This window comes from Streptomyces sp. NPDC034086, assembly GCF_055575515.1.
The window spans coordinates 170,080-212,980 of the sequence record NZ_JBVISM010000013.1 but is presented as its reverse complement, the minus strand read 5'-3'; the positions used below and the strand labels follow the sequence as shown (position 1 = coordinate 212,980).

Below are 42,901 nucleotides of genomic sequence, written 5' to 3'. Positions count from 1 at the left end.
GGTCGCCGGAGGCGATCACGCAGTGACGCGACGAAGGAGCGCCCTTGACGGGCCGGCCCGACACGGAAGGACGATGGGACTGACGGGAAACCCCCGAACCAGCCCTGATGCCGCCCCGCCAAGACCCCGCCCCCGAAACCCCGCCCCCGCCCCCGAACCCCCGCCCCCGCCCCCGGCCGGGCCCGGTCCGCAGCCCGTCCCGCCCTGCTCATGTCACGGCTGCGCTGCAAGCGGGGGCACCCGGGACGGCTCAAACCCGCCGGCTCGTAGAATCGCCGGGTGGATACGACCCTGGATGACCCCCTCGTCGGGCGCGTGCTCGACGGCCGCTACCGCGTAGACGCCCGCATCGCGGCCGGCGGCATGGCAACGGTCTACCGGGCCGTCGACACCCGCCTCGACCGGGTCCTCGCGCTGAAGATCATGCACCCGGACCTCGCCGCCGACGCCGTCTTCGTCGACCGTTTCATCCGCGAGGCGAAGTCCGTGGCGCGCCTCGCCCACCCCAACGTGGTGGCCGTCTTCGACCAGGGCACGGACGGGCCGTACACCTACCTGGCCATGGAGTACGTCTCCGGCTGCACCCTGCGCGACGTCCTGCGCGAGCGCGGCGCGCTCCAGCCGCGGGCCGCGCTCGACGTCCTGGAACCGGTGCTCGCCGCCCTCGGCACCGCCCACCGGGCCGGGTTCGTCCACCGGGACATGAAGCCCGAGAACGTCCTGATCGGCGACGACGGCAGCGTCAAGGTCGCCGACTTCGGCCTGGTCCGGTCCGTGGACTCGGCCACCAACACCACCGGCTCGATCCTCGGCACCGTCTCCTACCTGGCGCCCGAGCAGATCGAGGACGGGGTCACCGACACCCGGGTCGACGTCTACGCGTGCGGTGTCGTCCTGTACGAGATGCTCACCGGCTCCAAGCCGCACACCGGCGGCACCGCCGCCCAGGTCCTCTACCAGCACCTCAACGAGGACGTCCCGCCCCCGTCCGCCGCCGTCCCCGGTCTGCCCGCCGCGCTCGACGAGCTGGTCGCGCACGCCGCCGCCCGCAGCCCGGAGCTTCGCCCGTACGACGCCGCGGCCCTGCTCGGCCTGGCCCGGGAGGCCCGGGCCGGGCTCAGCGAGGCCGAGCTGGACGCCGTACCGCCGCAGGCGCGGGCGCAGGAGCGGTCCGCCGCCGAGGACCGCACGAGCGTGATCCCGCGGCCGGTGGGGCAGGACCGGCCGGTGCTCCACACCTCCCGCCTGGAGCGGCCGCAGGCCCCGGAGCGGGCTCCGGCCGCCCCGCCCCGGCGGGCGCCGCGGCGCGGGATCGTCCTCGTCATCGCCGGGATCCTGCTCGCCCTCGGCCTCGGCGGCGGCGTCTGGTACATCAACTCCGGCCAGTTCACCAAGGTCCCGAACCTGCTCGGGAAGACGGAGGCGCAGGCCCGCGCGGAGCTGTCCGCGGCCGGCCTGGGCGTGAAGAAGGTCGACCGGAAGTTCAGCGAGGCCTTCGACCGGGGCACGGTCATGGAGACCAGCCCCGGGGGCGGCAAGCAGATCCGCGGCAACGACGCGGTCGTCATCGTCGTCTCGCGGGGCCCCGAGGTGGTGAGCGTGCCCGACCTCAAGGGCAGGCCGCTGGAAGCGGCCAAGGAGGAGCTGACGAAGGCGGGGCTGGCCCCCGGGATCGTCACCCAGGCCTTCAGCCAGGACGTCGCCCAGGGCTCGGTGATCAGCACCGACCCGGCGGGAGGCCAGAAGCGGGCCCCCGACACCGCGGTCGCGCTGCTGGTCAGCAAGGGCCGCCCCGTGCCGGTCCCGAGCGTCACCGGCAAGTCCGTCGACCAGGCCAGGGCCGCGCTGGAGGCACTCGGCCTGAAGGTGGAGACGGCCGCCGAACAGGTCAACTCCCCCTCCCCCGCCGGTACGGTGGCCAACCAGTCGGCCGCCGCCGGCACCCAGGCCGCCGCGGGCGACACGGTCACCCTGACCCTGTCCAAGGGCCCCCGCCAGGTGCAGGTCCCGGGCGTCACCGGCCAGGACGTGGACGTCGCCCGCAAGACCCTGGAGGCCCTGGGCTTCAAGGTGAAGGTGGAGCGCCCCTTCCTGTCCTTCAGCAGCACGGTGGACACCCAGTCGGTGCCCGCCGGCCAGAGCGCCCCCGAGGGCAGCACGATCACCGTCAAGACCAAGGGGCTGTGAGCCGCCCGTGATGCGCAATCCCGTGGGCGGGCACGTCCCCGTCGCCGGAGGCCTGGCTTCGGTCGGCCTCACCTACGCCCGGGAGATGGGCGCCGAGGCCGTCCAGGTCTTCGTCGCCAATCCCCGCGGCTGGGCCACCCCGACCGGCAACCCGGCGCAGGACGAGCTGTTCCGCGCCCGGTGCGCCGAGGAGTCGGTCCCGGCGTACGTGCACGCCCCGTACCTGATCAACTTCGGCTCCCACACCGCGGCGACCGTCGAGAAGTCGGTGGATTCGCTGCGGCACTCGCTGCGCCGGGCCCGGGAGATCGGCGCGCTCGGGGTGGTCGTGCACACCGGTTCGGCGACCGGGGGCCGGCCGCGCGAGGCCGCGTACGCGCAGGTCAGGGAGCACATGCTGCCGCTGCTGGACGAGCTGACGCACGAGGACGACCCCTTCCTGCTGCTGGAGTCCACGGCCGGGCAGGGCTCCTCCCTGTGCTCGCGCACCTGGGACTTCGGCCCCTACTTCGACGCCCTCGACCACCACCCGAAGCTCGGCATCTGCCTGGACACCTGCCACGTCTTCGCGGCCGGGCACGACCTGGCGGAGACCGGCGGTACCAAGCAGACGCTGGACCTGCTGGTGGAGACGGTGGGCGCGGGCCGGCTGAAGCTGATCCACGCCAACGACTCCAAGGAGGGCGTCGGCGCCCACAAGGACCGGCACGCCAACATCGGCCAGGGCCACATCGGCCGGGACGCCTTCGCCGAGCTGTTCTCGCACCCGGAGACGGACGGCGTACCGCTGATCATCGAGACGCCGGGCGGCAAGGAGGGGCACGCGGCCGACGTGGCGCTGCTGAAGGAGCTTCGCGACCTGCGCTGACACGCTGAAGATCTGTTGAGGAATACCCCTGGGGGGTATACGGTTCTGTCGTATCGACGGAACCGCCACCGGCGTTTTCCTCAAGCCTCCAGGGGGTTGTCATGGAGCACGCGCACCACGAGGACCACGACCACCAGCACGAAACCCGGCACGGAAGCCAGGGCAAGAGCCGGCACGAGGGACACCACGAGCACCACGAGCACCACGCCCACGGCGGTGGGGCCGGCTGGGGCATGGCGGCCCGGGCCACCCTGCACTGCCTGACCGGATGCGCCATCGGCGAGGTGCTCGGCATGGTCATCGGTACCGCGCTGAGCTGGGGGAACGTCCCGACCATGGTCCTGGCGATCGTCCTCGCCTTCTTCTTCGGCTACGCGCTCACCCTGCGCGGCATCCTCGCCGCCGGCGTGGACCTGCGTACGGCCGTCCGGGTGGCACTCGCCGCGGACACCCTGTCGATCGCCGTCATGGAGCTGGCCGACAACGGGGTGATCGCCCTGTGGCCGGGCGCCATGGACGCCCACCTCTCGGACCCGCTCTTCTGGACGGTGCTGGCGCTCTCGCTCGCCATCGCCTTCGTCCTGACCACCCCGGTCAACAAGTGGATGATCGGCCGCGGCAAGGGCCACGCGGTGGTCCACCGGTACCACCACTGACCCGCCCGGCCACCGCTACGGCTACGCCCACGGCCACGGCCACGCCCACAGCTTCGGCTGCGGCTACAGCTCCGGACCGTCGCCCGGTTCCTCCTGGTACGAGTAGCGCTGCTCGCGCCAGGGGTCGCCGATGTTGTGGTACCCGCGCTCCTCCCAGAAACCCCGGCGGTCGGCGGTCATGTACTCCACGCCACGGACCCACTTGGGGCCCTTCCAGGCGTACAGGTGCGGAACCACGAGCCGCAGCGGGAAACCGTGCTCGGCCGTCAGCAGTTCACCGCCCATGTGGGTGGCGAAGACGGTCCGGTCGGAGGCGAAGTCGGCCAGTCTCATGTTGGAGCTGAAGCCGTACTCGGCCCACACCATCACGTGCGTGACCTGCGGGGCCGGCGGCGCCAGGTCCAGTACGGTGCGCGCCAGCACGCCGCCCCATTCGGCGCCCGGCATGCTGAACTTGGTGACGCAGTGCAGGTCGGCCACGACCGATTCGAACGGCAGGGCCGCGAACTCCTCGTGCTTCCAGCAGTGCTTCTCACCGTCGGCGGTCGCGCCGAAGACGCGGAACTCCCAGCGGTCCGGCTTGAACTTGGGCACGGGACCGTAGTGGGTGACGGGCCAACCCCGCTGCAACCGCTGTCCCGGAGGCAGCTCGAGCTGCTCTACTCCCGGAGATTCCCGGCTTTCCGGCTGACCCATGCCTCCATGGTGACAGACGTGGCGGTGTGGTCACGACCAGGTACGACTCGATTCAGGCAAGTCCAGGCAACTCCCACTAAGGAGGCACTTACTGGACGCCTCAGGACGGCAGTGCAAGGATGCGCGCACTGCCCAGTCACTAGCTGACATTGCTTGGAAGGAGCCTCTGCGATGCAGGGCGACCCCGAGGTCCTCGAATTCCTCAACGAGCAGCTGACCGGCGAGCTCACGGCCATCAACCAGTACTGGCTGCACTACCGCATCCAGGACAACAAGGGATGGACGAAGCTCGCCAAGTACACGCGTGAAGAGTCCATCGATGAGATGAAGCACGCGGACAAGATCACCGAGCGCATCCTGATGCTCGACGGTCTGCCGAACTACCAGCGCCTCTTCCACGTGCGCGTCGGACAGACGATCACGGAGATGTTCCAGGCGGACCGGCAGGTCGAGGTCGAGGCGATCGACCGCCTCAAGCGCGGCATCGAGGTCATGCGCGGGAAGGGCGACATCACGTCCGCCCGCCTCTTCGAGGAGATCCTGGAGGACGAGGAGCACCACATCGACTACCTCGACACCCAGCTGGAACTCATCGAGTCCCTCGGCGAGGCGCTCTACATCGCCCAGCTCATCGAGCAGCCGAGCTAGCTCCCCCGGGACGGACCGCTGGCCTCAGGCGGCTTCGGCCAGTTCCGGCGCGGGCGCCGGCCCGGGGCCGGCGGTCAGGACGGCCGTGGCGTCGCCCTTCTCCAGCAGCTCCCGGCGGGGGCAGGCCCCGCGGCCGAGGATGCCCTGGATGGTGCGCACGCAGGAGCCGCAGTCGGTGCCGGCCTTGGTGGCCGAGGCGATCTGGCGGGGGGTGCAGGCCCCGGCGGCCGCGTGTTCCTTGACCTGCTTGTCGGTGATCCCGAAACAAGAGCAGACGTACACGCGGTTCACCTCCCTGGTGCGGAACGGTTCGGCAGGCCATCCCCGATTCGGTGAGGCTTACCTAACCGTACCCAAAGTTAGGGTGACCTAAAAGACCCGGGTACGGGGATGGGGCGCGGATCACATGGATCCGCGCCCCATCCTCGGAGGAAGCCACGTACTGATCGCGTGGCCGGCCGCTCTACTGGTCGCGGTACATCTCGGCGACCAGGAAGGCCAGGTCCAGCGACTGGCTGCGGTTGAGCCGCGGGTCGCAGGCCGTCTCGTAGCGCTGGTGCAGGTCGTCGACGAAGATCTCGTCGCCGCCGCCCACGCACTCGGTGACGTCGTCACCGGTGAGCTCGACGTGGATGCCGCCCGGGTGGGTGCCCAGCGCCTTGTGGACCTCGAAGAAGCCCTTGACCTCGTCCAGCACGTCGTCGAAACGGCGCGTCTTGTGCCCGGAGGCCGCCTCGAAGGTGTTGCCGTGCATCGGGTCGGTGACCCAGGCGACGGTCGCACCGGACGCGGTGACCTTCTCGACCAGCTCGGGGAGCTTGTCGCGGACCTTGTCGGCGCCCATGCGGACGACGAAGGTCAGCCGGCCCGGCTCGCGCTCCGGGTCCAGGCGGTCGATGTACGTCAGCGCCTCGTCGACCGAGGTGGTCGGGCCGAGCTTGATGCCGACCGGGTTGGCGATCTGCGAGCAGAACTCGATGTGCGCGTGGTCCAGCTGGCGAGTGCGCTCACCGATCCACACCATGTGGCCGGAGGTGTCGTACAGCTTGCCCGTACGCGAGTCCGTGCGGGTCAGCGCGCCCTCGTAGTCGAGCAGCAGCGCCTCGTGCGAGGAGTAGAACTCCACCGCCTTGAACTCGGCCGGGTCGGTGCCGCAGGCCTTCATGAAGTTCAGGGCGTTGTCGATCTCCCGCGCGAGCTGCTCGTAGCGCTGCCCGGAGGGGGAGGACTTCACGAAGTCCTGGTTCCAGGCGTGCACCTGGCGCAGGTCGGCGTAACCGCCCGTGGTGAAGGCGCGCACCAGGTTCAGCGTCGACGCCGACGCGTGGTACATGCGCTTGAGCCGCTCCGGGTCCGGGACGCGGGCCTCTTCGGTGAAGGCGAAGCCGTTGACCGAGTCGCCGCGGTACGTCGGCAGGGTGACGCCGTCGCGGGTCTCGGTGTCCTTGGAGCGCGGCTTGGAGTACTGGCCCGCGATGCGGCCGACCTTCACGACGGGCACGGAGGCCGCGTACGTCAGGACGGCACTCATCTGGAGCAGGGTCTTCAGCTTGGCGCGGATGTGGTCGGCGGAGACGGCGTCGAAGGCCTCGGCACAGTCGCCGCCCTGGAGCAGGAACGCCTCGCCCTTGGCGACGGCTCCCAGACGGGCGCGCAGCTGGTCGCACTCACCCGCGAAGACGAGCGGAGGATACGACTCGAGGTCCGCGACGACAGCGCGCAGGGCCTCGGCATCGGGGTACGAAGGCTGCTGCGCCGCGGGAAGGTCTCGCCAGGTCGCCTTGGCGGCGAGGGCGTGGTTTTCAGCGTTCACGGTCACCTCGTACACATTACGGCGTCGTCCGCGGTGTCCGGCCGGACGCCCACCTGGTGAGACGGTGTCGTTCGAAGGCCGTGGAGCCGCAGCAGAGCGGAATGCAAGGTTCATGTGCCGGAAAAGACGGGATGCGGCGGGAGGGCCGCCCGGTGGGCTAGGGTGCCCCCCATGTACGCGCATGCCGACCTGAACTGGTGGTGGCCCGCTCCCGGCGGCCCGCCCCTCTCGCGTACCCACTGACACGAGCGAAACGCAGGCCGCCCCCGGAGGGCGGCCTTTTCCATGTCCGGACACGGCCGTCCTCCCCTCCGACACCCCACCGGAAGGACGCCCCATGACCCACTCCGCACCCCGGCCCGATCTCGGCCTCGGCCGGCTCCTCGACGACACGGCCCCGCCCTTCGCGCTGCTGCGCCGGCGCACCCCGGGCCGCCGCCACGACACCGTCGAGGTGCTCATCGGCCCGGTCCACGAGGCCGCCCGCCTCGCCGACCTGCCCGTGCGCGAGCTCCCGACCCTCGCGCTCGTGCCGTTCCGGCAGATCCGCGAGCGCGGGTTCGACGTCCGCGACGACGGCACCCCGCTGGCCGTGCTGGCCGCCGAGGAGGCGTACGAGGTCCCGCTCGCCACCGCGCTGGCCGCGCTCCCCGGCCACCCCGTACGGGTGGAGGGCGGCGGCTTCGACGTCCCCGACGAGGAGTACGCGGCCACCGTCGAGCGGGTGGTCCGCGAGGAGATCGGCCGCGGCGAGGGCGCGAACTTCGTGATCCGGCGCACCTACGAGGGCCGCGTCGACGGCTTCGGCCGGGCCGACGCGCTGGCCCTGTTCCGGCGGCTGCTGGAGGACGAGCGGGGCGCGTACTGGACGTACGTGGTCCACACTCCGGACCGCACCCTGGTCGGGGCCAGCCCCGAGGTGCACGTGCGGATGTCCGGGGGCACGGTCGTGATGAACCCGATCAGCGGCACCTACCGCTACCCGGAGTCGGGCCCCACCGCCGAGTCCCTCCTCGCCTTCCTCGCCGACCGCAAGGAGACCGAGGAGCTGTCGATGGTCGTCGACGAGGAACTGAAGATGATGTGCACGGTCGGCGACATGGGCGGAGCCGTCGTCGGCCCGCGCCTCAAGGAGATGTCCCACCTCGCGCACACCGAGTACGAGCTGCGCGGACGCTCCTCGCTGGACGTCCGGGAGGTCCTGCGGGAGACCATGTTCGCGGCGACGGTGACGGGCTCGCCCGTGCAGAACGCCTGCCGGGTGATCGAGCGGTACGAGAGCGGCGGCCGCGGCTACTACGCGGGGGCGCTGGCGCTGCTCGGCCTGGACGCGGCCGGCGGCCAGACCCTGGACTCCCCCATCCTGATCCGCACCGCCGACATCAGCCCGGACGGGGTGCTGCGGGTACCGGTCGGGGCCACCCTGGTCCGGCACTCGGACCCGCTGGGCGAGGTGGCCGAGACCCACGCCAAGGCCGCCGGAGTGCTGGCGGCGCTGGGCGTACGGCCGGCCGCGCCCCGGCCGGCTCCCCGCGCCGGGGCGGGCGGGCTGGCCGACGATCCCCGGGTGCGGGCGGCCCTCGCCTCACGGCGGGCGGACCTGGCGCCGTTCTGGCTCCGCATGCAGGAGCGGCCCGCCGCCACGGGCGGGCACGCCCTGGTGGTCGACGCGGAGGACACCTTCACGGCGATGCTGGCCCACGTCCTGAGGACGGGGGGCCCGCGGGCGGCCGGGCTGGAGGTGACCGTACGCCGCTACGACGACCCCGGGCTGCGGGCCCTCGCCCTGGCCTGGGACGGCCCGGTCGTCCTCGGCCCCGGCCCGGGGAACCCGGCGGACGGCGCCGACCCGAAGATGCGGATGCTGGGCGCGCTGGCGCGGGACCTGCTCACCTCCCACCGCGGCGGGCTGCTGGGGGTGTGCCTCGGGCACGAGCTGATCGCGGCGGAGCTGGGGCTGCCGCTGGTGCGGAAGGCCGAGCCGGCGCAGGGCGCCCAGGTGACGGTCGACCTCTTCGGCACGCCGGAGACGGTGGGCTTCTACAACACGTACACCGCCGCCTGCGACGCCGGAGCGGAAGCCGAGCTCTCCGCACACGGGGTGGAGGTCTCCCGGGACCCGCTCACCGACGAGGTCCACGCCCTGCGCTGCGCGGACCGCGGCTTCGCGGGCGTCCAGTTCCACCCGGAGTCCGTGCTCACCCTGCGCGGCGCGGAGCTGCTGTCCGGCCTGGTCCGCGGGGTGACGGGGGCCGCCCGGCCGGTGCGGCCCGGGGCGGGCGCGGGTCAGGCCGGGTCCGGGACCAGGGTGTTCTCGGAGCGGCGGCCCGCCAGGTAGTCCGCCACGTTCCGGACGGTCGTCGCGATGATCTGTCCGACCGCGTCCTCGGTGTAGTACGCCTGGTGGCTGGTCACCAGCACGTTCGGGAAGGTGACCAGCCGGGCCAGAGTGTCGTCCGCGACGGCCTCCAGGGACCTGTCCGTGAAGAAGAGGCCGGCCTCCGCCTCGTACACGTCCAGACCCACCCCCGTGAAGCGGCCCGCCCGCAGCTCCGTGACCAGGGCCTCCGTGTCGATCAGCCCGCCCCGGCTGGAGTTCACCAGCACCGCGTCGTCCCGCATCGCCTTCAGGGCGGCCGCGTCCACGATGTGGTGCGTGGACTCCATCAGCGGCACGTGCAGGCTGATCAGGTCGGCTCCCGCGAACAGCTCGTCCTTGTCCACGTACCTCATGCCGAGCTCCACGCAGGCCGGGTTCGGCGCCAGGTCCCAGCCCAGCAGGTTCATCCCGAAGCCGTGGGCGATCCGGGTGAAGGCCTCGCCGATCCTGCCGGTGCCGAGGACGCCCGCCGTGCGTCCGCGCATGTCGCGGCCCATCAGCCCGTTCAGCCGGAAGTCGAAGTCCCGGGTGCGGTGGGAGGCGCGGACGATCCGCCGGTTCACCGCCAGGGCCAGGGCCCAGGCGAACTCGGCCACCGAGTACGGCGAGTAGGACGAGACCCTGCTGACGGTCAGCCCCAGCCGCCGGGCCGCGTCGAGGTCGATGTTGTTGAAGCCGGTCGAGCGCTGCGCGACCATCCGGGTGCCCCCGGCGGCCAGGATGCGCAGGACCCGGCCGCTCAGGTCGCCGTTGACGCTGGAGGAGACGACCTCGTACCCGGCGGCGATGGGGGCGGTGTCCTCGCTGAGGAAGACGTCGAGGCAGCGGACCTCGTGCGGCCCGTCGGCGTGTTCCCGGAAGGCGCGCTCCAGGAGCGGCTCCTCGTCGGCGGTCGCTCCGAAGGCCAGGATCTCCACGCTCGCTCCCCACAGGTCGGCCACGGGTCGTCCGTCACGATACGGCCGTCCCGTGGCCCGCGCCCGCTCACTCCGCGTCGCTCCGTCCGCGCCGCTCAGTCCGCGTCGCTCAGCCGAAGAAGACCCCGACCTCCGCGTACAGCGCGGGGTCGACCGTCTTCAGCTTCGCGGTGGCCTCCGCGATCGGCACCCGGACGATGTCCGTCCCCTTCAGCGCGACCATCTTGCCGAAGTCCCCGTCGCGCACCGCGTCGATCGCGTGCAGACCGAAGCGGGTGGCCAGCCAGCGGTCGAAGGCGCTCGGGGTGCCGCCGCGCTGGATGTGCCCGAGGACCGTCGTACGGGCCTCCTTGCCGGTGCGCGCCTCGATCTCCTTGGCCAGCCACTCGCCGACGCCCGACAGCCGGACGTGTCCGAAGGAGTCCCGGGAGACGGAGTCCTTGAGGACCAGGTCCCCGTCCTTGGGCATGGCCCCCTCCGCGACCACGACGATCGGCGCGTAGCTCGCACCGAAGCGGGAGGTCACCCAGGCGCAGACCTGGTCCACGTCGAAGCGCTGTTCGGGGATGAGGATGACGTTGGCGCCGCCCGCCAGCCCCGAGTGCAGGGCGATCCAGCCGGCGTGCCGTCCCATGACCTCGACGACCAGGACCCGCATGTGGGACTCGGCCGTGGTGTGCAGCCGGTCGATGGCCTCGGTGGCGATGCCGACGGCGGTGTCGAAGCCGAAGGTGTAGTCGGTGGCCGAGAGGTCGTTGTCGATGGTCTTCGGTACGCCCACGCAGGGGACGCCGTACTCCTCGTAGAGCCGGGCGGCCACGCCGAGGGTGTCCTCGCCGCCGATCGCGACGAGCGCGTCGACCTCGAACTTGGCGAGGTTCTCCTTGATGGCGCGGACGCCGTTCTCCGTCTTGAACGGGTTGGTGCGCGAGGAGCCGAGGATGGTGCCGCCCCGGGGCAGGATGCCCCGGACGGCGGGGATGTCCAGCGGGACGGTGTCCCCCTCGACCGGCCCCCGCCAGCCGTCCTTGAAGCCGACGAACCCGTATCCGTACTCCTGCGTGCCCTTGCGGACGACGCCCCTGATCACCGCGTTCAGTCCGGGGCAGTCTCCGCCGCCGGTGAGCACTCCGACCTTCATGGAATCTCCCTTCGCCATGACGGTCACGCTAATGGTGACGCGCGTCACAGCAAGGGCCGCGGACGGGTCAATTCCGGCGCGGTCAAGGGATGTTGCGCCCATGCCGTTCACTCGTACGAGGAGCCGGAGTGGAAGTAAGTACGACGTACGAACGGGTTACGCGTCGTCGAGCCCGCGCTCTATGGCGTACCGGACGAGCTCCACCCGGTTGTGCAGCTGGAGCTTGCCCAGGGTGTTCTGCACGTGGTTCTGGACCGTGCGGTGGGAGATGACCAGCCGCTCCGCGATCTGCTTGTACGAGAGCCCCTTGGCCACCAGCCGCAGCACCTCGGTCTCCCGGTCGGTCAGCTGCGGGGCCTTCGGCTCGTCCGGGGCGGCCGGCGCCGGGTCGCTGGCCAGGCGCCGGTACTCGCCGAGGACGAGACCGGCCAGGCCCGGGGTGAACACCGGGTCACCGGCCGCAGTGCGGCGGACCGCGTCGATCAGCTCCTGGGCGCCGGCCGACTTCAGCAGGTAGCCGGTCGCCCCCGACTTCACGGCCTCCAGGACGTCGGCGTGCTCACCGCTGGCCGACAGGACCAGCACCCGCAGCGTGGGATCGGCGCCGACCAGTTCCTTGCAGACCTGCACCCCGGGCATGCCCGGCAGGTTGAGGTCCAGGACCAGCACCATCGGGGACGCCGCGCGGGCGCGGCGTACCGCCTCCGGCCCGTCGCCGGCCGTGGCGACGACGTCGAAGCCCGCCGCGGCCAGGTCGCGGGCCACCGCGTCCCGCCACATCGGGTGGTCGTCGACGACCATCACCTTGATGTCCTGGAGCTCGCCGCGGTCCTCGTTCACTGGGTCCTCCCCCTCGGTACTTTCAGTTCCACTTCGGTGCCCTGTCCGGGGACGGACACCAGCTCGGCGCTGCCGCCGAGGTCGCGCAGGCGTCCGCGGATGGACAGGGCCACGCCCAGGCGCCCCTCGCCCTCCGCCTGGTCGAGCCGGCCGGCCGGGATGCCCGGGCCGTCGTCCCGTACGGTCACGATCACCTCGTCGCCCCAGTCCTCGACGAGGATCCAGGCGCTGGCCGCTTCCCCGGCGTGCTTGCGCACGTTGTCGAGGGCCGCGCCGACCGCGGCCGCCAGCTCCCGCGCGGCGGGTGCCGGCAGCGGCACCGGGGTCCCCGGCTCGGCGAAGCTCACCCGGGACCCGGCGTGCGGGGCGAGCAGGGAGCGCAGGTCCAGCTCGGCCCCGTCCGTGCCGGGCTCCTCCACCTCGTACGTGTCCACGAGCGCGCCGAGCGACCCGTCGCGCGAGACCCGGGACGGCTGGACCAGCCCGCTGGAGACCAGCGTGCGCAGCGCCACCTCCTGCTCGCCCGCCATCCGGCCCAGCTCGGCGGCTTCCCCGCCCAGCTCGCTGCCGCGCCGCTGGACCATCGCGAGGACCTGGAGGACCCCGTCGTGGATGTCGCGGGCGAGGCGCTCGCGCTCGCGGGTCGCGGCCTCGATCTCCAGGGCCCGGGCGAGGGTGGCCTCACTGGCCCGGGCCACCTCGACGACGTACCCGATGGCGATGGAGGCGACCCAGACCAGCAGCACGTTGTGCAGGGTGTCCCGGGTGGGGTCGCCGCCGTGGATGACGAGGTTGGCGGCGGCCACGAAGGTCGAGGCGAAGCCGGCCCAGCGCCAGCCGCCCTTGAGGGCGAAGGCCAGCACCGAGCCGGCGGTCCAGATGCTGGGCAGGGTGGGGCCGCCCGCCGTGATCCGCGCGTGGGTGTCGGCGAGCGGGGTGAGCAGGATGCCGGTCAGCGCGACGGCGAGGTCGGAGACGAGGAAGCCCCTGGTGCAGCTGGCCGCGTTCGCGACCCGGCGGTGGGTGGCCAGCGTCCAGACGGCGAGGCAGGCGAGGTAGCCGGCCGCCACCGCCGGCTGGTCGAACTTCCGGTACGCGGCCGCGAACAGCAGGGCCGCGTAGACCATGGTGAGCAGCCGGTACGCGGTCAGGGCCCGCCACAGCGGCTGCTCGACCGACATCCGTACGACGCGCTCGCGCCTCGCCATCTCCCCCACCCGCCCCGTTCCCGCGGGCGCGGCCTTCCGGCCGGCCCGCCGCGCGCGCTACTCCGCGCCCGTCTCTCCCTTGGCCTTCTCGGCCTTCTCTGCCAGCTCGGCGAGCTTTGCCTTTTCCGCCTTCTCGGCGAGCTCCGCCTTCTCCGCCTTCTCGGCCGCCTTGGCGGCCTTCTCGGCGTCCGCGATCTGCCGCTTGGCGGCCGTCGCGTAGATGTCGACGTACTCCTGGCCGGAGAGCTTCATGATCTCGTACATGACCTCGTCGGTCACCGAGCGCAGGATGAAGCGGTCCCCGTCCATGCCCTGGTAGCGGCTGAAGTCCAGCGGCTTGCCGATCCGGATGCCCGGGCGCATCAGTTTCGGGACCACCTTGCCGGGGGGCTGGATCTTCTCGGTGTCGATCATCGCGACCGGGATCACCGGGGCGCCCGTGGCGAGGGCCACCCGGGCCAGTCCGCCGGGCTTGCCGCGGTAGAGGCGGCCGTCGGGTGAACGCGTGCCCTCGGGGTAAATACCGAACAGCTCCCCGCGCTCGATGACCTCGATGCCGCTCTTGATGGCGGCCTCGCCCGCGCCGCGCGCGCCGGAGCGGTCCACCGGGAGCTGGCCGACGCCCTTGAAGAAGGCGGCCGTCAGTTTGCCCTTGACCCCGGGGGAGGTGAAGTACTCCGCCTTCGCGATGAAGGTCACCTTCCGGTCCAGCACGGCCGGCAGGAAGAAGGAGTCGGAGAAGGACAGGTGATTGCTCGCGAGGATCGCCGGCCCCTCGGCGGGGATGTTCTCGAGGCCCTCCACCCACGGCCTGAAGGCGAGCTTCAGGGAACCCCCGATGGAGAACTTCATTGCGCCGTAGATCAACTCGAAAGCCTTCCTGTGTCTGTCGAACAGACCTTATCGCCTGGCTCCGCGCGGAGCGCCCGACGGCCCTGGTCGGTGTCACCCCGGTCGCGTACGGTGAAGTCACACAGCGCAACGCACCCCCCACCCTTCGAAGGAGACCCTGGTGCCCGTCCTCCCTGGAGCAGAGCCGTTCCGCCACGAGGGCGGAGAAGTGGGCGTGCTTCTCTGTCACGGCTTCACCGGTTCGCCTCAGTCGCTCCGCCCGTGGGCCGAGTACCTGGCCGAGCGCGGGCTGACCGTCTCGCTGCCGCTGCTGCCCGGGCACGGGACGCGGTGGCAGGACATGCAGCTCACCGGCTGGCAGGACTGGTACGCGGAGGTCGACCGGGCCCTGCGCGAGCTGCTGGACCGGTGCGAGCAGGTCTTCGTCTTCGGGCTCTCGATGGGCGGTGCGCTGACGCTGCGGCTGGCGGCGCGGCACGGGGACGCGATCAGCGGCATCGTCCTCGTCAACCCCGCCAACAAGGTGCACGACCCGCTGGCCTTCGCCCTTCCGGTGGCCAAGCACTTCGTCCGGTCGACGGCGGGGATCGCCAGCGACATCGCGAAGCCCGGCTCCGTGGAGGTCGGCTACGAGCGGGTGCCGACCCGGGCCGCGCACTCCCTGCGGAAGTTCTTCCAGCTGGTGGACACCGAGCTGCCGCAGGTGACGCAGCCCGTACTGCTGCTGCACAGCCCCCAGGACCACGTGGTCCCGCCGGTGGACTCGGCGCGGATCCTGGCGCGGGTGTCGTCGACCGACGTGACCGAGACCCTGCTGGAACAGAGCTACCACGTGGCGACGTTGGACCATGACGCGGAGCGGATCTTCGCGGACAGCTACGCGTTCATCGGGCGGCTCGCGAAGAGTGTCGGCAGGGAGGGGGCGGCCAGCGGTGGCTGAGCACGAGGAGTCGTCCGGGGGCGTGCCCCCGCTGGACGAGGAAGCGGCGTGGGCCGCGATCGTCGCGGGGTACGGGCAGGAACCACCGGACCCGCCCGGGGCGAGACCGTTCCGGCCGATCGAGAACCTGATGCTGCCGGAGGAAGACGTGAAGCCCGAGCCCGCGGTGTCCGACACGGGGCGGGGCGGGGAGCGCGAGGCGGAGCGGGAGGCCGAGCGGGAGGCCGAGCGGGGTGCGGATCCGGAGCGGGATGCGGAGGCCGGGCGGAAGCCGGAACCGGGGCCGAAGCCGGAGCTGGGCAGCTCGGTGACCTTCGCCCCGGGCGTGGGCGTACCCCTGCCGGCCCCGGCGTCGGGCCCGCGCGACCACACCCCGGCCGAGCCCCCCGACGAGGGGCACTTCGTCCCGCCGGAACCGGAGCTGCCGCCGGCGGACACGACGGCGAAGTTCGCGTGGCTGGCGGTGGTCGGCGGCCCGGTGCTGCTGTTGCTGGCGGTACTGCTCCAGTGGGACATGACCTGGTGGCTGACGACCCTCGGCATCGGCGGCTTCCTGGGCGGCTTCGCCACCCTGGTCGCCCGCATGTCGCAGGGCGACGAGGACGATGACGACGACCCGGGACGGGGCGCGGTGGTGTAGGGGCGGTAGCCCCTGGGGCCGTGTCAGGGCTGGTTCGGGGGTTTCCCGTCAGTCCCATCGTCCTTCCGTGTCGGGCCGGTCCCTCAAGGGCGCTCCTTCGTCGCGTCGCTACGCGATGGCCTTCGGCCACCCTTGACAGACCAGCCCGCCCCGGAAAGACAAGGACTGCCGAGAACCCCCCGAAGAAACGGGACGGTCCAGAGGAGAAGGGGCGGGCGTCTCAGCGAGAGGCGGGGTGGGCGGGCGTCGGCCCGCGGGTACCCGGGCCCCTCAGAGACCCCCGGCGGGCCCTCCGGGCGCGTCAGACCGCTACGCGCTCCTCCCGGCTTGGCGTCCGGCCGCCGTCCGGGGCTGATACCTGCACGAAATGTCGAACAGGACCCCATTCGGGACCGGTGGGCGCGTCAGATCGCTACGCGCGCCTCGTTTCTCGGCGGCTGACGGGCGTTTGGGGCTGGCCCTCAGGAGTCGAGGAGGCACCTGGTGAAGCCGTCGCGGACGAGGGCCTCGTAGGCGGCATGTACGTCATGCGGTACCTCCTGGGCGATGGCGAAGCCCTGTTTCGGGTACTCGATCACGCGCTGCAGGTCGCCGACGATCATGCTGATCACGGATTCCTCGTCGCCCATCCCCTTGAGGTAGGCGTCGAAGGACAGCGGGTCGGAAGCGCAGACCACTTCGATGTCAGGCCACTGTTCACGGCAGGTGGCGAAGGCGCGTCGCTCCATGTACGGCATGCTGATCAGCAGCACGGATCGGGGACGGACACCGGCGGTTGTCAGCACCTCGCGGGCGAACGCGATGTTCTGGCCGGTGTTGGCGGCCTTCGGCTCCAGCAGCATCGCGTGGGCGGGTACTCCGAGCGCGAGGGCGTGTTCGTGGAAGTGCACGGCTTCGCCACGCGGGAACACCTTGCTGGTGGCCGCACTGTTGCCGCCGGTGAACACGAGGGTCGGGAAGAGCCCGGCCTTGTACAGGTCTGCGGCGTAGGTGCTGACGCCAAGGTCGTTGCAGCCCAGAGCGATGGCCGCATCGCACGGGCGCAGTTCGTGACGCATGTGGTGGTAGTCCCAGATCAGCTGGGCGGCCTGCCTCTGATCTCCCGTGACTTCCTGCGGTCGTCCGTCTGCCACTCGCTGCTCCCTGCTCGGTGGTGCAGGGGTTTGAAGGCTCCCTCGCACGTCCGCCTGATGGCTTCGATGCTACGTAGTTGATGTCCGAGGTCGGACTGTGCGGCGATCCGCGCGGCTTCGTCGAGAAGGCGGAGCCCCTCGTCACGGGTGGCGGGATCGGTGCGAAAGACGTGGGCTTGAGCGGTGGTGAGCTGCACCCGTTGCATCGGGGACCCCACGGTGCCCGTGCTACAGGCGACGTCCAGGAACCGGAGCGCAGCGGTGAGGGCTCCGGCGTCGCGGCGGGCGAGGGCTAGTTTCTGGTGTGCCACCGACCAGTCTTCGGGTTCGGCGAGGTTCTCGAAGTCGCGGGTGGCGGCTGTCATGACGCGCGTCGCGTAGTCGTGCTCACCGTCCTTGCTGAGCGCGGTTCCCACCCACAAGCGGGCACGGGCGCGGTCGCGGGGAGAAAGCCGGTCGTCGACAGCCAGGCTTTCGTAGGCGCGAGCAGCGGTCTCCAGCTTGCCCGACATCTCCATGACGACCGCGAGGGAAAGGTCGAGCTGGGCCACACGGCGGGGGACGCCGAGGTCCGTGAAGACGGCGCGCGCACTGGCATAAGCGTGCTGGGCGGAAAGCAGCCCGACGGGGGTTCCCCGGTACCGCTTGAGGTCGCCGAGCAAGGCCGTCGAGCGGGCGAACAGGTACAGGCCCCTCTCGTCCAGCTCAGGGCCCTTGAAAGGGATCAGCCATCTGCTGAGCAGGCAATCGGCGAGCGCGAAACTCTGCTGTGAGAGCGCCACCACGACCCGGTCCAGGTCATCGGTCCAGGATTCGTGATCCCAGGCCGGCGGCACTTCCCGGCTTGTGCTGGAGCCTCCGGCCTCGGACAGGAACATCTCGAACCGCAGATGCGCGGCAGCGTCCGCACGGGCCAGAGCGGTGTCGAGGATCGCCTGGGTGTCCGGGCGGGGCTCGGTTGACGTCCGCAGCTTCTCCCATTTGGAGACGGTCCGCACTCCGACTCCAAGGTGATCGGCGAAAGCGCGGACGCTCAGCCGCAGCGCGTGCCGGAGTGCCCTGGCCTCCAGGCCGGTCCAGTGGTGCACGGTCGCCACGTGCCGCTCCCTTCTCACCCTCATCGAACCACGCGGGGCACCGGTGGGGGACGCAAGTACAGCGGAAGTGCAACAAGCGGTCATTCCCGCGCGCTTGGGACGGCTCCAGGCTGATGGATGACACCACTGGCCTCTGGAGGAGTCGACCAATGATCGACCGCATCACGCACAGCTGCGTCTGCGAGGTACTCATGACCGCCCACGCGCCCGAGAGGGTGGCCGCCACGTCTGCACCCAGCACCGACCTGCTCGACCGGGCTCAGGCCGGCTGGGAACGCTTCCTCAGTACCTTCGAGGCGGCGTCCGATGAGTGACTGCTACGCGTACGTGCCGCACCGTCTGCTCCGTCGCCGGGTACGCGACATCGCTTCCGGAGTCGAAGGGGAGCTGATGGCCGTGATCAACGAGAACGTCTCCGGCTCCCTCACCTACGAGCGCTGGATGGAACTGGCTTACATCCGGGGTGCGTCCGGGCGCGAATTCACCACCGCCGTCGAGAACGTCGTACCCGCCTACGGCCAGCCCCGGAGGGACCCGAGGAACGGGTAGCGGTCTGGTGCGCTTCACCGCTTCCCGCAGCGGTGTTGCGGGTATCGGCCCCGGACGGGCGTCGGACGCTGAGCCGGGAGGAGCGCGGAGCGGGCTGATGCGTCCGGGGGCTGCGCAGGTGGCTCTGGTCAACCTCTCGTGCGGGTGGCCGCAATCGCGGATCGCGCGGCCCGGATGCCCGGACCCTCGTCTCGTCCCTGATACGGGGGTCCCTTGCCCTGGGACCGTGCCGTTCTTTCGGGGGGTTCCCGGCAGTCCTCGTCATTCCGAACCGGAAGGACGAGGGGACTGACGGGAAACCCCCGAACCAGCCCTGAACCCGGCCCCCTCAGTCCCCCGCTGGGAGCCGGAGCGTGGCCAGGACCGGGAGGTGGTCGGTGGCCGCGCGGAGGTCGGGGGCGGTCACGCCCGGGAGTCCCTCCGGGACACCGCAGGCGAGGACCTCCACGCCCCGCGACGCGAACACCGCGTCGATCCGCCGGTCCGGTGCCGACGACGGGAAGGTGTCCTCGCCGCCCCACGGGGACACCGTCCAGCAGTCCTGAAGGGCCTGCGACAGCCGGCCGAAGGCGGAACCGCCCGCCGCCTCGTTCACGTCGGCAGCCGCGATCACGTGCGGCGCCCCCAGCCCGGCGAGCCGCTCCAGGAGGAGGTCGGCCTGGGCGCGCCGTTCCGCCGGGTCCAGGGACAGGTGCGCGCTGACCACCCCCGCCCGGGCCGCCCCGAAGCGGACCACGGCCGTGGCGAAGCCCCGCCGGTGCAGGCCGGGGGTGCGCGGGAGCAGGACGTCCTCGGTGCGCTCCACGAACGCCCGCAGCGAGCACAGCAGCAGCGGCCCCGCCGCCGTCGCGCCCCCGGCGAGCACCACGAGGTCGGTCTTGGCGGCCAGTCTGGCCGCGTGCTTGCGCCAGCGGAAGAACCTCGGCGCCTCCTGGATGAACACGAGGTCGGGGGCGCAGGCCCGGATGACCCTGGCCAGGGCCTCCTCGTCGTCGCGCAGCGAGCGGACGTTGTAGCTGAGCGCCCGGATCACGGCTGAACCGTCGGGCTCGGTCACGGACTTCGGCAGCGCGTGCGGCGCGTGCTGACTGTGCGGCGTGTACGGCATGGGAGGCAACATACGCAGCTGCCCGCCGCTCCCCCAGGGGGCGCGGCGGGCAGTCATGGCCGGGGCGGGGGGTCAGCCCTGGCGGGCCAGGTCCGCCGCGCCCACGAGCCCGGCCTTGCCGCCGAGCTGCGCGGCCAGCACCTGCGCGTGCGGCCGCCAGGCGCCGCCGACCAGCCAGCGCTTGAAGGACTTGCGGATCGGGTCGAGGACGAGGTCGCCCTCGTCGGAGACGCCGCCGCCGACGATGAACGCCGACGGGTCGAAGAGGGAGGCCAGGTCGGCGAGGCCCGCGCCGGCCCAGCGGGCCAGCTCGCGGAAGGCGTCGATGGCCACGAGGTCACCGGCCCGCGCGGCTTCGCTGATGTGCTTGCCCTCGATGCCGTCGGCGGTGCCGTCGCCCAGGCCGAGGAGGATCGCCGCGTTCTCGGGGGTGGCGTTGGCGCGCTGCTTCGCGTACCGGACGAGGGCGCGCCCGGAGGCGTACTGCTCCCAGCAGCCCTGGCTGCCGCAGCCGCACAGCAGGCCGTCGGGGACGACCCGGATGTGCCCGAATTCGGCGGCGACGCCGAAGCGGCCGCGGCGCAGCTTGTTGCCGATGATGATGCCGCCGCCGAGGCCCGTGCCGAGGGTGATGCAGATGACGTCCTCGTGGCCCTGGCCGGCGCCGAAGCGGTACTCGCCCCAGGCGGCGCAGTTCGCGTCGTTCTCGACGACGACCGGCAGGCCGATGCGCTGCTCGACCTTGTCCTTGAGCGGTTCGTGCCGCCAGTTGATGTTCGGCGCGAAGAGCACGGTGGCGCGCTTGTCGTCCACGTATCCGGCGGCGCCGATGCCGACGGCGTCGATCGTGTGGTTGCTGCTGACCTCGGAGACGGCGGCGCAGATCGCCTCCGTCACGCCGTCCGCGGTCGGCGGGGTGGGCACCTTGTACGTCTCAAGGATGGTGCCCTCTTCGTCGACCACGCCGGCCGCGATCTTCGTGCCGCCGATGTCGACGCCGATGGTGAGTCCCATTAGTCCCTCGGTTTCCGGTCAAGCCCCGCCACCGCCAACCGTACCCGAGGCGGGCGGAGGATCAGTCGAGATCGATCCGCTCGGCCGGGCCCGCTCCGGGGCCTTCCTCGTCCCCGCCGGAGGGCTTGCGGGGGGTGGGCGGCTCGGCGGGCTCGTCGCGGGTCCAGCGCCGCTCGTGGCCCTCGACGGCCGAACGGTAGGCGGCGAGGAGTTCGGATCCGGCCGCCGCGAGGTGGCCGAACACCTCCGGGTTCCGCTCGATCACGGGCTTGGCGGCCGTCTTGGCCTGGTTGACGATCTGCCGTACGGCGTCCTGGGCGGCGGCGCCGACGAGCGGGTTGTTGAGGGAGGACACCTTGTCGGCGACGGCCTCGAAGAGCTTGAACAGCTCCTCGGCGGCCGTTCCCGTGCCCGTGCCGCCGCCCTGCTGTGAGCTGCGGCGCTGCTTCTCGGCGGCGAGGTCCTCCTCGCAGGCCCGCGCCCAGGCGTCGTCGGTGGGGTGGTCGGTGGCCTCGCTCATGGCGGACTCTCCTGGCGGCAGCTGCGGTAGGTCTGCCTTCGACGTTACCCGAACGGCGGTACGGGGCTCAGCGCGCCTTCGGCCACAGCCGCGGGTCCGGGGTGAAGCGAACGCGGAGGGCGTCGTCGGCGAGGGCCGCGCCGGAGACGGTGCAGCGGCGCAGGGCCGGGGGCAGCGGAACGATCCTGCGGTGCGGGCCGACGGCGACGAGCAGCTCGTCACCGCGCCTGACCAGGTCGAGCTCGCTCTTGCGGGCGCCGGGCAGCGGGATCGCCCAGACGAGCACCCCGTCGTCGGCCAGCCGGTCCTCGACGCTCCAGCCGGGGCCGGGCGCGGGGCCGGCGGCGCCGGGGGCGATTCCCCGGGCGGCGGCGAGCACCTCCAGGTCGCCGGTGCCCCGGGGGTCCCGGCCGAGGTGGGGCAGCTCGTGGACGGGCAGGACGCGGCCCCACTCGGTGAGGAAGGCCCGCTGCTGGGCGGCGATCCCCGCCGCCCAGGGGCCGGCCGCGGCGGCGCCCGGCGGCACGAGCCGGTTGGCCACCAGGGCCTCCACGCGCAGCTCGTGCAGGGCCAGCCCGAGCGTCCCGCCGCGCAGGGCGGTGCCGGCCGCGGGGCCGGGCTCGGCGACCAGGCGGACCCGGGTGGTGGCGGCCTCGACGACGGCCTGGACGGCGGCCAGCTCCTCGTCCCAGCGCGCGGCGGTCTCGTACAGCCACTGGGCCGGCATCGGGACCCCGGCGAGCTGGGCCAGTACGGGGCGCAGGGCGCGGGCCGCCTGGCGTTCGGCGGGCAGCAGCCGGGCGAGGTAGCGGCGCAGCTGGGCGGGGAGGGCGAGGGTGGCCACGGCCTGGTGCAGCGGGGGCATGTCCACGACGACGAGGTCGGTGCCGGGTTCGGCGGCGGCCCGGCGCAGGGCGCGGAGCAGGGCGAACTGTTCGGCGCCGGGCAGCTCGGTCAGCTCCTCGGCGCCGAGGGGGCGGCCGCCGAGCATGCCGAGGAGGGCGGCGCCGCGTTCCTGGAGCGCGGCGAGTTCGGTGCGGAACTCCGCGCCGGAGTCGATCCGGGCGGTCCGCAGCCGTGGATCGGGGCTCCCCTCCGCGAGGGGGGCGTCGGTGCCGCACAGCAGCAGCACCCGCTGCCCGTCCCGCGCGGCGGCCAGGGCGGTGGCGGCGGCGACGGTGCTGCGGCCGGCTCCGCCGGGGCCGGTGACGAGGAGGGTCTGCATGGCTGTGCCTTTCGTTCTGCCTTCCGGCGCGGCGCCGGTTGCGGGCGCGCCGCTCTCCGCGCCCGCCGTCGCCGCGCGGGGCGGCCCGTAGCCGCCGGCGCGGCCGTACGGGAACCCGTGGCCCGGGGCCCCACGCAGGCCCCGGGCGGACCGGTGCGTCCGGGCAGGGCCGCGTACCGCGCCGCGCGGGGCGCGGGGCGTGCGGGCGGACGGGCCGCGCCCGGGCCACGGGCGCGCCCGTCAGGGAGGCAGGCGCGTCAGGAGGCCGGGCCCGTCACGACCGGGCTTCGACGCGCTTCTTCAGCCCCGCCAGCGCGCGGTCGATGATGACCTTCTCCGCCTTGCGCTTGATCATGCCCAGCATCGGGATCTTGACGTCCACCGTCAGCTGGTAGGTGACCTCCGTGCGGCCGCCGTCCAGCGGGGCCAGCCGGTAGGAGCCGTCGAGCTGCCGCAGCATCTGGGACTTGTCCAGCGTCCAGCTGACCTCGTCCGCGCCCTTCCAGGTGTACGCCAGCGTGTGGTCGTCCTTGATCGCGCCGGCGTCCAGCAGGAGGCGGACCTTCTCGGCGCGGCCCTCGGCGTCGGTGGCGAGGACCTCGGCCTCCTTCACCTCGCCGGTCCACTCGGGGTAGCGGGCGAAGTCGGCGATCACGGCCATCACGTCGGCGGGGGAGGCGTCGATCGTGATGCTTGAGCTGGTGTGTTCCGCCATCGCGGTGGCTCCTCCGGGTTGGGGGCACCTCCCAGCGGTAGCTGGGGGAATTTCGAGGAAGTGTGCGGCCCGCGGCCGCCGCGTGCAGGCTACCGTGCGTGTGGGGGTCACCACTCCAGGGCCCAGGGCCTTCCCGTGGCGGCGAAGTGCCCCACGTTCACGCACTCGGTGGCGCCGATCCGGGCCCGCCGCGCCAGCGGCTGGTGGACGTGCCCGAAGAGCGCGTACCGGGGCCGCGTCCGGCGGATCGCGGCGAGCAGGGCCTCGCTCCCCCGCTCGAAGCGGCGCGCGACGGTGTCGTAGCAGAGCTCGGGGACCTCCGGCGGGATGTGCGAGCAGAGCACGTCCACCTCTCCCAGGGCCTCCACCTTGGCCGCGTACTCCTCCTCGTCGACCTCGTACGGCGTGCGCATCGGCGACGGCAGGCCGCCGCCGACGAAGCCGAAGACGCGGCCGCCGATCTCCACCCGCTCCCCGTCGAGGACGGTGGTGCCGGGGCCGGCGTACTCGGGCCACAGGCCGGGCACGTCGACGTTGCCGTACGTGGCGTACGTCGGGCTGGGGAGCACCGCGAACATCTCGGCGTACTGGCGGCGCACGGCTTCCTCGATCAGCCGTTCCCTGTCGAGCCCGTCCCACAGCCGGCGGCCGAATTCGCGCGCTTCGGCGAAGCGCCGCGCCGTGCGCAGTTCGACGATGCGATGGGCGTTCTCGACGCCGAACAGATCGGGGAGGATGCCGCGCGAGTGGTCGGCGTAGTCGAGGAAGAGCACCAGGTCGCCCAGGCAGACGAGCGCGTCGGCGCCGTCTCCGGCCCGTGCCAGTGCCTCGGTGTTGCCGTGTACGTCGCTGACGACGTGGACCCTCGTTCGACTCTTCCCGCCACCCATGCCGCCCACCCTAGGGGGGCCCGGCGCGGGCGGGTAGAGCGGCGGTCGCAGGCGGCCGGACCTGCGGTTACTTCCTAGTCGCGCACACGGTCGACTACGCTCGGCAGCATATTGGCGGGTCTTGCGGCGCATCGGGATGTACAGAATGTGACGCACGGAACATCTGGCCGGTTCCCTCTATCGGGAACCCACTACCGGTGGGTAACGTCCGGTCGGTCCACACGGTGGCGATGGCGCCCAGAGGAGCAGCAGTCTTGCGCGAGTTCAGCCTTCCGGCCCTGTACGAGGTCCCGTCGGACGGGAACCTGACGGATCTCGTCCGCCGCAACGCCGCCCAGCATCCCGACACCGCCGTCATCGCCCGCAAGGTCGACGGCCGGTGGCAGGACGTGACGGCGAGGGAGTTCCTCGCCGAGGTGCGGGCCACCGCGAAGGGCCTGATGGCGGCCGGCATCGAGCCCGGCGACCGGGTCGCCCTGATCTCCCGCACGCGCTACGAGTGGGTGCTGTTCGACTTCGCGATCTGGACCGCCGGCGGCGTGACCGTCCCCGTGTACGAGACCAGCTCGCCCGAGCAGATCCAGTGGATCCTCGGCGACTCCGGCGCCGTCGCGGCCATCGTCGAGAGCCCGGGCCACAGCGCGAACGTGGCCTCCCTGCGCGACCGGCTGCCCGAGCTGCGCCAGGTCTGGGAGATCGAGGAGGACGCCCAGGGCGTCCTGACGGCGGCCGGCGCGAAGGTCACCGACGCCGAGGTGGACGCGCGCAGCGCCCTCGCGGTCGCCGACGACCCCGCCACCATCGTCTACACCTCGGGCACCACCGGCCGCCCCAAGGGCTGCGTGCTGACCCACCGCAACTTCTTCGCCGAGTGCGGCAACGTCGTGGAGCGGCTGAAGCCGCTCTTCCGCACCGGCGAGTGCTCCGTGCTGCTGTTCCTCCCGGCCGCGCACGTCTTCGGCCGCCTGGTGGAGGTGGCGGCGGTGCTGGCGCCGATCCGGCTGGGCTGCGTACCGGACATCAAGAACCTCACCGACGAGCTGCAGTCCTTCCGCCCCACGCTGATCCTCGGCGTGCCGCGCGTCTTCGAGAAGGTCTACAACTCGGCGCGCGCCAAGGCGCAGGCCGACGGCAAGGGCAAGATCTTCGACGCGGCCGCCGAGACGGCGATCGCGTACAGCCGCGCGCTGGACACCCCCTCGGGCCCGTCCTTCGGCCTGAAGCTCAAGCACAAGCTGTTCTCCAAGCTCGTCTACTCCAAGCTGCACACCGTCCTCGGCGGGCGCGGCGAGTACGCCATCTCCGGCGGCGCGCCGCTCGGCGAGCGCCTCGGCCACTTCTTCCGCGGCATCGGCTTCACGGTCCTGGAGGGCTACGGCCTGACGGAGACCTGCGCAGCCACCGCCTTCCTCCCGTGGGACAAGCAGAAGATCGGTACGGTCGGCCAGCCGCTGCCCGGTTCGGTGCTGCGCATCGCGGACGACGGCGAGGTGCTGGTGCACGGCGAGCACGTCTTCAAGGAGTACTGGAAGAACGAGGCGGCCACCGCCGAGGCGATGACCGACGGCTGGTTCCACACCGGCGACGTCGGCACCCTCGACGAGGACGGCTACCTCCGGATCACCGGCCGCAAGAAGGAGCTGATCGTCACGGCGGGGGGCAAGAACGTCGCCCCCGCGGTGATCGAGGACCGGATCCGGGCGCACGCGCTGGTCGCGGAGTGCATGGTGGTCGGTGACGCGCGCCCGTTCGTGGCGGCGCTGGTCACGATCGACGAGGAGTTCCTCGGCCGGTGGGCCGCGGAGAACGGCAAGCCGTCCGGGGTGACGGCGGCGGAGCTGCGCGAGGACGCGGAGCTCATCGCCGCCGTCCAGAAGGCCGTCGACGACGGCAACGCGGCGGTGTCCAAGGCCGAATCGGTGCGGAAGTTCCGCATCCTGGGCTCCCAGTTCACCGAGGAGTCCGGTCACATCACGCCGTCGCTGAAGCTCAAGCGCAACGTGGTGGCGAAGGACTTCGCGGACGAGATCGAGGCCCTCTACCGGGGCTGACCGGGGGCGTTCAGTCCTGGGCGAGGATCCGGTCCATGTTCCGCTCGGCGAGGGCCGTGATCGTCACGAACGGGTTCACGCCGAGCGAGCCGGGGACGAGCGAGCCGTCGAGCACGTACAGGCCCCGGTACCCCTTCACCCGCCCGTAGGCGTCGGTGGCCTCGCCGAGGACGCAGCCGCCGAGCGGGTGGTAGGTGAAGCCGTCGGCGAAGGCCTTGTTCTCGCCGAAGAGGTCGTAGCGGTAGACGGTGACGTTGCGGCGGTTGATCCGGTCGAAGAGGTTCTTGGCCGCCGCGACCGCCGGGGCGTTCTGGTCCCGGGTCCAGTGCAGCCGCGCCGAGTCGCTCGCGGCGTCGTAGGTGAAGCGGCCGCGCTCCGGGTTCCTGGTGATGGCCAGGTACATCGAGATCCAGTGCTCGATGCCCATGGGGAGCGGGGCGATCTCCGCGAAGACGGGGTTGGCCGGGTTGTCCCAGTCGTCGATGCCCAGGGCGGGCATGGTGGCCTGGTGGCAGCCGACCGTGTCCCAGAGGTGGTTGGCGCGGGCGGTCATGACGTTGCCGTTGGGGCCCCAGCCGAGCCCGACCTTCTCGCTCAGCTCGGGCAGCGCGCCGGTCTCGCGGGCGCGCAGCAGGATCTCGGTGGTGCCGAGGCTGCCGGCCCCGAGGAAGAGCCGCGCGCAGCCCAGTTCGCGGACCTGGGTGACCCGGCCGCCGAGGTCGCTGGTGTGCACCGTCAGGACGTAGCCGCCGGCCGGGTCCCGGCGTACGGCGACCACGCGCTGCATGGTCTCGATGGTGACGTTGCCGGTGCCGACGGCGGCGGCCAGGTAGGTCTTGTCGACGCTCTTCTTGCCGTGGTTGTTGCCGTAGATGACCTCCCCCGCGAGGGCGGAGCGGGGGGCGGTGCCGGCGGCCTCGCGCTTCATGTACGCGAAGTCGTAGACGTTGGGCACGAAGGTGGTCCTCAGCCCGGTGTTGTGGGCGTGCTTCCGGGAGGTCCGGGCGAAGCGGTACCACTCCGTGGACTCGAACCAGGCGGGGTCGATGTCGTTGACGCCGAGCATGGCGCGGGCGCGGGGGTAGTAGGTGCCGTACATCTCGTCGGCGTCCACCCCGGGGAACACCTCGGTGAAGTAGGAGCGCCTGGGGGTGGGGGCCATACCGCCGTTGACGAGCGAGCCGCCGCCCACACCGCGGCCCACGTAGACGGACATGTCCCCGTGGTGCACGCGGTCCAGGACCCCGGGGTAGGGGCTGATGTCGCGGTTGACCACGTCGAGCCAGAGGAACTGGGCGAGCGGGGCCTCGGTGCGGTGGCGGAACCACATCGAGCGGTGGTCGGGCGCGGTGGTGGAGGGGAAGACCTTGCCGTCGGGTCCGGGGGTGTCCCACAGCCGTCCCATTTCGAGGACGACGGTCCGGACGCCGGCCTGTCCGAGGCGCAGCGCGGCGACGGCGGACCCGTAGCCGGAGCCGACGACGACGGCGGGGGCGTACTGGGCGGCGGGGGGTTCAGCCGCCCGCGCGGCGCCGGTTCCGATCCGGGTGATGCCGAGGGCGGCGGCGGTGCGGAGGGCGGCGAGGCCGAGTTGACGGCGCGTCAGGTGGGGGGTCATGGCCGCATCATGAGCGGATTCCGCCCCACCGGCCATAACGCGCACTGCCACGCATGTGAGTAACAGTCAGACATGTGTGGACCGTAACCAGGTGCCGCTCCCGGGCGCCGGATTCGCGGGACTCCGCCCGCGGACGGCCCCGCCTGAGCGACAATGCCCCGCCTCGGGCGAGGCCCCCCGCCCGTGGCCCTACAGCAGTTCCCGCAGGCCTTCCGCCAGGTGGTCCCAGCGCCAGCGGGACTCGACCCAGGCCCGGCCGGCCGCTCCCATGCGGGCGCGCAGTTCCGGGTCCTGGAGCAGGGTCACGATGCGGTCCGCGGCGTCGTCGGGGGCGCCGCCCCGGACCACCCAGCCGGTCTCCCCGTCCAGCACCGCGTCGGGCGCCCCGCCCGAATCGCCCGCGACCACCGGCAGGCCCGTCGCCGAGGCCTCCAGGTACACGATGCCGAGCCCCTCGACGTCCAGCCCGCCCCGCCGGGTCCGGCACGGCATCGCGAAGACGTCGCCCGCGCCGTAGTGGGCGGGCAGTTCCGACCAGGGGACGGCGCCCGTGAAGACCACCGAGTCGGCGACCCCCGTCGCGGCGGCCAGCGCGCGCAGGTCCGCCTCGTACGGTCCGCCGCCCACGATCAGCAGCACCGCGTCCGGCACCGCCGCCAGGATCCGCGGCATCGCCTCGATCAGGGTGTCCTGCCCCTTGCGCGGGACGAGCCGCGAGACGCACACGACGACCGGGCGGTCCGACAGGCCCAGCCCGGCCCTGACCCGGGCGCCGCCCGACCCGGGGTGGAAGACCTTCTCGTCCACACCCGGGGGGAGCTGCACCATCCGGGCCGCCGCCCGCCGCGTCACCGCCGGGGCGATGCGCGAGCGCGTGTACTCGCCGAGGTAGGTCAGCGTGTCCGTGCCCTCCCCGATCCGCCGCAGCAGCTGCCGCGCGGCCGGCAGCTGCGCCCAGCCGGCCTCGTGGCCGTGGGTGGTGGCGACGATCCGCCGCGCTCCCGCCCGCCGCAGCGCCGGGCCCATCAGCCCGAGCGGTGCCGCGGCCCCGAACCACACCGACTCGCAGCCGTGTTCGCGCAGCAGGGAAACCGCCCGGCGGGTCACGCGGGGCGTCGGCAGCAGCATCGTCGTCCGGTCGCGCACCACCGGGAAGGGCTGTTCCGCATCGAAGGCGGCGGTGGCCTCGCGGCCCTCCTCGCCGTGCTTCCAGGTGGACGCGTAGACGACGACCCGGTCGGGGTCCAGCCGCAGCGCCATGTTGTGCAGGAAGGCCTGGATGCCGCCCGGGCGCGGCGGGAAGTCGTTGGTCACGATCAGCGTCTTGTGCATCCCCGCCAACGTACCGGACGGCTACCGCAGCTCCTGCCGCAGTGCCTCCTGCCAGGCGGCCGTCAGCCCGGGCAGGTCCGCCCCCAGGGCTTCCTCCAGCGCGGCCGGCAGCGGTCCGCGTCCCGCCAGCTCGTAGAGGCGTACCAGCGCCGCCCCGCCCCACCGGTCGGCGACGAGCCGGCAGGCCAGCCAGGCGCCCCCGTACGCCCGGGCCGCCGCCTGCGGGTCGCCGCCGAAGGCGAAGTCCCCGTCGGCCGGGAGCGCGGCCGGCAGTTCGCCCCGCCGCACGGCGCGGGCCAGCTCGGGCGCGCCCTCCGCCGGGGTGGTGGGGGTGCCCCGGTACGCGGCCCAGTCCGCGAAGCCCTCGGACAGCCACTGCGGGGTCCGCGCCGAGGTCGCGGCGCGGGTCGCGACGTGGGTGACCTCGTGGGTGAGGACGATCCGCCGCCCGGCCTCGGAAAGCCCCTCGTACCCCTCCGGGTTGACCACGACCCGGTCGGCGGGGGCAGGACCGCCCCCGGTGCTGCCGGTGGTGACGGCGCCCAGGCCCCGGTAGGTCGCGGCGGGCCGCCCGAGCAGCGCGGCCATCGCCTCCAGCGTGCCGGGGGCCAGGACCACCACCCGCCGCGCCCACGGCCCCGGCCAGGCGGCGTTCACCGCCGGTACGGCCCGGTCGGCCTCGGCCGCGAGGCCGGACAGCGCCCGCCGGCTCGGGCCGGCGCCGAGGACCAGACAGTGCGCGCCGCGTACGGCGGTCACCGCGCCCAGGTCCCACAGCTGCGCCACCGCTCCGGGGGCGGGCCGGTCGGCGGTGACCCGCCAGGCGGTGCCGTCCCGGGTCAGCTCGACCTCGCGGGCAGAACCGGTGGGGGCGCTGTCGTAGCCGGCGAGCCGGTAGCGCAGCCCGGCGCGCGCGAAGGCCCGTGCGCCGTCCCGCCGGACCGAGGTCACCTCGTACGACCAGCCCTCCAGGGGGATCCCGGCGAGCCGTGCGGGCGGGGCCGCCGACCAGTCGGCGACGGCCCGCCGCACGGCCCCGTCCACGGGTCGGGGCGGCGCCGGGTCGGCGCAGCCGGCCGCCGGGAGCGGGCCCAGCGCGAGCGCGAGGAGGCGTACGGCGGTGCGGCGGCGGACCGGGGTCATCCGCCGATCGTACGCACGGCCCGGCTCAGGGCCGGGTCACCGAGGACACCGGCATCATCCCGACCGGGTCGTAGCGCACCCGCGCGCCCGGGTAGGGGGCGTGCACCACCTGGCCGTTGCCGACGTACATGCCGACGTGGCTGGCGTCCGAGCGGTACGTCACCAGGTCCCCGGGCTGCGCCTGCGAGAGCGGGACCTGCCGCCCGGCGTACCGCTGGGCCTGTGAGGTGCGCGGCAGGGAGACCCCGGCCTGGCGGTAGGACCACACCATCAGACCGGAGCAGTCGAAGCCGGAGGGGCCGGTGGAGCCCCACACGTACGGCCGGCCGACGGCCGCCCGGGCGGCCATCACGGCGGTCATCGCGCGGCCGGAGACCCGGCCGCCGCCGAAGGGCGGTTCCGGCGGGCCGTCGACCCGGTCGCGGCCCCCGGAGCGGGAGGCCCGTTCGAAGTCGGCCCGCTCCTCGGAGGGCATGGCGTTCAGCAGCCGGCGCGCGGCGGCGAGCTTCGCCGTGACGGAGCGCTTCTGGGTGGCCACCTCGGTGCGCAGGGCTTCCAGTTCGGCGAGCTTGCGGCCGGCTTCCTGGCGCTGCTGGGCGATCCGCCGCTGCTCCTCGCGGAGTTCGCCGAGCTGCTCGGCCCGGCGGCCGCTGAGCCGGTCGAGGACGGCGGCCTTGTCGAGGTAGGCGCGGGGGTCGTCGGACAGCATGAGTTCGACGGTGGGGTCGAGGCCGCCGGAGCGGTACTGGGCGCCGGCGAAGGCGCCGAGGACCCCGCGCATGGTGTTGATGCGGTCCTGGCCGCGGGCGACGGCGTCCTGGGCCCGGCTGATCTCGGCGCGCAGCGCGTCGGCCTTCTCACCGGCCTCGTTGTACCGCTCGGTGGCCTGTTCGGCCTCTTCGAAGAGCCGGTCGACCTGGGCGCGGGTGCCGCCGGGAGGTTCCTGGGGGAGCCCCGGGGAGGCGAGCGCGGGTGCGCCCGTCATGGCCACGGCGGCGCTGGCCGCGGCGGCGGTGAAGGCGGTGACCTTGGTGTTCCGGTCGAGGCCGCTGAGCCCGGGCCGGCGATGGGACGCCACGTGGAACCGCTCCCTTCCGCTGCGCGGGCCCCGGGTCCGCCCCCCGTGGACGGACGTGTACCGGGTTCCGCGCTGGCAGACAGTAGCCGCGCGGCCACGCACCGGCCAACGGCCGCGGCCGGGGCCCCGGGGCGGTGTCCCGCCTCAGACGCAGGTCATGGGCGGGGAGCGGGGCGGGAGGGGGGCCGCGCAATTCGCCCGGATGGGCGGTGCGGCGGCGTCCGCCGGGCGGGATCAGACCCGGACGCCGAACTGGAACGGCATGTTGTCCATGGACTCGTACTTGACCCCGCCGCGCGGGTTGGAGGCGTGCAGGGTCATGTTGTTGCCGGCGTACAGGCCGACGTGGTGCAGGTCGTCGTAGAAGAAGACCAGGTCACCGGGCTGGAGCTGGCTGCGGCTGATGCGCGTGCCGTCGTTGGCCTGGGTGTAGGTGGTGCGGCTGATGCTGACGCCGGCCTGGGCGTAGGCCCACTGCGTCAACCCCGAGCAGTCGTAGGCGCTGGGGCCGGTGGCGCCCATGATGTACGCGCTGCCCACCTTGGTCTTCGCGGCGGCCAGGGCGGCTCCGGCGCGGCCCGAGGCGCTCGCGGCGGGGGCGGTCTTCTCGGCGGCGGCCCGTCCGGCCGTGCTCTGCCGCGCTTCCTCGTCCTTGAGCCGGGCGCGTTCCTGCGCGGTGAGCGTGTTGAGGAGGGCCTGGGCCTCGGCGAGTCTGTCCTGGGCGGCCTTCTTCTGCTCGGCGAGTGCCTTGCGGGTGGCGTCGAGGTCGGCGAGTTTGCCGGTGGCCTCCTGGCGCTGCTGCGCGAGGGCGCGCTGCTTGGCCTGGATCCTGGCTATCGCCTCGAGCTGCTTGCCGCTCAGCTGCTGGAGGGTGGCGGCCTTGTCGAGGTAGGTCTCCGGGTCACCGGAGAGCAGGAGCGCGACGGACGGGTCGACGACCCCGCCGCGGTACTGGGCGGCGGCCAGCGAACCGAGCGTGTTGCGCAGGTCGTTGAGTTCGCCCTGGTCACGGGCGACGGCGTCCTGGAGCTGCGCGATCTCCTTCTCCAGCTTCTGCTGGTGCTCGCGGGCCCCGTTGAACTTCTCGGTGGCCCGCTCGGCCTCCTCGTAGAGCGCGTCGACCTTCGACGCGACCTCGTCCTTGCCGGGCTTGTCGGGGGCGGCCACGGCGGACTGTGAGGAGAGGGCGACCGCCGCGGCGGCGGTGGCGGTGAGCACGGTCACGCGCGTGCGGGTGGGCTGCTTGGGTCGGCGGTGGGACGCCACGGGGGCGGGCTCCTTCTTCCTCGGGCCGCCGAAGACGGACGCGGGCGCACTCGGCAGCACCTCCGTCCTCACTCGAATGAGTGAGCTACCGCACGAAGGTTTGAGCAGACCCTAGTGACCGGCCCTGATCACTTCAAACCCCCTGCCGAAAAAACCCGTGGCCGTTCCGCTTCCTTTACCCGGGGCCCACACTGCGTGCCGAGGGGCTGACGGACCGTCTTCCGTTTCCGCCGCCGATCCCGGCATTGGCCCCAGCGGTCACGAAACGCGCGAAAGCCGCTTGAGCAGCAATGCGGACGTCACCGGCCGGGCGCCCGCCTTGGCCACCCCGTCGGCGACCTCGCGGTCGGTGGAGACCACCACCACCGGCCGGCCGGGCGGTTCGGCCCGCACCAGCTGGCGGATCAACTCGTCAGCGGTGACACCGGCCTTGGAGAACAGCACGCGCACCCCGCGCGGGGGTGCGAGCAGCACCGGGGCCGCGAGCTCCGCGCCGTCGAAGACACACGTCATCTCGGCGCCCGTCTGCGCGGCCAGCATGGACAGCCCGCCCAGCAGCCGCAGTCGCTGCTTCTCCAGCGGCATCGTCGGATAGCCGGTCTTCGTCACGTTGTAGCCGTCGACCACCAGATGCGCCTGAGGCAGCGCCAACAGCTGGTCCAGCAGGGCGGGATCGGTCTCCGACAGCGCGCGCGCCGCGATGTCCTTCGGGGTCATCCGGCCCGGCTCCACCGCGTCCACGGTGTCGGCCGGCCGTGTGGAGACGGGCGGCAGCGCCAGCTCCCGCCGCAGGCCCGCCGCCGCGTCCAGGACCGTGTCCAGGAGCAGCCGCAGCCGCATGTCCTCGATGCTGCGCCCCTCACGGGTGGCGCGGCGCGAGGTCTCCAGGGAGGACTCCACCTCGGCGAGGCGGGACTTGAGGCGCCGGGACTCGCTCTCGGCGGCGGCCACCTGCGCGGCGGCCTCACCGCGGATCGCGTCGATCTCGCCGTTCAGCTTGCGCAGGGCGGCCTCGCCCCGTTTGACGTCGCTCAAGGCGCTGCGCAGCTTGCGCTGAAGCGATTCCGCTTCCTTGCGGGCGGCCTCCAGCTCGGCCCGTACCTGCTCGCCCCCGGAGCGCTGGGCCTCCTTCAGGTGGGCCAGCTCCTCGCGCAGCCGCTCCAGCTCCCGCCGGGTCTCGTCGCCGACCCGCTCGGCGTCGGCGCGCTGCGCCTCCTCCCCCGCGGAGGCCACCAGCTTGACCCAGCCGGCCGGGCGCAGCACGTACGCCGCGGCCGCCACGTCCAGCGGGTCCGCGGCGGCGGGCGGGGCCCCGGACTCCAGGGCCGCGGTCAGCTCCGGCTGTGCCTCGCGCAGCTTCTCCGCGATCCGGCTGCGGAAGACCCCGTCGCTCTCCACGGCGGCGGCCATGGCGTTGCCCGCGAACTTGGCGCGCCGGGTCGGGGTGAACCGGGCGTACTGGCGCAGCTGCGCCGGAAGGTCCGCGACCGTCAGGGCGCCGAAGGCGTCCGAGACGATCGTGACGACCCGGCGCCGCACGCCTTCCGGCAGCGGGCGGTCGAGGACCTCCGCGGCGTCGCCGGCCGCGTCGGCCGGCGTCGCGCCGCTTGCTGGCTCCACAATCCGTCACCCCTACCGTGATCTACTGTGGGCCCGGCTCCCTCAGGAGTCGGTGCCCGGCCTGTCCACGAGTTCGATCTGGTCCACCGCGTTGCACCAGCGGCAGCGGACCGACTCGATGGTCTCACTGACCACCTCGCGCTCCTCGACCTTGGGCTCCCCGGCGAGATCGAGGTGGACGTACTCCACGACCTTCGACGATCGGGTGACATCGAACCGCGTGAGGTTGCCGCACAGGGTGCAGCGCCACCGGGTGGTGTCGGTCGGCAGGGGAACCGTCATCAGGCCGCTCTCTCCTTCGTAGCTCATTCAATTAAAGCCTCGCGCCGCGGTCGCCGGACCGCAGCACGTAACCCTACGGCCTGGCACCACCCTCAGGCGGGTCCGCCTGCGTCATGCTCTGTCGCATGATCGTAAAGTGGCGGACCCTGTGCGAGGCCGCCCGGGGCCCCGTGGTCACGTACGCGCTGATCGCCGCCTGCTGCGCGGTGTTCTTCCTCGGGCCGGCTTCCGGCCTGAACCCGGCCTACGGGACGGGCGACCTGCTGGTGGAGAGGGGGACGGCGTACTTCCGGCGCTGGGGCGTCGTCCCGGACGAGCTCTTCTCGGGAGCGGTGCGCCCGCTGCTGACCCCGCTGACGGCGCTCTTCGTCCACGGCAGCTGGCTGCACCTCCTCGGGAACATGCTGTTCCTCTCCGTCTTCGGCGCGATGGCGGAGGAACGGATGGGCCGGATCCCGTTCCTCGCCTTCTACGTCTGTACGGGGTACCTGGCGCTGGCGGCCTACGCGGCGGCCAACGCGTCCTCCGACCAGACCCTGGTGGGGGCGTCCGGGGCGATCTCGGCGGTGCTGGGGGCCTTCCTGCGGCTGTTCCCGCGGGCCCGGGTGACCAGCCTGTTCCCGTTCCTGCTCTTCCTGCCGCTGCGCTTCCCGGCGTGGATCGTGCTGCTGTTCTGGTTCGGCCTCCAGTGGCTGGCGGCGCAGCGCGCCGGGAGCGGGCCCGGAGTGGCCTATCTGGCCCACGTGGTGGGCTTCTCGGTCGGCTTCCTCTACGCGTGGGGGCGCTATCGCCGTGCGACTAGAGTGAGGAGACCAGTGACTGCCGTCGAGGGAGACAGCCAACCGTGATCACCGCGATCGTGCTCATCAAGACCAGCGTGGACCGCATCCCCGAGATCGCCGAGTCGATCGCGCAGCTGGACAGCGTCAGCGAGGTCTACTCCGTCACCGGCACGTACGACCTGATCGCCCTGGTCCGCGTGGCCCGTCACGAGAACCTCGCGGACGTCATCCCGGGCCGCATCAGCAAGATCCCGGGCGTCGAGGCCACCGACACCCACGTGGCGTTCCGTACCTACTCCCAGCACGACCTGGAAGCCGCCTTCGCCATCGGCCTGGACGCCTAGGCCGTCTCTTCCGGCCGGTGCGGGGAGGCCGCCGCGCGGGGCGGCGGCGGCCCGGGCGCGGGGTCCTACACCGCCGGGACGCAGCGGCCCTCCTCCGTGCGGTAGCGCCACTTCGCGCCGTCCTCGACGAGTTCCCGCACGGCCTTGAGGAAACGCTCCACGTGCTCGTCCGGGGTGCCGGCCCCGAAGCTGACGCGGATGGCGTTCAGCGACCGCTCCCCCGGCGCCGCCTCCGGCGAACCGCACTCCCCCTGGGCCTGCGGTTCGCCGCCCAGCAGGGTCCGTACCAGCGGGTGGGCGCAGAAGAGGCCGTCGCGGACACCGATCCCGTACTCGGCGGACAGCGCGGCGGCGAAGTGCGAGCTGTTCCAGCCGTCGACCACGAACGAGATGACGCCGACGCGCGGGGCGTCGTCCCCGAACAGGGACAGCACCCGCACCGCCGGGACCTGCGCGAGGCCCTCGCGGACCTTGGCGATGAGCTGGTCCTCCCGGGCGACGAGGTTCTCGAAGCCGGCCTCCCGCAGCGCGCGGCAGGCGGAGGCGATGGCGTAGACGCCGATGACGTTCGGGGAGCCGGCCTCGTGCCGCGCGGCGGTGGTGTGCCACTCGACGTCGACGCCGCCGTCCTCGCGGCGGGCCACCGTACGGGAGGCACCGCCGCCCGCGAGGTACGGCTCGGCCTCCTGGAGCCAGTCGGCGCGGCCCGCGAGCACGCCCGAGCCGAAGGGGGCGTACAGCTTGTGCCCGGAGAAGGCGACCCAGTCCACGTCCAGGTCCCGTACGGAGACGGGGTGGTGGGGGGCCAGCTGGGCGGCGTCGAGCACGATCCGCGCGCCGTGGGCGTGCGCGGCGGCGGCGAGTTCCCGTACGGGCCACAGCTCGCCGGTGACGTTGGAGGCGCCGGTGACGCAGACCAGGGCCGGGCCGTGAGGGTCGCGCTCGGCCAGGGCCCGCTCCAGGGTGGCGACGGCCTCGCCGGGGGTGCGCGGGGCGTCGAGGCAGGTGACCCGGGCGTCGCCCCAGGGCAGCAGCGAGGCGTGGTGCTCGGTCTCGAAGACGAAGACCCGGCAGCCGGCGGGCAGCGCGGCGGCGAGCAGGTTGAGGGAGTCGGTGGTGGACCGGGTGAAGACCACCTGGTCACCGGGACGGCAGTCGAGGAACTCGGCGACCGTCGCCCGGCTCTGCTCGAAGAGGTCGGTGGACAGCTGGGAGAGGTAGCCGGCGCCCCGGTGCACGCTGCCGTAGTACGGGGCGTACGCGGCGACGTCGTCCCAGACCCGCTGGAGCGCCGGGGCGCTGGCCGCGTAGTCGAGGGCGGCGTAGGTGACCTCGCCGCCGGTGACGAGGGGGACGGTGACGTCCCGGCCGAGCACCGGCAGCGGCCCCCCACAGGCGGGGCCGTCGGCGGTGGCGGCGGCGGGGGCGGTGGCGTTCAGGGATGCGGATGCGGATGCGGACATGGCGGTATCTCCCGGCAGGCAGGTCTGAATGGCTTCGGTGTGCCCGTACGCGGGTACGGCGCGGCGGCCGACCGGAGGGGTACGGGGAGCCCCGGACCTGACGGGGGTACACGGAAGGGACCCGGTCCGGGGGTTGAAGAAGGGGCGGAGTCGCCCTATCGCATTCGCTTGCTCACGGAAAACGCTCCTCGAGAGACCAGGACCCCTGGTGTCGAGGGATCCGCGCTTGCCGCGGACCTCGCTGCCCACGGCCTGGTCATCACCCGGGGCACCCCGCCACGGAAGGAGGGTTGCCGGACAGCAAGCCGGGGCCAAAACGCTGTCACTCGTGACCTTGGGAAGCATCCTGCCACACGGTCCCGCACGCGCAAGACCCCGGTCCGCATCGTGGACCGGGGTCGTCCGTCCTCACGCCTTCACGGCCGCGCTACGCGTTGCTGGCCGCCACCCACCGCTCCAGCGCGGCACGGGCGGCGCCGGAGTCGACGGCCTCCGCCGCCCGGGCGATCCCGCCCGCGATCTGCTCCTCCAGGGAGCCCGTGCCGGGGTCGAGGGCCACCAGGGCCGCCGCCGCGTTCAGCAGCACGGCGTCGCGGACCGGGCCCGTCTCCCCGGCCAGCACGCGGCGGGCGACGTCCGCGTTGTACGAGGCGTCCTCGCCCCGCAGCCGCGCCACGTCCACCAGCGGGATGCCGACGTCGCGCGGGTCGAAGGGCAGCTCGGTCACCGTGCCCTCGCGGACCCACCACACGCGGGAGGTGGCGGTGGTAGTCAGCTCGTCGAGGCCGTCGTCGCCGCGGAACACCAGGGCGGACGAGCCGCGCTCGGCGAGCACCCCGGCCACGATGGGGGCCACCCGCGCGTCGGCGACGCCGGTGGCCTGCGCGCGGACCTTGGCCGGGTTGGTGAGCGGGCCGAGGAAGTTGAAGGTGGTCCGGATGCCGAGGTCGCGGCGGGCGGCCGCCGCGTGGCGCAGCGCCGGATGGAACGTCACCGCGAAGCAGAACGTGATGCCGGCCCGTTCCGCGACCTCCGCCACCCGGGCGGGGGTCAGGTTCAGGTTGACGCCGAGCTTCTCCAGCACGTCGGAGGAACCGCTCGCCGAGGACGCGGCCCGGTTGCCGTGCTTGACCACCTTGGCGCCCGTACCGGCCACCACGATGGAGGACATCGTCGAGATGTTCACCGTCTTGGCCCCGTCGCCGCCGGTGCCGACGATGTCCACCGTCCGGCCGGGCACCTCGATCAGGTTGGCGTGGGCGTACATGGCCCGCACCATGCCGCCGATCTCCTCGACGGTCTCCCCCTTGGCCCGCAGCGCGACCGCGAAACCGGCGATCTGCGCGTCGGTGGCCTCGCCCCGCATGATCCGGTCCATCGCCCAGGCGGTGTCGTCCGAGCCGAGGTCACGGCCGCCCAGCAGGGCGTCGAGGACGCCCGGCCAGCCGCGGGCCGCCACGCTGTCGCCGCCTGCCGGGGTCACAACGTCCATGGTCCGCTCCTGCTGCTCGTGGGCCGCCCGCTGTCGGCGCGCCCACGTCGAATGGGAAGGATCTCAGCCTATCCAGCCCGGATGACAGCGAAGAGCCCCGTCCAGTCGCTGGACGGGGCTCTCGCTGTGGCGACACCGGGACCGGCGGAGCCGGTCCCCCGAGCGGGTCGTGCCGGAGATCAGTGGTGGCCGTGTCCGGCCTGGATCTCCTTGTACTCCTCCACCGTGGGCTTCGGAATCTGGTTGTTCTCCGCGTAGAAGCCCTTGCTGAGCTTCGCCCGCAGCTTCTCGCCGCGCGTCACCTTGCGCTCGACGCCGTTCTCGTCGACCGTCGGGCCGATCTCGATCGGCGCGTACTGCTCGTGCGCGGTGAGCGTGTGCAGCTTGTCCTGGGACAGCGGCTCGTGGACCTCGACGAACTCACCGTGCGGCAGACGCTTGATGATGCCGGTCTCGCGACCGTGCAGCACCTTGTCGTGGTCCCGGCGCTGGAGGCCGAGGCAGATCCGCTTGGTGACGATGAACGCCAGGACCGGGACGACGAAGAAGCCGATCCGGACGAACCACGTGATCGAGTTGATCGACAGGTGGAAGTACTGGGCGAACATGTCGTTGCCGCCGCCGATGAGGAGCACGATGTACTCCGCGATCCAGGCGACACCGAAGGCCGTACGGGTCGGGACGTTGCGCGGGCGGTCCAGGATGTGGTGCTCGCGCTTGTCGCCGGTGACCCAGGACTCGATGAACGGCCAGACGGCGATGGCGCCGAGGACCAGCGGGAAGAGGATCAGCGGGATGAACACGCCCAGGACGAGCGTGTGGCCCCACAGGTTGATCTCCCAGCCCGGCATGGCACGGATGAGGCCTTCCGGCATACCCATGTACCAGTCGGGCTGCGCACCGGTGGACACGTGGTCCGGGCGGTACGGGCCGAGCGCCCAGATCGGGTTGATCGAGGCGATCGCCGCGATGGCCGCGATGACACCGAAGACCAGGAAGAAGAAGCCTCCGGCCTTGGCCATGTAGACCGGCAGCAGCGGCATGCCGACGACGTTGTTGTTCGTCTTGCCGGGGCCGGCGAACTGGGTGTGCTTGTGGAAGAACACCAGGATCAGGTGCGCGACCAGCAGGCCCATCATGATGCCGGGCAGCAGCAGGATGTGCACCGAGTAGAAGCGCGCGACGAAGTCGCCGCCCGGGAACTCCCCGCCGAACAGGAACATCGACAGGTAGGTGCCGACGACCGGGACGGACAGGATGGCGCCCTGCATGAAGCGGACACCGGTACCCGAGAGCAGGTCGTCCGGCAGCGAGTAACCGGTGAAGCCGGTGAACATGCCGAGGACCAGCAGCAGGAAGCCGAAGATCCAGTTGACCTCACGCGGCTTGCGGAACGCGCCGGTGAAGAAGACGCGCATCATGTGCACGACCATGGCCGCGACGAAGATCAGCGCCGCCCAGTGGTGGATCTGGCGGATCAGCAGACCGCCGCGGACGTCGAAGCTGATGTCCAGGGTCGAGGCGAAGGCCTCGGACATCATGACGCCCTGCATCGGCACGTACGAGCCGTGGTACACGACCTCGTTCATGCTCGGGTGGAAGAACAGCGTCAGGTACACACCCGTGAGGATGATGATGATGAAGCTGTAGAGGCAGATCTCACCCAGCATGAAGGACCAGTGGTCCGGGAAGATCTTGCGCATGTTCGCCTTGGCGAGGCCGTAGATGCCCAGGCGGCCGTCCGCCCAGTCGGCTACGCGCTCGCCGCGCGACGCATTGCGTTCGTTGTTGGCAGAGGTGCTCATCCGCGCTCCCAGAATGCAGGACCGACGGGCTCTTCGAAGTCGCCGTGCGCCTCGAGGAAGCCTTCGCTATTCACACCGATCCGCAGCTGCGGGAGGGCGTGACCGGCCGGGCCGAAGATGACACGGGCGCCGTCGGAGAGGTCGAAGGTGGACTGGTGGCACGGGCACAGCACGTGGTGCGTCTGCTGCTCGTACAGGCTGATCGGGCAGCCGACGTGGGTGCAGATCTTGGAGAAGGCCACGATTCCGTCGTGGGACCACTCCAGCTCCTGCTTGTCCTTGATGTCCTCCGGCTTGATGCGGACGATCATCAGGGCGGCCTTGGCGATCTGGACCTGGAAGTCGTGCTGGTCCTCCTCCAGGCCTTCCGGCATGGCGAAGGTCAGCGAACCGACCAGGACGTCCTCGGGACGCAGCGGCTCCATCGTGTTCTGGTTGATGAGCAGCTTGCCCTTGGACCACAGGGTCTTGCGCAGCTTGTCCTCGGGCAGGGGGCCCAGGTCGCGCATGATCACGAGGGCGGAGAGCGGCAGCAGGGCCAGCGCGCCGAGCATCGTGTTGCGGATGAGCGGACGGCGGGCGATGCCGGACTCGTTCGCACCGGCGGCGAAGTCCTGCATGACCTTCGCCTTGACCTCCGGGGAGGCGGCGATCTCGTGGCGCTCGTCGGCGACCTCGACGTCGGACATCAGCGTGCGGGCCCAGTGGACCGCGCCGGCGCCGATGCAGAACAGGGCCGCGCCCAGCGTCAGGCCGAGCGCGAAGTTCAGCGCGCTGACCTTCCCGACGGGGAAGATGTAAACGATCTTCTCCACCGGGATGGCCACGTACGCGGCGATGAAGCCGATCGTGGCCAGCATCGACAGGGTGAACAGCATCGCGACCGTGCGCTCGGACCGCTTGGCGGCCCGCTCGTCGATGTCCTGGATGCGCGGCTTGTGGACCGGGAGGCCCGGGTCCGCGAACGGGTCGTCCGCGACCGCTACGGCACCGTGGTGCGCGTCGCCCTGCTCACTCGGCAGGTGCTTGTCTTCGGGAATGTCTTGGCTACTCATGACTTCTTGGCCTTAGCGGTGTGGGCCGCGACCCAGACGGCAACGGCGATCAGCGCACCCAGGCCGAAGATCCAGCCGAACAGACCCTCGGAGACGGGACCGAGGCCGCCGAGCTTGAGGCCACCGGGGCTGGTGGACTTCTCGCCGTTGACGTTCTCGAGGTACGCGATGATGTCCTTCTTCTGCTTCTCCGGCATGGTGCTGTCGGGGAAGGAGGGCATGTTCTGCGGGCCGGTCAGCATGGCCTCGTAGATGTGCTTCGGCGAGACGTCCTCAAGGTTGGGGGCGTACTTGCCGTTCGTCAGTGCGCCGCCCTCGCCGGTGAAGTTGTGGCACTGCGCGCAGTTGTTGCGGAACAGCTCACCACCAGCGGCGATGTCGGCCCCGGCCGGGTCGTACTGCTTCTCGGTCGGCGTGATCGGGCCGGCACCGAGGGACGCGACGTACGCCGCGAGCTGGTCGATCTGGGCCTGGGTGTAGATGTTCGGCTTCTTCGGCACCTGGGCGCCGGGCTGCTGGGCGGGCATGCGGCCCGTGCTCACCTGGAAGTCGACGGCCGCGGAGCCGACGCCGACCAGGCTGGGGCCGTCAGTGGAACCCTGACCGCCGGTTCCGTGGCAGCTTGCGCAACCCACGGCGTAGAGCTTCTTGCCCTCCTCGATGGCGAGGGACTGGGCGGTTTCATCGGCCTGCGCCTTGCCCGCGGGCGCGAAGGCGGCGTACAGCCCCCCAGTGACCGCCAGCGCGAAGAGTAGAACGACGACCGCCGCCAGCGGATGGCGTCGTCGTGCGGAGAGCTTTTTCACGGATTACCCCGGTGTCAGGATCTTCTGCGTCGGTGTTTCTGGATGGAGTGCCGGGCGAGCCGGCGACGTGTTCGCTACTTGATCAGGTAGATCGTCGCGAAGAGGCCGATCCAGACGACATCGACGAAGTGCCAGTAGTAGGACACGACGATGGCCGACGTGGCCTGTTCGTGGGTGAACCTCTTGGCCGCGTACGTCCGGCCGAGGACCAGCAGGAAGGCGATGAGACCGCCCGTCACGTGCAGACCGTGGAAGCCGGTGGTCAGGTAGAAGACCGTGCCGTACGGACCGGACGAGAGGGACATGCCCTCGTGCTTGACCAGCTCGGTGTACTCGAACACCTGGCCGCCAATGAAGATCGCACCCATGACGAACGTGATGATGAACCACGTCCGGAGCTTCTTCACGTCACCGCGCTCGGCGGCGAAGACGCCGAGCTGGCAGGTGAGCGAGGAGAGCACCAGGATCGTGGTGTTCGTTGCCGAGAAGGGCAGATTCAAGGCCTCGGCCTGCTCTGTCCAGTACTCGGCACCCGTCACGGATCGCAGGGTGAAGTACATCGCGAAGAGGGCCGCGAAGAACATCAGCTCGGAACTCAACCAGATGATGGTTCCGACGCTGACGAGGTTCGGCCGGTTGACCGTCGGGTGCGCGTGCCCGGTATCTACTGTCGTTGCTGTCGCCACGACCGACATTATGTCGGTCGCTTATCCCGCCCTCACCCCGG

The 42,901-nt window shown here is 72.1% G+C and carries 41 protein-coding genes and 1 riboswitch; of the genes, 12 read left to right on the top strand and 29 right to left on the bottom strand.

What is annotated here, in order from left to right; genetic code table 11:
• Nucleotides 1-279: 279 nt before the first annotated feature.
• The 3 genes from pknB to ACZ514_RS26045 all read left to right on the top strand — a co-directional run bounded on the left by pknB (nucleotide 280) and on the right by ACZ514_RS26045 (nucleotide 3,711).
• The gene (gene pknB, locus ACZ514_RS26055) at nucleotides 280-2,187 is read left to right on the top strand and encodes a Stk1 family PASTA domain-containing Ser/Thr kinase (protein WP_469125799.1); all 1,908 of its coding nucleotides are present in this window, start codon (nucleotides 280-282) and stop codon (nucleotides 2,185-2,187) included.
• Between the two features lie 10 nt (nucleotides 2,188-2,197).
• Nucleotides 2,198-3,055: a deoxyribonuclease IV gene (locus ACZ514_RS26050; RefSeq protein ID WP_468697855.1), complete on the top strand. Its 858-nt coding sequence runs from the start codon at nucleotides 2,198-2,200 to the stop codon at nucleotides 3,053-3,055.
• A 101-nt stretch (nucleotides 3,056-3,156) separates the two neighbouring features.
• The gene (locus ACZ514_RS26045; protein WP_469125798.1) at nucleotides 3,157-3,711 is read left to right on the top strand and encodes a DUF4396 domain-containing protein; all 555 of its coding nucleotides are present in this window, start codon (nucleotides 3,157-3,159) and stop codon (nucleotides 3,709-3,711) included.
• A gap of 63 nt (nucleotides 3,712-3,774) precedes the next feature.
• Here ACZ514_RS26045 and ACZ514_RS26040 read toward each other — a convergent pair whose 3' ends face one another.
• Nucleotides 3,775-4,407, bottom strand: a complete 633-nt coding sequence (locus tag ACZ514_RS26040; RefSeq protein ID WP_469125797.1) for a sulfite oxidase-like oxidoreductase — start codon at nucleotides 4,405-4,407, stop codon at nucleotides 3,775-3,777.
• Nucleotides 4,408-4,578: 171 nt separating this feature from the next.
• On the opposite strand from ACZ514_RS26040, the gene bfr reads away from it, so the two are divergent.
• Nucleotides 4,579-5,055 carry a bacterioferritin gene (bfr, locus tag ACZ514_RS26035; RefSeq protein ID WP_030037303.1) on the top strand — a complete coding sequence of 159 codons (477 nt, stop codon included), beginning with the start codon at nucleotides 4,579-4,581 and terminating at the stop codon, nucleotides 5,053-5,055.
• 24 nt (nucleotides 5,056-5,079) lie between these two features.
• Here the strand turns inward: bfr and ACZ514_RS26030 are convergent, their stop codons facing one another.
• On the bottom strand, nucleotides 5,080-5,346 hold the full coding sequence (locus tag ACZ514_RS26030) for a (2Fe-2S)-binding protein (protein ID WP_469125796.1): 267 nt from the start codon (nucleotides 5,344-5,346) through the stop codon (nucleotides 5,080-5,082).
• Nucleotides 5,347-5,518: 172 nt separating this feature from the next.
• Complete coding sequence (locus tag ACZ514_RS26025) at nucleotides 5,519-6,883, bottom strand: class II 3-deoxy-7-phosphoheptulonate synthase (protein ID WP_468166842.1); 1,365 nt, start codon at nucleotides 6,881-6,883, stop codon at nucleotides 5,519-5,521.
• Between the two features lie 322 nt (nucleotides 6,884-7,205).
• Between ACZ514_RS26025 and ACZ514_RS26020 the strand changes: the two genes are divergently transcribed.
• Entirely contained in the window at nucleotides 7,206-9,206 is a 2,001-nt protein-coding gene (locus ACZ514_RS26020) for an anthranilate synthase family protein (protein WP_469125795.1), read from the top strand.
• Here the strand turns inward: ACZ514_RS26020 and ACZ514_RS26015 are convergent.
• From ACZ514_RS26015 to ACZ514_RS25995, 5 genes are all read right to left on the bottom strand, one after another.
• Complete coding sequence (locus ACZ514_RS26015; protein WP_469125803.1) at nucleotides 9,155-10,165, bottom strand: 2-hydroxyacid dehydrogenase; 1,011 nt, start codon at nucleotides 10,163-10,165, stop codon at nucleotides 9,155-9,157. The two genes, ACZ514_RS26020 and ACZ514_RS26015, sit on opposite strands and share 52 nt — an antisense overlap.
• A gap of 109 nt (nucleotides 10,166-10,274) precedes the next feature.
• Nucleotides 10,275-11,306, bottom strand: a complete 1,032-nt coding sequence (locus ACZ514_RS26010; protein WP_468167358.1) for a 6-phosphofructokinase — start codon at nucleotides 11,304-11,306, stop codon at nucleotides 10,275-10,277.
• 156 nt (nucleotides 11,307-11,462) lie between these two features.
• Nucleotides 11,463-12,107 carry a response regulator gene (locus ACZ514_RS26005; protein WP_468167356.1) on the bottom strand — a complete coding sequence of 215 codons (645 nt, stop codon included), beginning with the start codon at nucleotides 12,105-12,107 and terminating at the stop codon, nucleotides 11,463-11,465.
• Between the two features lie 35 nt (nucleotides 12,108-12,142).
• Nucleotides 12,143-13,354: a MacS family sensor histidine kinase gene (gene macS, locus ACZ514_RS26000; RefSeq protein WP_469125794.1), complete on the bottom strand. Its 1,212-nt coding sequence runs from the start codon at nucleotides 13,352-13,354 to the stop codon at nucleotides 12,143-12,145.
• Nucleotides 13,355-13,411: 57 nt separating this feature from the next.
• Complete coding sequence (locus ACZ514_RS25995) at nucleotides 13,412-14,206, bottom strand: lysophospholipid acyltransferase family protein (RefSeq protein ID WP_469125802.1); 795 nt, start codon at nucleotides 14,204-14,206, stop codon at nucleotides 13,412-13,414.
• A gap of 160 nt (nucleotides 14,207-14,366) precedes the next feature.
• Between ACZ514_RS25995 and ACZ514_RS25990 the strand changes: the two genes are divergently transcribed.
• The gene (locus ACZ514_RS25990) at nucleotides 14,367-15,146 is read left to right on the top strand and encodes an alpha/beta hydrolase (protein ID WP_388935560.1); all 780 of its coding nucleotides are present in this window, start codon (nucleotides 14,367-14,369) and stop codon (nucleotides 15,144-15,146) included.
• The gene (locus ACZ514_RS25985; protein ID WP_468166836.1) at nucleotides 15,139-15,786 is read left to right on the top strand and encodes a hypothetical protein; all 648 of its coding nucleotides are present in this window, start codon (nucleotides 15,139-15,141) and stop codon (nucleotides 15,784-15,786) included. The genes ACZ514_RS25990 and ACZ514_RS25985 overlap by 8 nt, the downstream gene beginning before the upstream one ends.
• A 461-nt stretch (nucleotides 15,787-16,247) precedes the next feature.
• Here the strand turns inward: ACZ514_RS25985 and ACZ514_RS25980 are convergent, their stop codons facing one another.
• Nucleotides 16,248-16,919, bottom strand: coding sequence for a YdcF family protein (locus ACZ514_RS25980; RefSeq protein ID WP_468166834.1), 672 nt, complete (start codon nucleotides 16,917-16,919; stop codon nucleotides 16,248-16,250).
• Nucleotides 16,862-18,016 (bottom strand): helix-turn-helix domain-containing protein, encoded by a 1,155-nt coding sequence (locus tag ACZ514_RS25975; RefSeq protein WP_469125793.1) that lies wholly within the window; start codon nucleotides 18,014-18,016, stop codon nucleotides 16,862-16,864. The genes ACZ514_RS25980 and ACZ514_RS25975 overlap by 58 nt, the downstream gene beginning before the upstream one ends.
• A 149-nt stretch (nucleotides 18,017-18,165) precedes the next feature.
• On the opposite strand from ACZ514_RS25975, the gene ACZ514_RS25970 reads away from it, so the two are divergent.
• Entirely contained in the window at nucleotides 18,166-18,330 is a 165-nt protein-coding gene (locus ACZ514_RS25970; RefSeq protein WP_469125792.1) for a hypothetical protein, read from the top strand.
• Nucleotides 18,323-18,565, top strand: coding sequence for a hypothetical protein (locus ACZ514_RS25965; protein ID WP_469125791.1), 243 nt, complete (start codon nucleotides 18,323-18,325; stop codon nucleotides 18,563-18,565). Before ACZ514_RS25970 ends, ACZ514_RS25965 begins: the two co-directional genes overlap by 8 nt.
• A 328-nt stretch (nucleotides 18,566-18,893) precedes the next feature.
• On the opposite strand, the gene ACZ514_RS25960 is transcribed toward ACZ514_RS25965, so the two are convergent.
• From ACZ514_RS25960 to ACZ514_RS25935, 6 genes are all read right to left on the bottom strand, one after another.
• A complete protein-coding gene (locus tag ACZ514_RS25960) occupies nucleotides 18,894-19,673 on the bottom strand; it encodes an endonuclease/exonuclease/phosphatase family protein (RefSeq protein WP_468697882.1) in 780 nt (259 codons plus the stop codon).
• A 72-nt stretch (nucleotides 19,674-19,745) separates the two neighbouring features.
• Entirely contained in the window at nucleotides 19,746-20,687 is a 942-nt protein-coding gene (locus tag ACZ514_RS25955) for an ROK family glucokinase (RefSeq protein WP_467893321.1), read from the bottom strand.
• Nucleotides 20,688-20,748: 61 nt separating this feature from the next.
• Nucleotides 20,749-21,207, bottom strand: coding sequence for a DUF5304 domain-containing protein (locus ACZ514_RS25950; RefSeq protein ID WP_469125790.1), 459 nt, complete (start codon nucleotides 21,205-21,207; stop codon nucleotides 20,749-20,751).
• A gap of 67 nt (nucleotides 21,208-21,274) precedes the next feature.
• Complete coding sequence (locus ACZ514_RS25945) at nucleotides 21,275-22,432, bottom strand: ArsA family ATPase (protein ID WP_469125789.1); 1,158 nt, start codon at nucleotides 22,430-22,432, stop codon at nucleotides 21,275-21,277.
• A 274-nt stretch (nucleotides 22,433-22,706) separates the two neighbouring features.
• The gene (locus ACZ514_RS25940) at nucleotides 22,707-23,147 is read right to left on the bottom strand and encodes an SRPBCC family protein (RefSeq protein WP_467893315.1); all 441 of its coding nucleotides are present in this window, start codon (nucleotides 23,145-23,147) and stop codon (nucleotides 22,707-22,709) included.
• A 107-nt stretch (nucleotides 23,148-23,254) separates the two neighbouring features.
• Entirely contained in the window at nucleotides 23,255-24,037 is a 783-nt protein-coding gene (locus ACZ514_RS25935; protein ID WP_468174267.1) for a metallophosphoesterase family protein, read from the bottom strand.
• A 254-nt stretch (nucleotides 24,038-24,291) separates the two neighbouring features.
• Between ACZ514_RS25935 and ACZ514_RS25930 the strand changes: the two genes are divergently transcribed.
• Nucleotides 24,292-26,088, top strand: coding sequence for an AMP-dependent synthetase/ligase (locus ACZ514_RS25930; protein WP_468174269.1), 1,797 nt, complete (start codon nucleotides 24,292-24,294; stop codon nucleotides 26,086-26,088).
• A gap of 10 nt (nucleotides 26,089-26,098) precedes the next feature.
• On the opposite strand, the gene ACZ514_RS25925 is transcribed toward ACZ514_RS25930, so the two are convergent.
• From ACZ514_RS25925 to ACZ514_RS25895, 7 genes are all read right to left on the bottom strand, one after another.
• The gene (locus ACZ514_RS25925; protein ID WP_469125788.1) at nucleotides 26,099-27,706 is read right to left on the bottom strand and encodes a GMC oxidoreductase; all 1,608 of its coding nucleotides are present in this window, start codon (nucleotides 27,704-27,706) and stop codon (nucleotides 26,099-26,101) included.
• A 189-nt stretch (nucleotides 27,707-27,895) separates the two neighbouring features.
• The gene (locus ACZ514_RS25920; RefSeq protein WP_468174273.1) at nucleotides 27,896-29,038 is read right to left on the bottom strand and encodes a glycosyltransferase family 4 protein; all 1,143 of its coding nucleotides are present in this window, start codon (nucleotides 29,036-29,038) and stop codon (nucleotides 27,896-27,898) included.
• 21 nt (nucleotides 29,039-29,059) lie between these two features.
• The gene (locus ACZ514_RS25915) at nucleotides 29,060-30,181 is read right to left on the bottom strand and encodes a hypothetical protein (protein WP_469125787.1); all 1,122 of its coding nucleotides are present in this window, start codon (nucleotides 30,179-30,181) and stop codon (nucleotides 29,060-29,062) included.
• 25 nt (nucleotides 30,182-30,206) lie between these two features.
• Entirely contained in the window at nucleotides 30,207-31,259 is a 1,053-nt protein-coding gene (locus ACZ514_RS25910; RefSeq protein ID WP_469125786.1) for a C40 family peptidase, read from the bottom strand.
• A gap of 234 nt (nucleotides 31,260-31,493) precedes the next feature.
• Nucleotides 31,494-32,525 (bottom strand): C40 family peptidase, encoded by a 1,032-nt coding sequence (locus ACZ514_RS25905; protein WP_469125785.1) that lies wholly within the window; start codon nucleotides 32,523-32,525, stop codon nucleotides 31,494-31,496.
• A 258-nt stretch (nucleotides 32,526-32,783) separates the two neighbouring features.
• Entirely contained in the window at nucleotides 32,784-34,148 is a 1,365-nt protein-coding gene (locus ACZ514_RS25900; RefSeq protein WP_468697942.1) for an NYN domain-containing protein, read from the bottom strand.
• 39 nt (nucleotides 34,149-34,187) lie between these two features.
• Nucleotides 34,188-34,427: a hypothetical protein gene (locus tag ACZ514_RS25895; RefSeq protein WP_007263676.1), complete on the bottom strand. Its 240-nt coding sequence runs from the start codon at nucleotides 34,425-34,427 to the stop codon at nucleotides 34,188-34,190.
• Nucleotides 34,428-34,540: 113 nt separating this feature from the next.
• Between ACZ514_RS25895 and ACZ514_RS25890 the strand changes: the two genes are divergently transcribed.
• Together ACZ514_RS25890 and ACZ514_RS25885 are read left to right on the top strand one after the other, a co-directional pair.
• A complete protein-coding gene (locus tag ACZ514_RS25890; protein WP_468174281.1) occupies nucleotides 34,541-35,275 on the top strand; it encodes a rhomboid family intramembrane serine protease in 735 nt (244 codons plus the stop codon).
• The gene (locus tag ACZ514_RS25885; RefSeq protein WP_344153804.1) at nucleotides 35,272-35,553 is read left to right on the top strand and encodes an Lrp/AsnC family transcriptional regulator; all 282 of its coding nucleotides are present in this window, start codon (nucleotides 35,272-35,274) and stop codon (nucleotides 35,551-35,553) included. The genes ACZ514_RS25890 and ACZ514_RS25885 overlap by 4 nt, the downstream gene beginning before the upstream one ends.
• Nucleotides 35,554-35,618: 65 nt before the next feature.
• Here the strand turns inward: ACZ514_RS25885 and ACZ514_RS25880 are convergent, their stop codons facing one another.
• The 6 genes from ACZ514_RS25880 to ctaE form a co-directional block, all read right to left on the bottom strand.
• Nucleotides 35,619-37,016: an aminotransferase class V-fold PLP-dependent enzyme gene (locus ACZ514_RS25880; RefSeq protein WP_469125784.1), complete on the bottom strand. Its 1,398-nt coding sequence runs from the start codon at nucleotides 37,014-37,016 to the stop codon at nucleotides 35,619-35,621.
• 217 nt (nucleotides 37,017-37,233) lie between these two features.
• Nucleotides 37,234-37,350: riboswitch (SAM riboswitch) on the bottom strand.
• Between the two features lie 93 nt (nucleotides 37,351-37,443).
• On the bottom strand, nucleotides 37,444-38,508 hold the full coding sequence (trpD, locus tag ACZ514_RS25875; RefSeq protein WP_468174285.1) for an anthranilate phosphoribosyltransferase: 1,065 nt from the start codon (nucleotides 38,506-38,508) through the stop codon (nucleotides 37,444-37,446).
• A 179-nt stretch (nucleotides 38,509-38,687) separates the two neighbouring features.
• The gene (qcrB, locus tag ACZ514_RS25870) at nucleotides 38,688-40,313 is read right to left on the bottom strand and encodes a cytochrome bc1 complex cytochrome b subunit (protein ID WP_468174287.1); all 1,626 of its coding nucleotides are present in this window, start codon (nucleotides 40,311-40,313) and stop codon (nucleotides 38,688-38,690) included.
• The gene (gene qcrA / locus ACZ514_RS25865) at nucleotides 40,310-41,368 is read right to left on the bottom strand and encodes a cytochrome bc1 complex Rieske iron-sulfur subunit (RefSeq protein ID WP_468174289.1); all 1,059 of its coding nucleotides are present in this window, start codon (nucleotides 41,366-41,368) and stop codon (nucleotides 40,310-40,312) included. The genes qcrB and qcrA overlap by 4 nt, the downstream gene beginning before the upstream one ends.
• Nucleotides 41,365-42,174, bottom strand: coding sequence for a cytochrome bc1 complex diheme cytochrome c subunit (gene qcrC / locus ACZ514_RS25860; RefSeq protein ID WP_467893293.1), 810 nt, complete (start codon nucleotides 42,172-42,174; stop codon nucleotides 41,365-41,367). Before qcrC ends, qcrA begins: the two co-directional genes overlap by 4 nt.
• Nucleotides 42,175-42,248: 74 nt before the next feature.
• Complete coding sequence (ctaE, locus tag ACZ514_RS25855) at nucleotides 42,249-42,869, bottom strand: aa3-type cytochrome oxidase subunit III (protein ID WP_007263684.1); 621 nt, start codon at nucleotides 42,867-42,869, stop codon at nucleotides 42,249-42,251.
• Nucleotides 42,870-42,901: the final 32 nt, after the last annotated feature.

What these genes read in the sequence shown, in the direction of transcription:
- ACZ514_RS26050 (WP_468697855.1), top strand. Translation starts at nt 2,198, where the DNA reads ATGCGCAATCCCGTGGGCGGGCACGTCCCCGTCGCCGGAGGCCTGGCT.
- ACZ514_RS26045 (WP_469125798.1), top strand. Translation starts at nt 3,157, where the DNA reads ATGGAGCACGCGCACCACGAGGACCACGACCACCAGCACGAAACCCGG.
- ACZ514_RS26040 (WP_469125797.1), bottom strand. Translation starts at nt 4,407, where the DNA reads ATGGGTCAGCCGGAAAGCCGGGAATCTCCGGGAGTAGAGCAGCTCGAG.
- bfr (WP_030037303.1), top strand. Translation starts at nt 4,579, where the DNA reads ATGCAGGGCGACCCCGAGGTCCTCGAATTCCTCAACGAGCAGCTGACC.
- ACZ514_RS26020 (WP_469125795.1), top strand. Translation starts at nt 7,206, where the DNA reads ATGACCCACTCCGCACCCCGGCCCGATCTCGGCCTCGGCCGGCTCCTC.
- ACZ514_RS26010 (WP_468167358.1), bottom strand. Translation starts at nt 11,306, where the DNA reads ATGAAGGTCGGAGTGCTCACCGGCGGCGGAGACTGCCCCGGACTGAAC.
- ACZ514_RS26005 (WP_468167356.1), bottom strand. Translation starts at nt 12,107, where the DNA reads ATGGTCGTCGACGACCACCCGATGTGGCGGGACGCGGTGGCCCGCGAC.
- macS (WP_469125794.1), bottom strand. Translation starts at nt 13,354, where the DNA reads ATGGCGAGGCGCGAGCGCGTCGTACGGATGTCGGTCGAGCAGCCGCTG.
- ACZ514_RS25995 (WP_469125802.1), bottom strand. Translation starts at nt 14,206, where the DNA reads ATGAAGTTCTCCATCGGGGGTTCCCTGAAGCTCGCCTTCAGGCCGTGG.
- ACZ514_RS25970 (WP_469125792.1), top strand. Translation starts at nt 18,166, where the DNA reads ATGATCGACCGCATCACGCACAGCTGCGTCTGCGAGGTACTCATGACC.
- ACZ514_RS25965 (WP_469125791.1), top strand. Translation starts at nt 18,323, where the DNA reads ATGAGTGACTGCTACGCGTACGTGCCGCACCGTCTGCTCCGTCGCCGG.
- ACZ514_RS25960 (WP_468697882.1), bottom strand. Translation starts at nt 19,673, where the DNA reads ATGCCGTACACGCCGCACAGTCAGCACGCGCCGCACGCGCTGCCGAAG.
- ACZ514_RS25955 (WP_467893321.1), bottom strand. Translation starts at nt 20,687, where the DNA reads ATGGGACTCACCATCGGCGTCGACATCGGCGGCACGAAGATCGCGGCC.
- ACZ514_RS25950 (WP_469125790.1), bottom strand. Translation starts at nt 21,207, where the DNA reads ATGAGCGAGGCCACCGACCACCCCACCGACGACGCCTGGGCGCGGGCC.
- ACZ514_RS25945 (WP_469125789.1), bottom strand. Translation starts at nt 22,432, where the DNA reads ATGCAGACCCTCCTCGTCACCGGCCCCGGCGGAGCCGGCCGCAGCACC.
- ACZ514_RS25940 (WP_467893315.1), bottom strand. Translation starts at nt 23,147, where the DNA reads ATGGCGGAACACACCAGCTCAAGCATCACGATCGACGCCTCCCCCGCC.
- ACZ514_RS25935 (WP_468174267.1), bottom strand. Translation starts at nt 24,037, where the DNA reads ATGGGTGGCGGGAAGAGTCGAACGAGGGTCCACGTCGTCAGCGACGTA.
- ACZ514_RS25925 (WP_469125788.1), bottom strand. Translation starts at nt 27,706, where the DNA reads ATGACCCCCCACCTGACGCGCCGTCAACTCGGCCTCGCCGCCCTCCGC.
- ACZ514_RS25920 (WP_468174273.1), bottom strand. Translation starts at nt 29,038, where the DNA reads ATGCACAAGACGCTGATCGTGACCAACGACTTCCCGCCGCGCCCGGGC.
- ACZ514_RS25915 (WP_469125787.1), bottom strand. Translation starts at nt 30,181, where the DNA reads ATGACCCCGGTCCGCCGCCGCACCGCCGTACGCCTCCTCGCGCTCGCG.
- ACZ514_RS25895 (WP_007263676.1), bottom strand. Translation starts at nt 34,427, where the DNA reads ATGACGGTTCCCCTGCCGACCGACACCACCCGGTGGCGCTGCACCCTG.
- ACZ514_RS25890 (WP_468174281.1), top strand. Translation starts at nt 34,541, where the DNA reads ATGCTCTGTCGCATGATCGTAAAGTGGCGGACCCTGTGCGAGGCCGCC.
- ACZ514_RS25880 (WP_469125784.1), bottom strand. Translation starts at nt 37,016, where the DNA reads ATGTCCGCATCCGCATCCGCATCCCTGAACGCCACCGCCCCCGCCGCC.
- trpD (WP_468174285.1), bottom strand. Translation starts at nt 38,508, where the DNA reads ATGGACGTTGTGACCCCGGCAGGCGGCGACAGCGTGGCGGCCCGCGGC.
- qcrB (WP_468174287.1), bottom strand. Translation starts at nt 40,313, where the DNA reads ATGAGCACCTCTGCCAACAACGAACGCAATGCGTCGCGCGGCGAGCGC.
- qcrA (WP_468174289.1), bottom strand. Translation starts at nt 41,368, where the DNA reads ATGAGTAGCCAAGACATTCCCGAAGACAAGCACCTGCCGAGTGAGCAG.
- ctaE (WP_007263684.1), bottom strand. Translation starts at nt 42,869, where the DNA reads ATGTCGGTCGTGGCGACAGCAACGACAGTAGATACCGGGCACGCGCAC.